The organism is Rheinheimera sp., from assembly GCF_037442525.1.
In the GTDB taxonomy this organism is placed as follows: Bacteria; Pseudomonadota; Gammaproteobacteria; order Enterobacterales; family Alteromonadaceae; genus Pararheinheimera.
Map to the genome: position 1 here is coordinate 175,154 of NZ_JBBIQD010000005.1, position 57,671 is coordinate 232,824.

Annotated in this window: 53 protein-coding genes (1 of these 53 cut by a window edge); 8 read left to right on the forward strand and 45 right to left on the reverse strand. The window is 52.2% G+C overall.

The window, feature by feature from the left end; genetic code table 11:
- Positions 1-534: NAD(P)H-binding protein (locus WKJ03_RS10155; protein ID WP_337842083.1), on the reverse strand; the 534-nt coding region annotated here is incomplete at its 3' end.
- A 109-nt stretch (positions 535-643) separates the two neighbouring features.
- Here WKJ03_RS10155 and WKJ03_RS10160 point away from each other — a divergent pair.
- Positions 644-1,540, forward strand: a complete 897-nt coding sequence (locus tag WKJ03_RS10160; protein WP_337842084.1) for a LysR family transcriptional regulator — start codon at positions 644-646, stop codon at positions 1,538-1,540.
- A 597-nt stretch (positions 1,541-2,137) separates the two neighbouring features.
- Here WKJ03_RS10160 and WKJ03_RS10165 read toward each other — a convergent pair.
- Entirely contained in the window at positions 2,138-2,470 is a 333-nt protein-coding gene (locus WKJ03_RS10165; RefSeq protein WP_337842085.1) for a YebG family protein, read from the reverse strand.
- A 135-nt stretch (positions 2,471-2,605) separates the two neighbouring features.
- Here WKJ03_RS10165 and WKJ03_RS10170 point away from each other — a divergent pair, with 135 nt between their 5' ends.
- Both WKJ03_RS10170 and WKJ03_RS10175 read left to right on the forward strand, forming a co-directional pair.
- Positions 2,606-3,880, forward strand: a complete 1,275-nt coding sequence (locus tag WKJ03_RS10170; protein ID WP_337842086.1) for an anti-phage deoxyguanosine triphosphatase — start codon at positions 2,606-2,608, stop codon at positions 3,878-3,880.
- A gap of 37 nt (positions 3,881-3,917) precedes the next feature.
- Positions 3,918-4,955: a patatin-like phospholipase family protein gene (locus WKJ03_RS10175; RefSeq protein ID WP_337842087.1), complete on the forward strand. Its 1,038-nt coding sequence runs from the start codon at positions 3,918-3,920 to the stop codon at positions 4,953-4,955.
- Between the two features lie 16 nt (positions 4,956-4,971).
- Here the strand turns inward: WKJ03_RS10175 and WKJ03_RS10180 are convergent, their stop codons facing one another.
- A complete protein-coding gene (locus tag WKJ03_RS10180; RefSeq protein ID WP_337842088.1) occupies positions 4,972-5,742 on the reverse strand; it encodes a DeoR/GlpR family DNA-binding transcription regulator in 771 nt (256 codons plus the stop codon).
- A gap of 111 nt (positions 5,743-5,853) precedes the next feature.
- Here WKJ03_RS10180 and WKJ03_RS10185 point away from each other — a divergent pair, with 111 nt between their 5' ends.
- On the forward strand, positions 5,854-7,002 hold the full coding sequence (locus tag WKJ03_RS10185; protein ID WP_337842089.1) for an MFS transporter: 1,149 nt from the start codon (positions 5,854-5,856) through the stop codon (positions 7,000-7,002).
- A gap of 24 nt (positions 7,003-7,026) precedes the next feature.
- On the opposite strand, the gene WKJ03_RS10190 is transcribed toward WKJ03_RS10185, so the two are convergent.
- The 33 genes from WKJ03_RS10190 to yceD form a co-directional block, all read right to left on the reverse strand.
- On the reverse strand, positions 7,027-8,088 hold the full coding sequence (locus tag WKJ03_RS10190) for an alpha/beta hydrolase (RefSeq protein ID WP_337842090.1): 1,062 nt from the start codon (positions 8,086-8,088) through the stop codon (positions 7,027-7,029).
- 38 nt (positions 8,089-8,126) lie between these two features.
- Complete coding sequence (locus WKJ03_RS10195; protein WP_337842091.1) at positions 8,127-8,585, reverse strand: hypothetical protein; 459 nt, start codon at positions 8,583-8,585, stop codon at positions 8,127-8,129.
- A 115-nt stretch (positions 8,586-8,700) separates the two neighbouring features.
- Positions 8,701-8,928, reverse strand: a complete 228-nt coding sequence (locus WKJ03_RS10200; RefSeq protein ID WP_337842092.1) for a hypothetical protein — start codon at positions 8,926-8,928, stop codon at positions 8,701-8,703.
- Positions 8,925-10,280, reverse strand: coding sequence for a restriction endonuclease subunit S (locus WKJ03_RS10205; protein WP_337842093.1), 1,356 nt, complete (start codon positions 10,278-10,280; stop codon positions 8,925-8,927). Before WKJ03_RS10205 ends, WKJ03_RS10200 begins: the two co-directional genes overlap by 4 nt.
- On the reverse strand, positions 10,280-11,914 hold the full coding sequence (locus WKJ03_RS10210; RefSeq protein WP_337842094.1) for an N-6 DNA methylase: 1,635 nt from the start codon (positions 11,912-11,914) through the stop codon (positions 10,280-10,282). The genes WKJ03_RS10205 and WKJ03_RS10210 overlap by 1 nt, the downstream gene beginning before the upstream one ends.
- A 27-nt stretch (positions 11,915-11,941) precedes the next feature.
- Complete coding sequence (locus WKJ03_RS10215) at positions 11,942-13,021, reverse strand: Fic family protein (RefSeq protein WP_337842095.1); 1,080 nt, start codon at positions 13,019-13,021, stop codon at positions 11,942-11,944.
- Between the two features lie 196 nt (positions 13,022-13,217).
- Positions 13,218-16,739 carry a type I restriction-modification system endonuclease gene (gene hsdR, locus WKJ03_RS10220; protein WP_337842096.1) on the reverse strand — a complete coding sequence of 1,174 codons (3,522 nt, stop codon included), beginning with the start codon at positions 16,737-16,739 and terminating at the stop codon, positions 13,218-13,220.
- Positions 16,740-17,000: 261 nt separating this feature from the next.
- The gene (locus tag WKJ03_RS10225; protein WP_337842097.1) at positions 17,001-17,288 is read right to left on the reverse strand and encodes a Rho-binding antiterminator; all 288 of its coding nucleotides are present in this window, start codon (positions 17,286-17,288) and stop codon (positions 17,001-17,003) included.
- Positions 17,289-17,343: 55 nt separating this feature from the next.
- Positions 17,344-19,353, reverse strand: a complete 2,010-nt coding sequence (locus WKJ03_RS10230) for a metallophosphoesterase (protein ID WP_337842098.1) — start codon at positions 19,351-19,353, stop codon at positions 17,344-17,346.
- Between the two features lie 61 nt (positions 19,354-19,414).
- The gene (locus WKJ03_RS10235; RefSeq protein ID WP_337842099.1) at positions 19,415-22,195 is read right to left on the reverse strand and encodes a TonB-dependent receptor; all 2,781 of its coding nucleotides are present in this window, start codon (positions 22,193-22,195) and stop codon (positions 19,415-19,417) included.
- Positions 22,196-22,556: 361 nt separating this feature from the next.
- Positions 22,557-23,057 (reverse strand): GNAT family N-acetyltransferase, encoded by a 501-nt coding sequence (locus tag WKJ03_RS10240; protein WP_337842100.1) that lies wholly within the window; start codon positions 23,055-23,057, stop codon positions 22,557-22,559.
- Positions 23,058-23,116: 59 nt separating this feature from the next.
- Positions 23,117-23,497: a hypothetical protein gene (locus WKJ03_RS10245; protein ID WP_337842101.1), complete on the reverse strand. Its 381-nt coding sequence runs from the start codon at positions 23,495-23,497 to the stop codon at positions 23,117-23,119.
- Between the two features lie 101 nt (positions 23,498-23,598).
- Positions 23,599-24,801: a 2-methylaconitate cis-trans isomerase PrpF gene (gene prpF / locus WKJ03_RS10250; protein WP_337842102.1), complete on the reverse strand. Its 1,203-nt coding sequence runs from the start codon at positions 24,799-24,801 to the stop codon at positions 23,599-23,601.
- Positions 24,802-24,892: 91 nt separating this feature from the next.
- Positions 24,893-27,478: a Fe/S-dependent 2-methylisocitrate dehydratase AcnD gene (gene acnD, locus WKJ03_RS10255; RefSeq protein ID WP_337842103.1), complete on the reverse strand. Its 2,586-nt coding sequence runs from the start codon at positions 27,476-27,478 to the stop codon at positions 24,893-24,895.
- A gap of 56 nt (positions 27,479-27,534) precedes the next feature.
- Entirely contained in the window at positions 27,535-28,665 is a 1,131-nt protein-coding gene (prpC, locus tag WKJ03_RS10260) for a 2-methylcitrate synthase (protein ID WP_337842104.1), read from the reverse strand.
- Between the two features lie 37 nt (positions 28,666-28,702).
- Positions 28,703-29,593 carry a methylisocitrate lyase gene (prpB, locus tag WKJ03_RS10265; RefSeq protein ID WP_337842105.1) on the reverse strand — a complete coding sequence of 297 codons (891 nt, stop codon included), beginning with the start codon at positions 29,591-29,593 and terminating at the stop codon, positions 28,703-28,705.
- The gene (locus tag WKJ03_RS10270; RefSeq protein ID WP_337842106.1) at positions 29,586-30,305 is read right to left on the reverse strand and encodes a GntR family transcriptional regulator; all 720 of its coding nucleotides are present in this window, start codon (positions 30,303-30,305) and stop codon (positions 29,586-29,588) included. Before WKJ03_RS10270 ends, prpB begins: the two co-directional genes overlap by 8 nt.
- A 507-nt stretch (positions 30,306-30,812) precedes the next feature.
- On the reverse strand, positions 30,813-31,595 hold the full coding sequence (locus tag WKJ03_RS10275) for a YchF/TatD family DNA exonuclease (RefSeq protein WP_337842107.1): 783 nt from the start codon (positions 31,593-31,595) through the stop codon (positions 30,813-30,815).
- A gap of 10 nt (positions 31,596-31,605) precedes the next feature.
- A complete protein-coding gene (locus tag WKJ03_RS10280; protein WP_337842108.1) occupies positions 31,606-31,932 on the reverse strand; it encodes a PilZ domain-containing protein in 327 nt (108 codons plus the stop codon).
- Between the two features lie 10 nt (positions 31,933-31,942).
- Positions 31,943-32,842 carry a DNA polymerase III subunit delta' gene (gene holB / locus WKJ03_RS10285; RefSeq protein WP_337842109.1) on the reverse strand — a complete coding sequence of 300 codons (900 nt, stop codon included), beginning with the start codon at positions 32,840-32,842 and terminating at the stop codon, positions 31,943-31,945.
- Positions 32,843-32,845: 3 nt separating this feature from the next.
- Positions 32,846-33,478 (reverse strand): dTMP kinase, encoded by a 633-nt coding sequence (gene tmk, locus WKJ03_RS10290; RefSeq protein ID WP_337842110.1) that lies wholly within the window; start codon positions 33,476-33,478, stop codon positions 32,846-32,848.
- Positions 33,478-34,488, reverse strand: a complete 1,011-nt coding sequence (mltG, locus tag WKJ03_RS10295) for an endolytic transglycosylase MltG (protein ID WP_337842111.1) — start codon at positions 34,486-34,488, stop codon at positions 33,478-33,480. Before mltG ends, tmk begins: the two co-directional genes overlap by 1 nt.
- Positions 34,485-35,249 (reverse strand): aminodeoxychorismate lyase, encoded by a 765-nt coding sequence (gene pabC, locus WKJ03_RS10300; RefSeq protein ID WP_337842112.1) that lies wholly within the window; start codon positions 35,247-35,249, stop codon positions 34,485-34,487. Before pabC ends, mltG begins: the two co-directional genes overlap by 4 nt.
- A 105-nt stretch (positions 35,250-35,354) precedes the next feature.
- Positions 35,355-35,873, reverse strand: coding sequence for a DUF6702 family protein (locus WKJ03_RS10305; RefSeq protein ID WP_337842113.1), 519 nt, complete (start codon positions 35,871-35,873; stop codon positions 35,355-35,357).
- The gene (locus WKJ03_RS10310; RefSeq protein ID WP_337842114.1) at positions 35,873-38,284 is read right to left on the reverse strand and encodes a M1 family metallopeptidase; all 2,412 of its coding nucleotides are present in this window, start codon (positions 38,282-38,284) and stop codon (positions 35,873-35,875) included. Before WKJ03_RS10310 ends, WKJ03_RS10305 begins: the two co-directional genes overlap by 1 nt.
- 141 nt (positions 38,285-38,425) lie before the next feature.
- A complete protein-coding gene (fabF, locus tag WKJ03_RS10315; protein ID WP_337842115.1) occupies positions 38,426-39,661 on the reverse strand; it encodes a beta-ketoacyl-ACP synthase II in 1,236 nt (411 codons plus the stop codon).
- A gap of 185 nt (positions 39,662-39,846) precedes the next feature.
- Positions 39,847-40,083 (reverse strand): acyl carrier protein, encoded by a 237-nt coding sequence (acpP, locus tag WKJ03_RS10320; protein ID WP_337842116.1) that lies wholly within the window; start codon positions 40,081-40,083, stop codon positions 39,847-39,849.
- Between the two features lie 127 nt (positions 40,084-40,210).
- Positions 40,211-40,957 carry a 3-oxoacyl-ACP reductase FabG gene (fabG, locus tag WKJ03_RS10325; protein WP_337842117.1) on the reverse strand — a complete coding sequence of 249 codons (747 nt, stop codon included), beginning with the start codon at positions 40,955-40,957 and terminating at the stop codon, positions 40,211-40,213.
- Between the two features lie 8 nt (positions 40,958-40,965).
- Positions 40,966-41,901 (reverse strand): ACP S-malonyltransferase, encoded by a 936-nt coding sequence (gene fabD / locus WKJ03_RS10330; protein ID WP_337842118.1) that lies wholly within the window; start codon positions 41,899-41,901, stop codon positions 40,966-40,968.
- 15 nt (positions 41,902-41,916) lie between these two features.
- Positions 41,917-42,876 (reverse strand): beta-ketoacyl-ACP synthase III, encoded by a 960-nt coding sequence (locus tag WKJ03_RS10335; protein WP_337842119.1) that lies wholly within the window; start codon positions 42,874-42,876, stop codon positions 41,917-41,919.
- A 6-nt stretch (positions 42,877-42,882) separates the two neighbouring features.
- Positions 42,883-43,923 (reverse strand): phosphate acyltransferase PlsX, encoded by a 1,041-nt coding sequence (gene plsX / locus WKJ03_RS10340; RefSeq protein ID WP_337842120.1) that lies wholly within the window; start codon positions 43,921-43,923, stop codon positions 42,883-42,885.
- Between the two features lie 6 nt (positions 43,924-43,929).
- Entirely contained in the window at positions 43,930-44,094 is a 165-nt protein-coding gene (gene rpmF / locus WKJ03_RS10345; RefSeq protein WP_337842121.1) for a 50S ribosomal protein L32, read from the reverse strand.
- Between the two features lie 16 nt (positions 44,095-44,110).
- A complete protein-coding gene (gene yceD / locus WKJ03_RS10350; protein ID WP_337842122.1) occupies positions 44,111-44,638 on the reverse strand; it encodes a 23S rRNA accumulation protein YceD in 528 nt (175 codons plus the stop codon).
- 128 nt (positions 44,639-44,766) lie between these two features.
- Between yceD and WKJ03_RS10355 the strand changes: the two genes are divergently transcribed.
- On the forward strand, positions 44,767-45,360 hold the full coding sequence (locus WKJ03_RS10355) for a nucleoside triphosphate pyrophosphatase (RefSeq protein ID WP_337842123.1): 594 nt from the start codon (positions 44,767-44,769) through the stop codon (positions 45,358-45,360).
- Here the strand turns inward: WKJ03_RS10355 and WKJ03_RS10360 are convergent.
- Together WKJ03_RS10360 and rluC are read right to left on the reverse strand one after the other, a co-directional pair.
- Complete coding sequence (locus WKJ03_RS10360) at positions 45,357-46,010, reverse strand: HAD-IA family hydrolase (RefSeq protein WP_337842124.1); 654 nt, start codon at positions 46,008-46,010, stop codon at positions 45,357-45,359. The two genes, WKJ03_RS10355 and WKJ03_RS10360, sit on opposite strands and share 4 nt — an antisense overlap.
- A 1-nt stretch (position 46,011) precedes the next feature.
- Positions 46,012-46,971, reverse strand: a complete 960-nt coding sequence (gene rluC / locus WKJ03_RS10365) for a 23S rRNA pseudouridine(955/2504/2580) synthase RluC (RefSeq protein WP_337842125.1) — start codon at positions 46,969-46,971, stop codon at positions 46,012-46,014.
- 494 nt (positions 46,972-47,465) lie between these two features.
- On the opposite strand from rluC, the gene rne reads away from it, so the two are divergent.
- Complete coding sequence (gene rne, locus WKJ03_RS10370; protein ID WP_337842126.1) at positions 47,466-50,540, forward strand: ribonuclease E; 3,075 nt, start codon at positions 47,466-47,468, stop codon at positions 50,538-50,540.
- Between the two features lie 58 nt (positions 50,541-50,598).
- On the opposite strand, the gene WKJ03_RS10375 is transcribed toward rne, so the two are convergent.
- The gene (locus tag WKJ03_RS10375; RefSeq protein WP_337842127.1) at positions 50,599-51,657 is read right to left on the reverse strand and encodes an alpha/beta fold hydrolase; all 1,059 of its coding nucleotides are present in this window, start codon (positions 51,655-51,657) and stop codon (positions 50,599-50,601) included.
- A gap of 78 nt (positions 51,658-51,735) precedes the next feature.
- Between WKJ03_RS10375 and WKJ03_RS10380 the strand changes: the two genes are divergently transcribed.
- A complete protein-coding gene (locus tag WKJ03_RS10380) occupies positions 51,736-53,025 on the forward strand; it encodes a hypothetical protein (protein ID WP_337842128.1) in 1,290 nt (429 codons plus the stop codon).
- A gap of 40 nt (positions 53,026-53,065) precedes the next feature.
- On the opposite strand, the gene WKJ03_RS10385 is transcribed toward WKJ03_RS10380, so the two are convergent.
- Complete coding sequence (locus WKJ03_RS10385) at positions 53,066-54,094, reverse strand: phospholipase A (protein WP_337842129.1); 1,029 nt, start codon at positions 54,092-54,094, stop codon at positions 53,066-53,068.
- A 115-nt stretch (positions 54,095-54,209) separates the two neighbouring features.
- Between WKJ03_RS10385 and WKJ03_RS10390 the strand changes: the two genes are divergently transcribed.
- Positions 54,210-54,548, forward strand: a complete 339-nt coding sequence (locus tag WKJ03_RS10390) for a zinc ribbon domain-containing protein YjdM (protein WP_337842130.1) — start codon at positions 54,210-54,212, stop codon at positions 54,546-54,548.
- A gap of 30 nt (positions 54,549-54,578) precedes the next feature.
- Here WKJ03_RS10390 and WKJ03_RS10395 read toward each other — a convergent pair whose 3' ends face one another.
- From WKJ03_RS10395 to WKJ03_RS10415, 5 genes are all read right to left on the reverse strand, one after another.
- On the reverse strand, positions 54,579-54,923 hold the full coding sequence (locus WKJ03_RS10395; protein WP_337842131.1) for a GFA family protein: 345 nt from the start codon (positions 54,921-54,923) through the stop codon (positions 54,579-54,581).
- A gap of 164 nt (positions 54,924-55,087) precedes the next feature.
- The gene (locus WKJ03_RS10400; RefSeq protein ID WP_337842132.1) at positions 55,088-55,483 is read right to left on the reverse strand and encodes a hypothetical protein; all 396 of its coding nucleotides are present in this window, start codon (positions 55,481-55,483) and stop codon (positions 55,088-55,090) included.
- Between the two features lie 53 nt (positions 55,484-55,536).
- Positions 55,537-56,295 carry an SDR family oxidoreductase gene (locus tag WKJ03_RS10405; protein ID WP_337842133.1) on the reverse strand — a complete coding sequence of 253 codons (759 nt, stop codon included), beginning with the start codon at positions 56,293-56,295 and terminating at the stop codon, positions 55,537-55,539.
- Between the two features lie 41 nt (positions 56,296-56,336).
- Positions 56,337-57,227: a 3-hydroxyisobutyrate dehydrogenase gene (gene mmsB / locus WKJ03_RS10410; protein WP_337842134.1), complete on the reverse strand. Its 891-nt coding sequence runs from the start codon at positions 57,225-57,227 to the stop codon at positions 56,337-56,339.
- 1 nt (position 57,228) lies between these two features.
- Positions 57,229-57,671, reverse strand: partial view of an enoyl-CoA hydratase/isomerase family protein gene (locus WKJ03_RS10415; protein ID WP_337842135.1) — the end only. The gene runs 697 nt beyond the window's last position; only the last 443 of its 1,140 coding nucleotides appear in the window; its start codon lies beyond the right edge, outside the window; it ends in the stop codon at positions 57,229-57,231.

Consider the following 57,671-nt stretch of genomic DNA (forward strand, 5'->3'; position numbering starts at 1 on the left):
GTCCATCACTAACTGATCCTTACCTAACCGGAACTGGCCGGTTTTTTCGCCAGGGAAAATTTCTGCCGCCGGTGACAGGTAGCTCCAGTTCAGTGCGGTCTCGCCTTGCAATTGCTGCAGCGCATAATAGGCGCCTTCAGCACTGCCGCGGTACTGCGCCGGGAAATTCGGGCTGTCGATAAGCCGGCTGCCATCCGGTAACTGCAGTGATGCGGCCCCACCGACCACCAGCAAACGTGGCACATCTGCAGCTTTTGCTGCGGCCAGAATGCTGTCAAAACCACGGCGGTAGTAGCCAGCCACATCGGTGTCTTTGTGACCGCTAAAGGCACTGATCACCAAATCAGCATCAGCCAGCGCCGCCGTCAGCACCTGGGTGTCAAACACGTCCACTGCCTGCACCCTCAGACCTGGCTCGGCCGCCAGTCTGGCCGGGTTACTGACCAACGCCAGCACCTGATGACCACGGGCCAGTGCTTCTGTACGAATAGCTGAACCGATAAAACCTGAGGCGCCAATTAATGCAATTTTCATCGTTACTCTCCACTGATGGTTGAATTGCAGTCATTGTCCGGATTTTTATTGATTTAAAAAACAGCCAAATACATAATTCACTGTTATCAATTTTAAAACAATTACATCAATGGAATCGCTGGATCTCAACGCCCTACCGGTATTTTTTGCGCTTGTCAGCAACCGCAGCTTTACGGCGACTGCAGAGCAGCTGGGGCTGACCAAAACCAAAGTCAGCCTGAAAATTAAAGCGCTGGAACAGCAATTAGGTGTGCAGTTATTTCGTCGCACCACCCGGCAAGTCAGCCTGACCGCCGCCGGAGCACAGTTGTATCAGCAAACGGCGCCTCTGATGAGTAACCTGCAGCAACAGCTGTGGTCTGTGCAGCAAGGCGAACAACAACTAGCCGGCAACCTCTGTATCAGTGCGCCAGAGGATTATTGCCGCGAAGTGCTGATCCCATTACTGGCTGAATTTGCTGCTTTGCATCCGGCGCTGCATATAGAGCTGAAAAGCAGCGACCAGGTGAAAGACTTAATCAAAGAAGGCATCGATCTGACGGTCCGGGTTGGCTGGTTAAAAGACTCCAGCCAAAAAGCCCAGCGTATCGGCCATTTTGAACAATGGCTGGTGGCAAGCCCGGCCTATTTGCAGCGCCAAGGCGAACCCAAGCAGCCTGCTGATTTGGCCGAACATGCTTTTATCAGTTTTAGCCTGCTGCCATCCCCTCTGCTCTGGAGCTTTCAAAAAGGTGCAGATCATCAGCAACAACTAATGAAATCACGTTTTAGTGTCAGTAGTTCCGCCGCTGTCAGTGCCTTGGTATTGCAAGGGGTTGGCGTGGCTGTGTTGACGCATTACAGCGCCGGGCCTTTGCTGGCGCAAGGCAAGCTCGTCAGATTGTTACCCGACTGGCAATTACAGGATGGTGGTATCTATCTGGTGTATCCGCCAGGCGACCACAGGCCAGCCAAAGTACGGCTTTTTGTTGAGTATTTCCGGCAGCAACTGGGTAACCAGCCCTGAGCCTTTGAGTAAAAAAAAAGCCGGGCATTTGAGCCCGGCAAAAAACAGGTTTTCAGCAACAAGTTGCGCTTGCGCGCCAAAGGGGATTATTTCAGATAAACAGCGCTACTCAGGTTCAGAGCCCGGCCCATTTTAGCCAGAAAAGCATTGAGACGACGAACCAGCAGCAGAGCAGTAACGCGACGCTCTGAAGCGTGAGTAGCATTGCTTGTTTCAACTGTGGTGTTCAAAGTGTTCATAGCCAACCTCGTTTAGTCTGAGTAAGTTGTTTCATCCGGAAACATGGTTATTGTGCTGAAATTTCAGTCAGCTGACTAACGAATTAAATTGCAACTTCGCATTAGTTTATTTAATGGTTAAATTTCAACATTAATCAGCTACCGTTCAGTTTCAAGAAGCATATTTTTATATCTCATACAAAAAGCCACTCAACTAATACAACTATAATGAACAACTTATGCGGCAACCCTGCATAAAAATGAATTTACACTGCTGTTTAGCCTATTTTTATGCAGGTTATTATATAACCGCTTTAATTAGTTCAGATAACTCAAACCCCTGAGCAGACATGGAAGCCCCATGCGCCGCGGCCTAAGCTTAAGCGGCCTGAGCGTCACTCTCGTCAGTGCCGACAACAGCCAGCTTCTCTTTGGTTTTTTCGGCCTGAGTCTCTTTACCTGCAGTTTTGTCTTTGGTTGTTTTGGTTTTCTGGTTCAGGCACGCCAGCAGACTGTCTTTATTTTTTGCCAGATAGAGCGCTAAGTCGTCTTGCAGACGTTCGTCGCTTAGCAGCTGGCTTTGCCCCAACAGCCCAAACAGCTCATCAGCCAGGTCCAGCATACGGTCATACGCATCAGCCTCTGTCTTGCTGCTAAAGGTCATTTTCTCCACTCCGTTTCGTTCAACAATGTACTTTGTAATAACAGCCATCACACACCCCCTGATTGATTAACTGTTATTTTATACAGTTAATACTGTTTATTTGTCCAGTGTTTCTATGCAAATATTTCATTCCTGCCACAGCACTTTTGCCTTAGCATAAGAAAAAAGCTTAGGGAGTTGGGTATGGCAGTGTGGCTATCAGAGCAGTGGGCAGAACGCAGATTGGCAGAAAACAGCCAGCGACCGAACGATCACCGCACCCCATGGCAACGGGACAGAGCCAGAATTCTGCATTCGGCCGCCTTTCGCCGCCTGCAGGCCAAAACCCAAATTATGAGTGTCGGCCAGAATGACTTTTATCGCACCCGGCTCACCCACAGCCTGGAAGCGGCGCAAATAGGCACGGCCCTGGTGGCTCAGCTCAGAGTACAACAAACAGATGAGCAGCTCAGCAGGCTTATCAGCGACGACAGCCTGATGGAGGCCCTGTGCCTGGCCCACGATTTAGGCCACCCGCCCTACGGCCATGGCGGCGAAAAAGCGTTAAATGCCTGCATGCTGCACTATGGTGGTTTTGAAGGCAATGGCCAGACTTTACGTATTGTCGGCAAGCTGGAACCCTACACAGCCAGCGGAGGCATGAATTTAAGCCGACGCACTTTATTGGGCTTGCTGAAATACCCTATAGTGCAGCCGTCGCTGCAACACGACAGGGCACTCGCGGTTAAACCAGTCAAAGCCATTTATCAGGCCGACGCCGATTTACTGGATTGGATACTTGCCCCTTTATCGGCCGCCGATAAAGCCCTGTTTCAGCAAACAGAATCTCTGACCAAAGCACCTTATCTCAAGTCATTGCATAAATCGCTGGATGCCTCGGTGATGGAACTGGCGGATGATATCGCCTATGGTGTCCACGATCTGGAAGATGCGGTCGTGACAGGCACAGTCACCCGTCAGCACTGGCAGCACTTAGTGGAGCCGCAGTCCGATCAGCTGGGTGGCAAGATGGCCGCAGAGCTTGGCCTGATCGCCGATAAATTATTTATGAACGAGCATCATATCCGCAAGGACGCGATTGGCGCTTTGGTGAATCAGCTGATCACCAGTGTTGAGCTCTGTATCAGCCTGCCGGAAGCCACAGACCCCTTGATCCGTTACAATGCCCGCCTGCCACAGGCGCAGCAGCAACTATTGAACCTGCTGAAGAGTTTTGTTTATGAGGCGGTGATCTGTGCTCCGGATGTGCAGCGCGCTGAATTTAAAGGCCAGCGTATCGTCAGGGATCTGTTTGAGGCCTTCACTGCCGAAGCTGAACGGTTGCTGCCAGCCAATACCAAACACCGCTGGCAACAGGCCCAGGATGAGCAGGCCAAAGCCAGGGTTATTTGTGATTATGTGTCCGGCATGACAGACGAGTATGCGCTGCGTATGCATCAACAGTTATTTAGCAGTTAAGGCCAGATGCCACAGTTAAACAGTAAAGGATAAATAAGTGCGACCTTCTTCTTTGCGGGTGCAGGCCGGGCCAGACGCTTTTGCCCGCCTGAGCCAACATGGCCTGCGCCCCGACGATATTTCTTTGATGCTCGGCGCCAGTGGTGGCCCCAAATGGTTTGTGTTGTATGGGCTGGATCGTTATCTGGCCGGTGAGTTTTTTCAGGGCCGCACGCAGCCATTGCAGCTGCTCGGCAGTTCGGCCGGCGCCTGGCGTTTTGGTTGCTTAAGCCAGCAGAACCCGGTGGAGGCCATTGACCGCTTTGCCAAAGCTTACAGCACTTTGTGTTACCCCAAAGACGCTGGCATTGACCTCATCACGTCCATATCCGCCACAGTGATGGACGCTATTTACCCGACAGATGCTGAGCTGGATCAGGTCCTGCACAACCCGGTAGTGAAACTGAACCTGCTTGTGGCCCGTCAGCATCAGCCGCACCAGCCAAAGCCCAGCCAGCAACTGAAACAGCTGCTGCTGGCTGCAGGCGCTAATCTGCTCAGCCCCAAACTGCTGCATAAATTTTACCAACGCGTGCTGTTCAGCGCGCCCGGGCAGCCGTCCTTATTCAGTCAGGTGCCGCATGAACGGCAAACCCTGACCCGAGAAACCCTACGCCCGGCGCTAATGGCGTCCGGCTCTATTCCGCTGGTGATGCACCCTGTGCTGAACCCGGCCGGGTTACCGCAAGGCGCTTATCTGGATGGCGGTATTCTGGATTACCATATCAGCCTGCCGCTCGACACCGATGGCCTTATTCTCTACCCGCATTTTTACCCTTATCTGGTGCCCGGCTGGTTTGATAAAAACCTGAAATGGCGCCGCAGCCGCGGCCAGCTGCTGCGCAAAACAGTGCTGGTAAGCCCAAGTGACGCTTGGGTGAAGTCCTTGTCACTGCAGAAAATTCCAGACCGCAAAGACTTCAGCCAGCTCACGGATGCCAAACGGTTAAGTTATTGGGCCGAAGTGCTGGAGAAATCGCAGCAACTGGCGGAGGATTTAAAACAGGGCCATTACCAGCTGGAACTGCTGCGCTGATTAGTCTAAAAACCCGCTAAACCCGGCTTATCTGGATGGTTTTATCCAGCAGCGCCTGCAGTTTGCTGTCAGGCACCTCGCCCTCCAGCACCAACTGGTGAATGGCATCAGCCGGGATCACCTGATGGCGCGCCACAGTGCCCACTTTGTCACTGGTCAGCGCCACCAGCACTTCGCTGCTTTGCTGCACTATGGCCTGCTTAAATTCAGCATCATCGAGCGTATTGGTGCACAATCCTGCCTGCACATCCAATGAACAGGCACCCAGCAAGCACTGGTCAAAGTACATGCTCTGCAACTGACGCAAGGTGCCAATACCAAAGGCCGCCCCTATTGACGTATTTAAGCTGCCACCCAGCAGTACCACTTTGGCCAGCGGCAACTTCATCAGCTCCAGCGCAATAGCAGGCGCATGCGTCACCAGAGTCAGGGGTTTATCTTTACTGATGGCTTTGGCCACCGCCAGATTGGTGCTGCCCACGTCAATAAAGACACAGGCGTTGTCGCGCAGCAAAGCGGCACAGGCCAGACCCAGCTTTTGTTTCTGCTCTTTTTGCTGCTCCACCCGCTCAGCAAAATGACCTGTCGCCAGCGCCAGACTCACAGCGCCGCCATACACCTTTTTACAGACGCCGCGATTGGCCAGCTCTTGCAGGTCGCGGCGAATGGTATGTTCGGACACCTGTAATTCCTGCGCCAGCTGAACACAGACCACCCGGCCCTGCTGCTGGATCCGTTGTTGGATCAGCGCTTGCCGCTGGTCAGGAAATGAAGCATAATCTATCACAATCGAGCCCAATACATCACAAACACGCAAAGAGCATAACAGTGCCTGCCGGATGCAGCAAGTCGCATACGCCAGGCCTTTCGCTGCTTTGCCCCACTCACAGGAAGTTTTATGTCCTCAGAAGCCGTTACCGCCACCTTGTCTGCACAAAAAGACATTCTGGCCACCCGGGTGCTGTTCTTTTGCTCAGGCTTTGCAACCGCAGCCTGGGCCGCCATTATCCCCTTAGTAAAAGCCAACACAGCAGTCAGCGACGGCACGCTGGGCCTGTTGCTGTTGTGTCTGGGCGTCGGCGCGCTGGCGTCCATGCCAGCGGCCGGAGCGCTGAGCAGCCGTTATGGCTGTAAAACCCTGCTGTTAGCCAGCACAGCCCTGTTTGCGCTGCTGCTGCCACTGATCCCTTTAGTCAGCTCGGTCTGGCTGCTGGCAGCGCTGCTGATTTGTTTTGGCATCGGCATAGGTGCGACCGACTGCGTGATGAATGTGCAGGCCATTCTGGTGGAGAAACAAGCGGGCAAAGCGCTGATGTCGGGCTTTCATGGTTTTTACAGCCTGGGCGGTATTGCAGGCGCTGGCTTAATGGCACTGCAATTGTCGCTGGGGCTGAACGCTTTTATCGCCTGCGTCAATTTCACTGCGCTGATCCTGCTGTTACTGGCGGCCAACCATCAGGGCCTGTTGCCTTATGCCAACCCAAAAGAAGGCCGCTCTTATGCCTGGCCCAAAGGCACAGTGTTGCTGATTGGTCTGATTTGTTTTTCGCTGTTTCTGGCTGAAGGCACTGTGCTGGACTGGAGTGGCGTGTATCTGACCGAGTACCGTGGCCTGGCGCCAAGCAGCGCCGCTCTTGGCCTGTTCTGCTTCTCTATTACTATGACCTTTGGCCGTTTAACAGGTGACTGGCTGATAAACCAGTTAGGCGCCCGGCTGGTGATGACGGTTGGCGGGTTGGTGGCCAGTGCAGGCTTGGTGCTTGCGATCAGCACCAGCTCAGTTCCACTAGCGCTGCTGGGTTATGCCCTGGTTGGGCTTGGCTGCGCCAATATAGTGCCGGTGATGTTCTCTGCGACGGGTAAACAAACCGTGATGCCGCAAGCCATTGCTGTACCTGCAGTCACCACTCTGGGTTATATCGGTGTGCTGGCCGGGCCTGCCAGTGTGGGCGCGCTTGCTCAGTACTTTAGCCTGCCATTTGCTTTATACTGCATTGCAGCCTTGATAGCACTGGCGACGCTATTGTCAACCAAAGTGCGGGTCTGACCGACCCGCACCACCGCCGTCGCGTTAGTGAGGTTTGACGGCTAATTCACGTTGCAAAAAGGCAATCATGTCGTTCAATACCACAGGCGCATCCCGGTCAAAACAGTGGCCGAGGAATTCATTACAGCCATTGTCGAGGTACGCATGGTTGTAACCCGGGTAAATCTTCAGCTCAGCCTGCTGACCGGCAGCGCGCAGTTTACCGACATAACTGCTGGCAAGCTCAGGCGTGGTCAGCTGGTCTTTGCTGCCCACATGGACAAACTGAGCAGGGAGTTTGCGGACCTTCACATCTGGGATCAGGCTGACCGGTGACAAAGCCGCGTAGTACTCCGGGTTGTTCGCCCTGCTGATACCAGGGCCAAAAATGCCACGTGGCTCTGCATTGCCCCATTTCCAAAAGCCATTCTCAGCGGTTTCAAAGTTGGCAAAACCTGGCGAGCTTAAATCCAGCGCTCCGTAGCTAATCACCGCGGCCTGTACAGTTAAATCCAGCTGTTCGGCTGTTTTGCCTGCAGGAATAAAGCTGGGTTTATAACCCTTGGGGCCTTTGCTAAAGCCTTGCTGCGATAACTTGTCGGAAGAAAGCACTACCATAGCGGCTAAATGACCGCCTGCACTGTCGCCGGTGACTGCAATACGGGACGGGTCGCCACCGTACTCAGCAATATGTTGCTTCACCCAGGCGACCGTGCCTAAGGCATCTTCCACAATTTGATTCATGGTGGTGCTGTTGCCATCGGCGCTTAGCAAACGGTAATCGGCGTTCACCACCAGTAATCTGCTGTGACCAGCCAGGTACTGGGCAGTCGAATCCATAATACTTTTAGTGTTCACCAGCCAGCCGCCACCATGGTAAATAATCAGCACTGGTGCTTTGTTTTGAGTGCTGGCGGCTTTATAAATATCCAGTTTCAGTTCGGTTTGGCCGGCCTTGGTCCAGACTTTGTCTTTAGCCAGGGTGACAACCTCTTGCGCCAGCGCGGTGCTGCTCAGGCTCAGCAGTGTCAGTGCGACGGGCAGCACCATGAAGTAGCGTAAAAACTGACCGGCAGTCGCCTGGTTTTTCTGAAATAAATGCTGCATTGGATCCCCTTGTCGATATGAAGTGATGGCAGACTGCTCTACGGCAGGTACTGACTAATCTGCCACTGCTTGCTGGCCGGGTCCAGTCGTAACTGGTATCGGGCCAGCTTTTTCAGCTTTTCGCCATAACGGGTTTCACCAATTTCCGTGCTGAACTTATGCATCTCTGCCAGCTGCTGCTGGCCTTGCGCGGCATTTTTCAGCGATTCATCCAGTTTGAACCGGGTTGTTAAATCCTGCTCCAGCCCCTGCTGGTCCAGCAACTGCTCGACCAGATAACTGACTTCCACTTCTTTGGTTTGTTCATCCAGGTCCGTTACCTTCAGCACCTGCACCTGGCTAACCGCAATCCACTCTTTGGGCACGGGCCCAAAAAAACGCTGCTCAAGCAGCTGATGCATCTGCTGATCATCCGGCGTTTTGCCACAGCCTTGCAGCAGTGCCACCGCAAGCAGTAACGCCCATAGGTTTAATGTTGAAAGAAAGCTAAATTTCATCCGTAGATCCCTGAAAAGGCATTGAACACAGTACCACTATATAACCATTCCGCTTGTCACCAAGCACGTTACTTCTGTTTAACGAGTGCAGCGCTGCTACTGCATATGATCGTTGTTATGCTTTTGCCTTGGCTTTTTTCGATAAACTGCCCCGCTCGGCTTTGATTTTGGCCAGTAACGCCTTGGCGCTGTTGTCGCCGCTGATAAGGTCAGGGTTGGTATTGCGCCAATCAGCCGTAAGTTCACCGCGACAAAATCGTTTGAAACGATTTTGGACAGCCGTAGGCTGGCCCGAAGGGCCAACGTCAAGGATGTTGTTGGCAAAGGCTTTGGTTGCGCTCATGCTTTTGCCTTGGTTTTCTTCGATAACTTGGCCCGCTCAGCTTTGATTTTTGCTAGCAACGCCTCGGCGCTGCTGTCGCCGCTAATCAGGTCGGGGTTGGTATTGCGCCAATCCGCCGTCAGCTCACCGCGGAAGGCTTTGGCGAGGATCGATTGGGTCAGGTTATTGACTCTGCTTAGTGCGGCCTGCGCGGCTTGTTCAATGCGGTCGGCAAAGGCGAAAAGTTCTTCTACCCGGCGGACGATTTCGGTTTGTATATCAATTGAGGGTATAGAGACTTTAATTGACATGATATGTTTTGAACCAACATTCCCTTGATTTACCCCGCCAGTCTCACCCTCAAAAAATTGGGTTCGAAACAACTCTGAACGTACAAACAAATTTAAGTATGTCGGTAATACACATGTTTGTTTCGGCATCAATCTACCAACACGTTGATTTATCAAAAGATTGCATTCGTTATCGACTAGACAGCCAAAACCATAATCCTTTTTAAATCGTGTGCCGGTCATGCTTAATAAGGTGTCGCCTTTGTTTGGCGTAAACTTTGAAAACTCATTAGCAACTGAATCCGACACATATGCAGGTGAATTTTCGAGAGCCAAATAACCATCTCTAATGTTGCCCAGCTTGATAACTTGGTAATTTCCAACCTGTTGAAACCATTCACTTTTGAAAGCAAAGCCGTTCTGAAAATCAGCAACGTTATCCAAAGTAGTTTCATTTCCAATCCACTCCTCGGTTAATTTGCCGGTGACGGCGGCGGCGAGGACGGATTGGCGGAAGCTTTTTAGGATTTCGGGGATGCGCTCGAGGCGGGCTTTGGTGTTGTCAACCTGTGCCAGCAGGGTGTCGAGTTTATCGGCGATTACTTTTTGTTCGGCTAGTGGGGGGAGCAGAATCTCCATTTCCTCAATAGCTTTTCCTGAGATATTTGGTTGTGCCCCTCCATACGCAATTTTGAGAATATCAGCGCTTAAAAATTGAACGAGATAGTTCTTGTATTCATTGCAGCCAAGGATCTCAAAATTAAGTTTTAGGTTCCCAACACGTTGATTTTGATAAGCTGGTTCACGTCCATGGTAAATACCGACTTTGCCGGTTGTAGCTCCGGACATTGCTATTAACAAATCGCCTTTTTTAACTTCAAATCCTGGAGCTCCCTTAGCAACATGCACTGCACTCTGATCGTTAGCAATCTTTCCATCCAAATCTGAGATTCGTATTACAGGAAAAGAACCTTCGCTTGCAGGTATGTAATCGCTGCTTTTAAAGGCATACCCATTTTTCAAATAGATATAATCGCCAACAACTGCGTGTGACCAGCCAGCCGGTAATTCTGACTTCTCCATCACACCGCCCCTTCCAAAGCCTTTAACAACGCATCCAACTCACTCAGCGCCGCTTCCAACTCTTCTTTCGCCTCGCGCGCCAAAACATCTGGCTCTGGCAAATTCGCCGCGTCGACGCTGTCTTTATCTTTTAGCCAGCTGATATCCAGTGAATCGCCTTTATGCTCGCGGATCCACTCGCGGCTGAATTTACGCCAGCGGCTATGGGCTAACTGCTCGTCGACGCCTAGGTTTTCGTCGGTGGCAGCTACGTCTACCCGCTCGGCGTCAAAGCTGTATTCGCCCTCAATGCGCGGGCTTTGGCCGTGCGGGTCATCGCCGTAAACTTTTTCAAAAGCGCCTAAATGGGGGTCTTGCCCAAAGCAGTCAGCCGTAAAGCCTAACGAGGCATTACCAAAGGGTGTGCGTTTACCAAAACTTGGCATATTGGTGCGAAGGTCGTACACCCAGACGTGTTCGGTGCAGTTTTCGCTTTGGAATTTGTCTTTGACGCTGCCTTTGGTGAAAAACAGCACATTAGTTTTGACGCCTTGGGCGTAAAAAATACCGGTTGGCAGGCGCAAAATGGTGTGCAGGTTGCACTTGTGCATTAAATCGCGGCGCACGTCGGTGCCAACACCGGCTTCAAATAACACGTTGTCGGGCAGCACCACAGCAGCGCGGCCACCCGGCTTTAAGTTGCGGTAGATGTGCTGCAAAAATGCCAGCTGTTTGTTGCTGGTCTTGAAGGTTAAGTCGTCGCGGGTGTTGCTGGCTTCACCGCCTTTGCTGGTGCCAAATGGCGGGTTGGCCAGAATAATATCGGCAGCTTTGAGGTTTTTACCGGCATCACCCAAGGCGTTACCTAAATGCACCACGCCGTCATCGTCGCCCTCCATGCCATGCAGCAGGCAGTTCATTAAGGCTAAGCGGCGGGTGCCGGGGACAAGTTCAACACCAACAAAGGCCTGGTTTTTCTGAAAGGCCTGCTGAGTGGCCGTTAAATCGTATAAATCGTCGGTGTGCTGTTTCACATAGCTATCGGCGGCAATTAAAAAACCCGCGGTGCCAGCGGCCGGGTCTTGCACTACTTCACCGGCTTGCGGTTTTAAACAGCGCACCATGCTGTTGATCAATGCTCGCGGCGTGAAGTATTGGCCAGCGCCGGATTTAGTTTCGCCAGCGTTTTTCTCCAATAAACCTTCGTATAAATCGCCAAGGCCGTCTTTTTGCGCACTAAACCAGTCGATTTGATCGAGGTTTTTTATCATCTGCTCTAAATGGCGTGGCTCGCGCAGGCGGGTTTGGGCGTCGGCGTAGATGGCACTAATCAGCTGATCTTCATGCACCTGGACTTCAATAGTTTTACCAGGCTCTTTTGGATCTGCTTCAAGCCGCTTGCCAGTCGACAAAGCCAGCAAGATAGATTTGTAGTTATTTAGAAGGTTAATACCGGATTTGCTGTTTAAATCGCTCCAGCGGCAGCCTTCAGGTAATGGGTGTTTTTTTAAGGTGCCGGCTTCGGTGTTTTCATGCACCATTTTGATAAACAGCAACAGGACGAGTTCAGTGACGTAATCGCTGTAGTTAATGCCGTCGTCACGCAGCACGTCACAGAGGTTCCAGAGTTTTTGCACGATGTCGTTGTTGGTCATAGGGGACTCTATTGGTAACAATCAAGGTTAGCCATGTGCTTTTAACAAATCGCACAGTGGTTGGTTAATGTAGTAATTGCCGCGGCCAATTTTCTGCTTCTGCAAAAAGCCATGTTCAACCAGCAATTCCAGGTATTTGGTGGCAGTAATGCGGCTAACGCCTAAATCCTCGACCAGAAATTCAATTTTGGTATAAGGGTGGTAAAACAGATTATTTAGCAATTCCTGGCGGTAAATTTTCGGCAACTGCTCGCGCAAGCGGTGTTTTACGCTTTGCATCAAGGCTTTCATCTGGGTGATAAGCGTAATGGTGTCCTGTGCCGTCACAATAATGCCGTCCAACATGTACAGCAGCCAGGGTTCCCAATTGCCAGTTTCGCGTACCTGCTGCAACTGCGTGTAGTAATCGGCTTTATGCAGAATAATAAAGCGGCTTAAATACAACACCGGCAAATTCAGTAAGCCCTTGGCTACTAAATACAACATATTGATAATTCGGCCTGTACGGCCGTTGCCATCGTAAAAGGGATGGATACTTTCAAACTGGTGGTGAATGATCGCCATTTTCACCAGCGGATCGGCGTCACACAGGCTGTCGTCATTGATGTATTGCACTAGATTGGCCATCAATTGGCTAATTTCAGCGCCATGCTGCGGTGGCGTATACACCACTTCACCGGTGCGGGCGTTTTTCAGCGCAGTGCCAGGCAAGCGGCGTACCCCTGCTTGGTTATGCTCAAGTTGTTGCTGCACCGCTAAAATGTCTTCAAGCCGGATCAGGCTCGTGCGCCGGACCGTAGCAAAAGCTTGTTTGAGCGCAAACACATAGTCTTGTACTTCTTTGGCGGCCGGGTTGGTCAGTGCTTCGGCAAACAGGTTGGCTTTGTACAACTCGTCATGCGTGGTGACAATATTTTCTACTTCCGAGCTGTCTTTGGCTTCTTGCAGTGCCAAGGTGTTAATCAGAATGGCTTCATTGGGAATACTGGCGGCAACACCTTTTAATTCGGCCAGATACCGATGGGCTTCCGCTGTTTTTTTTAACACAGCGCGGGTTTCCCAGCGGGCAATGTCAGCCAGCGGCAGCATGGGTAAGCTGTTATGCATACAAAGTGGCCTTTTTTATCTATGTCGCAGGCAATATATATAAAAAACTGAGTAATATATATATTACGAACTCTATTTGCATACAAAAGTAGAAAAACTATACATATACCCGTCGTTCTTGAAACTGTGGCTTTGTTGGCTACGCCATTTCGCCCGCAACTTCAAGATGCAAAATTCAGCGGGAGATAAAAACGCTTTAAGCACTTTGATTAAGCCACATCGCTTCAGATAACTCAGCCAGCACCTGGTCAAGCTGGTTATCCAACACCACATTGAGCCGCTTCGCACCACCGTCGTTGGCAAAACAGTTGTTGACGAACTCGCGGTCAACCACCACTTCATGCACTAACTGTTTAGCGAGCCGTTCTAACCATTTGCGTTGGTTCGAATTGAAGTTGTGTTGTTTGTACAGCCGCTGCATGGCATTGGCCACCCGCTGTTCAAAAGGTAGCAACGGCTCACCGAGCGCCGCCCGTCGAATATGGCCAACAATACTGGCTGCAATGTCTTCTTTGGTTTGACCACGCACGGCAGATCGCAAGGTTGCCTCAGAAAACCCGGCACTATCGAGCATCAACTTTACTTCTTTGAGCTGCTCGCGGGTTAAATCCCGTGGTTTGTTTACCACCACCGCAAGTGCCACGGATTGATTGAGTTGTGCTTTGATAAACTGCTCAAAGCTTTCTAAGTAATCCTCCGGCTTTTGATATTTGCCATAGTTTTGTTCATGCACCACCAGTTCGTCATAGTGATCAGACAATACCGGCTGATACAGCGAGCCAATCAATTGGTTGACGGCGTTCAGCTGGTTTAACAACCCGCTATGTTGCTGAATAAATTTGGCAGCTTGGGTCGGGCCCATTTGTTTTAAATGGGTGTGCAGGTTTTTCGGTTCAACGCCCCACAGGTTTTGTAGCTCACTGAGTTTTTCTTTCAGCGCTGGCTTTTTGTCGGCTTTGTTTTCGGCTTTACGTAGTACACGCATTAGTTTTTGACTGAGCTGACTTAACACAACGTCGGCATGTGTTTGGCCCTGTTGTTCACCTGGGGTTGCCAGCGCTTGCTGTAATTTTTCAGGGCTCACCAATTCGTCGACTAATTGCTCTATGGTGATATTGGGGTCTTTGACCAGCGGTTTCATGGTATTGACGTCTTGCAGCGTGGCGTAAATATCCACCGGGTCGTAAATACGAAACACGGTTTTGCCGATTTCATCACAGCGTCGTGTCGCACGGCCAATCATCTGCTCGTACAAAATGCGCGATTTAACCCGGCGCATAAATACCAGATTACAGATTTTCGGCACGTCGATGCCTGTGGTCAGTAAATCAACAGTGATGGCGATATTGGGGTAACGCTCGTTTTTGTACTGACGGATTAACTGTTCCACTTTATCGCTTTGACCGGTGATTTTGGCCACTGCTGCTTGGTTGTAATCACCGTTGTAGAGCTCTTTAAACGCCTCGTCTAACAGGCGTTTGACCATATCGGCATGCAAGTCGGTGGCGCAAAAAATCATGGTTTTTTCATCGCCAAAGGGGTCGAGCTCTTTGGCCAGTTGGTTACAAATCACCCGGTTAAAGTTTTCGTTGATCACCCGACGGTTAAAAGCATCCACCTCAAAATTAAGTTCGTCCTCAAGATCGGCTACTTCAATTTCGCCGGTTTGGGTGTTGATGGCCTGTACCTTTGCACCTTTTTCAAATTTGATGCCGTTCTGAGTGAGCAAAGTTTCAAAGCGGATCGGCGGCTCGTGATCAATCAGCCAGTCATCGGCCACAGCTTCGCGATACGAATAGGTGTACACCGGTTTACCAAAAATCTCGCTGGTATGCTTGGCTGGCGTGGCGGTGAGCGCTACTTTGAAGGCATCAAAATAATCGAGCACGCGCCGGTAGCTGGATAGGTATTGCGCCGCATCCCGGGTTGCCAGTTCACCGTCTGTCATTTCCTGATCCAGCGTGTAACCACGGTGCGCTTCGTCGATGATGATGCAGTCGAATTGGTCAAGCGCCGGCGGGTTATCGCTGATAAAGATGCGTTTGACCATAGCTTGCACTGTGGCCACCTGCACGCGGGTTTCAGCTTCGGCGGCCATATCGCCCAGTTCAGCGATATTGTAAATCTTTGACAGCGTGTGGTTTTGCTCCAGCGGTGCCTCATGGAAGCTGTCTAACGCTTGTTGGCCGAGCGCTGTTCGGTCGACCAAAAACAAAATTCGTTTAAAGCGCTCAGTTTTTAAAAACCTGTACATCAAACCAATAATGGTGCGGGTTTTGCCGGTGCCGGTCGCCATGGCCAGCAAGGCAGTCGGCCGGTTTTGGGCAAGCACTTTCTCTACCGCTTCAATGGCTTTTTTCTGGTATTCACGAACCTTCAGGTAGCCAAAAGGTTCCTGCTGCAGTTGTTTCTCTGCCTCTTCCTTGCTGCGTTTCAGCAAGTCGGTTAAACCCTCTGGGGTATGAAAGCCTTGTAAGGCCCGTTTGAGGTTACTTGGCGAGCGGATATCACGAAACCAGGTGCCGGATTGCTCGGCTAATTGCGGCACATAAGGCCGGCCGTTACAGGAATAGACAAACGGCACTTGATAATGGCCACTCTGCCCATCTGACCAGGCAGAAGCTAGGCCTGCCAATTGCCAGGCGCCGGTTTGCGCTGAAGCCAGTTGGTAACCGCGGCTGTAACGTTCAGCCTGATCGATTTTACCGGCGACGTTGACGTTCTCTTTTTTCGCTTCAACCACGGCAATTGGCGTAAGGCCAGCAAAGAGCACGTAATCAGCCCGACCTTTTTCGCCGTTAAGTGAAGTTGGCCATTCTGCAATGGCTTTATTTTTGCCTTTTTCCGGTCGGTCGCCGTTTTTAAAAGTCAGTGCTTCGCTGTCCGCTACCCAGCCAGCTTCTTTCAGTTGCTGGTCAATCAAAATACGGGTAAGCGCTTCATCCAGCACAATATGCTGGGTTGCTGCCTGAGTGTTTTTGTTCAGAGTCTGCCGTTGTTGCGCCTGCGTTTGCTCATCTTTCTGTGAAAGCTGAGATTGCAGCGCTTTGATTTTGGTTTCGTACTCAAGCTGCTGCTGCGCCAATGCCTGCTCGTGCTGCGCCGATTGCGCTGCTAACGCCCTTGCCTCTGCATCCATCGCAAATGACAGCGTTTCATATTCAGTCTTTTCTTTGGCGATGAGCTCGTTTAGCTGCTTGCTGGAACTTAAATCGATACTGGCTTGCTGTAACTCCGCTTTGACTTTGGCAATTTCAGCTTGCAGGTCACGCAGCTGTTGGCTCGGGTCGACAGGCGCTACAAAAGGGCTCGGTTTAAAAGCAATTCCGGCTTTACCAAAGGACTGATGAAACCAAATCGCCAGTTTGCGGGCAACCATTAAGCCGTTGATGGCTTCTTTATGCGGTGTTTTGAACTGGTGGGTTGCCTTATTTCCCTCTATGCGTAGCGTATGAAAAAGCTCACGCACCACAGGCTCCAGCTTTAATTCACGGTTGAGTTTGTAAAGCAGATCAGCCTGCGTGGTGTGCTGGTCAAAATCAACGCCCGCCAAAACAGCAATATGCTGGGCCAAGGCTTCACCCAACTGGCGCAGTTTCATCAAAGTGGTATTGGGGTCGCTGGGAAAGGCACGCTCAGCAGCAGCTGCAAGTTCGGTAAACAGCGAGTCGTGTTCGCTCAGAAAGTCAAAATTTGTGCTGTGATTTACCAACGTCACTGTCTGCAACCCCTTTTGTCGTATCGAAATGGGAAAATCCCTAACAAAACTCATTCTGCCAAGAAATTAGAATAAAAACACGAGGTTAATTAAAAAACATTAAGCTTCAGGGGCGACGGGACAGCAAAACCAGCTGCAACTAAAAATGACAAATTTCCGTGTGAACGAAGTTGTGTCTTGCGGTATAAGATCGAGCTGGCCCCCAATAGCGGTAGGATTGCGCTGTCTGGTAGCCGCCTTGGTAGGCGGGTCGGCCTGAGGCTACAAGGCGCAGCTGCCGCCCTGCTGCAACCAGATATCCTGCAGCGGGGCCTGCGGGTCAAGCACATGGATGCGTTCAATTCGCAGCAGCGCAACGTCCTGCGGCAGCCCCTGCAGTTCCAGCTGAAGAAACTCTTGCCCGCCGCTGCTGCGGGTGTCAGCGGCCACACCTGTGACCACAGTGCCATCCAGCAGATGCAGCTCTACCTGGTAACGCCGCATACAGATAATTTCGATATGGTCGTGCAGATCGCAGGCAAGCATAGCTGGGTTGATGTTTTGGCTCACGGTGGCCTCCTTTGGTCAGTTGTTGTGGGCAGGGAACACCCCCTGCCCTTGCAGTCTAGTCCTTCAGCAAGGCGCCGCTTTGCAAATCTACGCTAAAGCGGCGATTGGGCAGCCCCTGCTGAAAGCCATTTAAAATGGCAAACAACAAAGCAAAATGCTGCTGACTGTAGTGCTGCAGGCTGAGCTGCTGCCAGTCCCGGCTCACCACAGCAGGGGCGGCCCCCAATTGTTCACCCAACCAGCGGTACTGGGCCAGACGACGCTCACCAATATCTGTTATCGCCAACTCGCCTGCATTTTGCAGCCGGTAAAAATCCACCGCCACCTCAAAACCGGAGATCTGGCTGAGGTCAGCCCAGTCTTGCCCTGCTGCACTGGCCTGTTGCTGCAACTGCCTGGCCCGAGCCTGATAAGCCGGTTGTTGCAATAAGGCAGCTAACTGCGCCGGTGCTTTCAGGTAGCTCGCCAGACTCAGCTCACCAGGTTCTGACGCCAACAGCAGCATGTGGCCGGCATTCAGTTGCAACAACAAGCTTCTGAGTTGTTCCGGCCAGTCCTGTGGCAAAAAGCGTAACCGGGTTAACTCCTGCAAATGGCCTTTGGTAAAGTCACGGTAGTTTTTTGCCTGCAACAGTCCGAGATCCCACAGCGGTTCGCCATGCTGCTTCAGTTGCTGCCATTCGCGCTGATACAAGCCAAACAAGGCGGAAAAGCCGGGTACCTGCTGCAGCAGGATGGTGTCGACTTTTACTTTTTGAGTGTTTTGCAGCGTCAGCAGCTTATAAGCCGGCACATAAGCCGCTAATGACGGCGCCTGAATATTCACCAGCTGGCCACCATCTTTGGCGGGCACAGCGGCGGTATTATTTAAATGCATATGGCCAGCCACATGCAGTCGTAACCCGGTGTCTGCTAACAGAGCACTGGTTGGCGCCAGCGGCACCCGGCTTAACTGGCCTTGGTCCTCACCAAACAACTGTTCGATAGCAGCACTTTGGCCCTGATAAAACTCGGCCATCGGGAAATGGCTGAAGCTCAACAGCGTTTTCCCCTGCGCTTTGGCGCGACTGACCACAGAACGGATCCAGGGCAGTAGCTGCGGCTTGTAGGTCAACAATTCGTTGTAGCCCGCATTGCCGGAGCCCGCATACTCCAGCTGGCCATTCTCCAGTTTGGGCTTGTAGACATTGGCGTCAATCGCCAGTAACCAAAGCCCAGGCACAGGCTCCACCAGGTAGCTGGCATCCGGCACAAGCTCACAGACGGGTGCCGCACTGCGTTGGTTAGCGCTACTTTGATTGGCACTACCTTGGTTGGCACAGACCTGGTACTGACGCTGCTGTAACCCACTTTGTGCTTTGGCGCTGCTGTACTGATAAGGCTGGTCAAGCTGGCTATACGGACTCTCCCAATACAGATCCGATTCGCTCGGATAAAAGCCATAATCGCCCAGCAGCTCCAGCACACCGCTGTAGCCCAGATGGCCCAGCTCAGCCGAGCAAATCAGCCGTGCGGCTTTGCTGGCAGACTGACACTCTGCGGAATCCGGGCTGTAAATCGGCTGAGGCCGGGCGTCGCTGCCCAAAAAATCATCTTTACCACCGGCACTGGCAAAAGGCCGCACCGGATCATGATTGCCCAGCGTCAGGAAAAAGCGCATGCCATGCTGCTGTTGGTACTGCTGCAACAGCTGCTTCAGGCCGCGTAAATGCACCGGCTGACCGTCGTCACTAAAGTCTCCCGGCAACACCACCAGCTTGACCTGACGCCGGGCGGCATCATCAAGTGCCGCTTTCAGCGCAAAGTAGTTTTCGTTAAATAACCGGGTGGAATGCAGCTGCGCAGCCATAGTGCGGATAGTCGCGAACTGGCCGCTCTGCTCGTCCTGGATGCCACGAAAGCTGTGGTCGGCGAATTTGGCGTACACATCATGAAAATGTGCGTCCGGCATAAAGGCAACCTGAAGTGGCTGCTGCGTCGATACGGCAAAGGCTGCACTGCTGAAGCTGGTCAGGCTGGCGGTCAACAGCAGAGCGCTAAAACGAAGAGAACCAGAGAACGTCATTGGGTCCTGTCCCTTAAAGAAAAAGGCCACAGCAGTGCTGTGGCCTGGAGCGCCGAATAGCTTAGAAATCGGCTCTTAAACCCAGGCTGTAACGACGGCCCGAGAACTCATACATCACCGGGAAGGCCGGTGTCAGGGTGTAACCTGAGGTCTCTTCATCGGTGATATTAATGCCCTTCAGACTGACACGGACATTGTCCGTCAACTGGTAACTGACAGATAAATCGGTCTGGCCATAGGCATCGCGGTACACCGGATACATATTCAGGTGAATGTATTCCACGTATTTATCCTTGTAGTTGTAGGACAAACGCGCGTCAAAGCTGTCGTTTTCATAATACAAGGTGAAGTTATAGGTCTTATCCGCCAGGCCTTCCGGCGGTGTTGGAATACCCAGGGTGGACGAACCGGTCAGCGTATTGTCCAGCATGGTGTAGTTGCTGTTAATACCAAAACCTTCCAGTGCCGGGCTCAGTGCGTCCAGTGGCAACTGAGCAATCAGCTCCAGACCTGTCACTTTGTAAGAGCCCTCGGCATTGACCGGCTGATAGACATCGAAGTCGTAGTATCCATCCAGCGAGCCGTCGGCATTGCGCTTTTCGACATTTTCCACCACACCGGTCAGGGCTTCGCGCACCACCCCTTCAATGTTTTTCCAGAAGTAAGACGCAGCCAGAATACCGCCGTTTTCCATATACCATTCCACGCCAGTTTCCCACTGTTTGGCCTGGGTTGGCTGTAAATCCGGGTTACCGTCTTTAAAGCGGAACTCGTTCCAGCTGACACTGCGTTTGTACGCGATGTCGGTTAAGGCCGGACGCATCAGGGTTTCTGAGGCGGCAGTACGCCAGATCACGCCATCGGTAAGCTCAACCGTCAGGTTGAAACTTGGCAGTACATCCTTGTAGTTACCGTCTTTTGACACCGGATCTTTGGTGTAACCCGTGCTGCCATCAGCATTCTGGATGGGGTGGTAACCAAAAGAGGTGACATCGGTATCCACGGCGCGCACACCGGCATTCAGTTTGGCTGGCAACGAGGCCAGTTCAAAATCGAAATTCGCCATGGCATACAGTGCAGTCACTGACTCATCCACACGGTAGAACTGATCGACCTGGAATGGTGTGTAGAAACCGGCGTAACGGAATGTACGGCGGGCATAATCATTCGACACCTGCATCCAGTTCAGATCTTTTGGCCGGTAAGCACCACCAGGCACTATGTCTGAGATGTAGCCCAATTCACTGTCCTGCAAGGTACGCTTGTTGACCCAGGAGCTGTCACCGGCGGCCGGGCCCTGAATTTTAATGGCGCCAAACTGACGTTCTTTTGACTTGTCGGTGTAACGGGCACCAAACTCCACTGAACTTAATGCAGCCACTGCGGACCAGTCGATATCGCGTTTAAAATCCAGCTGGGCCGCATATTTATCGTCGGACACCTGCTCCAGCTCAGTTTCATAGGCCTCAAACAGATATTTGCTGGCCGCATTGTACATATCAATGGTGGCCGGGTTGGCGCTGGGAATGGTCTCACCGCCTGTCGTTGTCCAGCGGGTGCGGGAAGGTGCATAAGCCACATGCTTCAGGTTGGCGTAGTCGGCCGTTTTATCGGCTCCTGAATAGCCCAGCAGCGCTTTGACATCCCAGTCATTCAGCTGCCAGTCCAGGGTGGCGCTGTATTGGTTGTATTCGGTTTCGTTAATCCGCTCTTTGCTCAGAAACTCATGCTGGGTAGCGGTGTAAGACACGTCAGTCAACACCACCATGCCGTACTCAGCCAATGTAGTGTCGTCATAAGAATGAATGGTTTCCAGGGTGCTGCGGCTGGAAGCGGAATAAGCCGCTGCATCGTATTCATCTTCCGTGCTGTCGTAACGGCCCAGCATCGCATCCAGCGTCAGGCTGAATGCAGAACTTGGTTTGTACTGCACAGAGGCTGTGGCGCCCCATTTATCCTGCTCGTTCAGATAAGCACGGTCGCCTACTTTGTCCTGGAAAATAATGCGGCTGGTTTCGTCTTTATTCATTCTGTCCTGCACCACAATACCGGCGTCACGGGCCAGCACAGCAGCGGCCTGAGTGGAACGGGTGCCAGAGGCTTCCAGAAAACGGCCCATAGGACGGAAATTAATACCTGAGTTGGAGTCGGTTCTGTTGGTCCGCTCGGCTTTGGAAAAAGACACTAACGCACCCCAGTCACCAAAAGTGTCACTGGCCATCAATGAGAATTTCGGATCGACTTCTTCTGAAATGGAGTTATGAGCCCCTTCTGCCGACAGCACCAGTTGGCCTTCGCTGAAGTCAAAAGGTTTGGCGGTACCAATCAGCACTGAACCGGCAATGCCGCCCTCCTCATCCGCTGCAGTGGGCGACTTTTGCACTGTCACGCTTTGAATAATTTCAGAGGCGAAAATATCAAACTCCACGTCGCGGCCACCGCTGCCAGAGGCTGTCGCCAGGTTGTTGATGGACACATGGGTAAACTCAGACGGTAAAGAGCGCACATTCACCTTGCTGCCCAGGCCCTTGCTGCGTTCAATGGTCACACCAGGCATACGCTGCAGCGCTTCGGCCAGGTTTTGCTCCGGGAAATCGGCAATGTCGGTGGCCACAATAGAATCTGAGAAGCCAATGTTTTGCTGTTTCATGTCCACAGCACGTTCCAGGCTTTTGCTGTAACTGCCTTTGACGGCAATGACTTCGACCTTTTGCTCACCGCTCTGTGCGGTTTGTGCCAGCACAGGGCTGCTTATTAAGCCGATCAGCACATGCCCTACCGCCAGACTGATCAGCGTCCGCTTGGGTAATGCACAGCTTGTATGGTGTAAATGCGCTTTCATCAGGGTTCCCTTCACATCAGTTTTTGTTGGTTTTCGTCGCAACACCGCTTTCGGCCTTGCGTTTGATGGGGGGCGAGATTACAGCGTCATTGTGATGGTTTTATTGCATACTTTTTTTGAATCAATGAGTTATTCACAGTGTAAGGATCGTCAGCAGCAATGCTTTCGCCAAAATTCTGAGGTATTTGCCGCTTAGCTTTTCTGAACGAAAGTAAATTAAAGCAAATACTTTCAAACGCTTAATGAAAGCACTTTCAGCAGAACTGCGCCGAAGTTTTCTGCACCACGCACCTGGCTCTGCCAAACCGGGCAGGCAGGGCGAGGCGGTTAACAGCCGGAATTTTACGATGGACAGCAGGAACTAAAAGAGCTGTTTGTGCATATAAAGGGCCTGTTCCGGCTGGTAGCTGTGCAGCATGGCCTGCTGCTGCAAAGACAACGTCTCAAGGATGGAAAAACCCAGTTTATGCCAGTATCTTTCTGCGCCCTGCACCGCCACCAGCGTCAATGAACCAAATTGCTGTTGCCTGGCATAGTGTTCCGCATGATGGAGTAGCAGGTTCGCCAGACCTGCCCCCCGGCTGGCCGACGACACCGCCATATCATGCAGGTACAGGGTATCTGGCTTGGCACACAGACTGAAATCAGCCCCCAAAGCACTGATGTTCCCATAGGTTGATGGGTAGCTCAGTAAATAAGCATGCAGCTGCCTGTCTTTGAATAACCCCCAGCAGGAAGCAGAAAATCCTTCGAGACGCCCTTGCATCACGGCTGCACTTTCATTCAGTGCCAGTGGATAACATTCAGCTTGTAAGGTTAATAGGGCAGGTAAATCGGCAGGACATAAAACGCGCAGTTCCATCAGGGGCACCAGTCGAAAAACAAAGCAGCATTGTGTGTCAATGCTGCCAGCAGTGCAACTTAGTTCAGGCTTTGCAGCAGGGTTTTATCCAGACCGTCGCCGGACAATAATTTCACCACGGCTTGACAGTGATCAATGGTAAATTCACCTTCAGCAATTTGCTGGTTTAACGCTTCACGCCGGCTTTGCACCACTGCAGCCACTGTTGCTTTGTCGTCTCCCAGCTTTTTTTGCAGCTTATCCAGCCAGGGGTAGAGCTGAGCTTCGGTCAGATAGGCTTCCTGCCGGACTTCTGGGTGATAATCCTGGCAGGCATTCACATTCAGCAAATAGAAATTCAGGTAACCGGCCACTGTCAGTAATTGATAATTTTTGGTTTCGGCACTGACCGGGGCCGCAACCACCACTGAAGCAAACAGCACAGCAAGCAACTTTTTCACATTCCACTCCAACTGATAAATCCGATACGCACCCTAATCTACAAGCACTGCAGCTGATTTGCAATCTGCCGTTTTTTTCAATCAGCTGCGCTGCCCCCCCCTCACTGCCCCTGGTTTGCACCAGGTTCTGCAGGAACCCGCACCCATCCTTCCATTAATACGCGGGCACTGCGGCTCATAATGGCTTTGGTCACAGTCCAGCTGCCGTCCTGTAAGCGGGCCTCAGCGCCCACCCTTAAGGTGCCGGACGGATGACCAAAACGCACGGCGCTGCGCTCGCCACCGCCAGCCGCCAGATTCACCAGAGTACCGGGAATGGCCGCCGCCGTGCCTATGGCCACCGCACAGGTGCCCATCATGGCGTGATGTAACTTGCCCATCGACAGCGCCCGCACCAGCAAATCCACCTCTGCCGCATCAACCGCTTTCCCGCTGGATGCGGTATAGCTTGTTGGCCGCGCGACAAAAGCTATTTTTGGCGTATGCTGACGGCTTTGTGCTTCGCTCAACTCCTTAATCAGCCCCATCTGCAAGGCACCATAAGCCCGGATTTGTTCAAAACGCGCTAAAGCCGCAGCATCGTTATTTATGTCATCCTGCAGCTCAGCACCTGTGTAGCCAATATCAGCCGCATTGACGAAAATGGTTGGAATGCCCGCATTGATAAAGGTTGCAGGAAAGCTGCCAACATCGGGTACAGTTAAAGTGTCAACTAAGTTTCCAGTTGGAAATAGAGAACCGCCACCTTCGTTGTCATCCTCCGCCGGGTCAACAAACTCCAGCTGCACTTCAGCCGCCGGGAAGGTCACGCCGTCCAGCTCAAAATCGCCCATTTCCTGCACCTGGCCATCCTGCATCGGAATATGGGCCACAATGGTTTTCTGAATATTGACCTGCCAGATATGCACTGTGGCCAGGCCATTGGCGGGTAAAGCGGCGGCATCAATCAGGCCTGACTGAATGGCAAAAGAGCCGACCGCCGCCGACAAATTGCCACAATTGCCAGACCAGTCAACAAAGGCTTTATCAATAGACACCTGACCAAACAAATAATCGACCTGATGGCCTGCCTGGCTGCTTTTGCTGACAATCACGGTTTTACTGGTGCTGGACGTGGCGCCGCCCATGCCGTCAATTTGTTTGCCGTACGGGTCCGGACTGCCAATCACCCGCAGCAACAGTTGGTCGCGCGCAGGCCCCGGCTGCTGCGCCGCTTCAGGTAAATCCTGCAACCGGAAAAACACGCCCTTTGAGGTTCCGCCACGCATATAAGTGGCAGGGATTTTAAGTTGTGGTTTAAACATTTAGCCTCCTGCGGCTAAAAACATGGGCGCAGCAAGCTACGCCCCTACAATCAACAATGAATAACAGTGGTGTTCCACAGTTCCATGACCATCAGGCTTCGCCAAGGAAGTCTTTGGCAAAACGCTGCAGCACCCCACCGGCTTCGTAAATCGACACTTCTTCAGCTGTGTCTAAACGGCAGGTGACCGGCACCTCCAGCCGCTCACCAGTAGCGCGATGGATCACCAGCGTCAGCGTGCAACGTGGCAGTCGTTCGCCAATCACGTCATAGGTTTCAGTGCCGTCAATGCCTAAAGTCAGACGGTTCACGCCAGGCTTAAACTCCAGCGGCAATACCCCCATACCAATCAGGTTCGTGCGGTGAATACGTTCGAAACCTTCAGCGACAATGACTTCCACGCCAGCCAGACGCACACCTTTGGCGGCCCAGTCGCGGCTGGAGCCCTGGCCATAATCGGCACCGGCAATAATGATCAGTGGCTGTTTGCGTTCCATATAGGTTTCTATGGCTTCCCACATCCGTGTCACTCTGCCTTCTGGCTCAAGGCGTGCCAGCGATCCCTGCATCACTTTGCCATCCACCACCACCATTTCGTTCAGCAGTTTGGGGTTGGCAAACGTAGCTCGCTGCGCCGTTAAATGGTCGCCCCTGTGGGTGGCGTAGGAGTTAAAGTCTTCTTCAGGTAAGCCCATTTTCGCCAGGTATTCGCCAGCCGCGCTGTCGGGCAAAATGGCGTTGGATGGCGATAAGTGGTCGGTGGTGATGTTATCGCCAAGAACAGCCAATGGCCTCAAACCGCTTAAGCTGCGCTCACCCGCTAAGGCCCCTTCCCAATAAGGTGGACGGCGAATGTAAGTGCTCTGTGGCCGCCAGTTGTACAAAGGGTCCACTTTAGTGCCGTAATCGACGTTCAGGCTGAACATCGGCTCGTACACTTTGCGAAACTGCTCAGGTTTGACGCTTTGCGCCACCACAGCATCAATCTCAGCATCACTAGGCCAGATATCTTTTAAGGTCACAGGCTTACCGTCGTTATAGCCCAATATGTCTTTTTCGATATCAAAACGCACAGTACCGGCGATGGCATAAGCCACCACTAAAGCCGGAGAGGCTAAAAACGCCTGTTTGGCATAAGGGTGAATACGGCCATCAAAGTTGCGGTTACCGGAAAGCACCGCGGTCGCATACAAGTCCCTGTCGATAATTTCCTGTTGGATGGCAGGGTCGAGCGCACCGCTCATGCCGTTACAGGTGGTGCAGGCAAAAGCCACAATGCCAAAACCCAACTGCTCCAGTTCCGGCAACAGAGCCGCCTCTTCCAGATACAGCTGCACCGCTTTGGAGCCCGGTGCCAGTGAGGTTTTCACCCAGGGTTTGCGGCTTAAGCCCAGCTTATTGGCATTACGTGCCAACAAACCGGCGGCGATCACATTGCGTGGGTTACTGGTGTTGGTGCAGCTGGTAATGGCGGCGATAATCACAGCGCCATCCGGCATCTGGCCATCAGCCGGTGCGGTAAAACCTGTGGCAATACCGGCTTTGGTTAAATCCGCTGTCGCCACGCGTTTATGGGGGTTGGACGGGCCTGCCATATTTCGGACCACAGTCGACAGATCAAAGGTCAGCACCCGCTCGTACTGAGCTGTGGCTAAATCGTCGGCCCATAAGCCCAGGGTCTTGGCATAGGTTTCCACCAGCCTGACCTGTTTGGCATCGCGGCCGGTCAGCGTCAGGTAATCCAGGGTTTGCTGATCTATAGAGAACATGGCAGCGGTGGCGCCGTATTCAGGGGTCATATTGGAAATGGTAGCCCGGTCGCCCAGGGACAAATGCGCCACCCCTTCCCCATAAAACTCCAGATAAGCCGACACCACTTTTTCTTTACGTAAAAACTCAGTCAGCGCCAGCACTAAGTCGGTTGCCATAATGCCGGGTTGTAACTTGCCGGTCAGCTCGACGCCAATAATATCCGGCAGCCGCATCCAGCTGGCGCGGCCCAGCATGACGTTTTCCGCTTCCAGCCCTCCTACCCCAATGGCAATGACGCCCAGCGCATCCACATGAGGGGTATGGCTGTCTGTGCCCACTAAGGTGTCCGGGTACGCCACACCATCTATGGCATGGATGACAGGCGACATCCGCTCCAGGTTAATTTGGTGCATGATGCCATTGCCCGGTGGGATCACATCCACATTTTTAAAGGCAGTTTTGGTCCAGTTAATAAAATGGAAGCGGTCATCGTTGCGTCTGTCTTCAATGGCTCGGTTTTTCTCAAAAGCGTCTTTTTCAAAACCTGCATGCTCGACGGCCAGCGAGTGGTCCACGATCAGCTGGGTCGGCACCACAGGGTTGACCAGCGCCGGATCGCCGCCTTTGCTGGCAATGGCGTCACGTAAACCGGCTAAATCCACCAGCGCGGTCTGGCCCAGAATATCGTGACAGACCACCCGGGCCGGAAACCAGGGAAAATCCAGCTCTTGTTTGCGGTTTATCAGCTGCCATAAATAGTCATTGAGTTGTGCCGGGTCGGCGCGGCGTACCAGGTTTTCCGCATGGACGCGCGAGGTGTAAGGCAAAGTGGCCCAGGCACCTGGTTTTAACTGGTTGACCGCCTGGGCGGCATCAAAATAGTCCAGGCCGGTATCGGCCAGGCTTTTACGAAAATTGCTATTCATCTTGTCCATCCAAAAACAGCGGCCGGGGCCGCTGCTGTTTTAGTTCTGTTACCTGCTTAGCCACGTGCTGCCAGTGGAGTCACAACGCGTGGTTCTACGCCCACATAGTCTGCACTTGGGCGAATAATACGGTTGTCCGCACGCTGTTCCATCACATGAGCTGCCCAGCCGGTTAAGCGTGAGCAAACGAAAATTGGTGTGAACAGCTTGGTAGGAATGCCCATGTAGTTGTAAGCCGAGGCGTGGAAGAAATCGGCGTTACAGAACAGTTTTTTCTCACGCCACATCACAGCTTCACAACGCACTGAAATGTCATACAGCATGCTGTCGCCATTGGCCTGTGCCAGCTTTTCTGACCAGGCTTTGATCACCGCGTTACGTGGGTCCGACTCGGAGTATATGGCATGGCCAAACCCCATAATTTTTTCTTTACGCTCCAACATGCCTAATAAAGTGGCTTCGGCATGATCCGGGTTATCCATCTTTTCAATCAGCTCCATCGCCGCTTCGTTGGCACCACCGTGCAGTGGGCCACGCAAGGAACCAATGGCCCCTGTAATGCAGGAATGCATATCCGACAGCGTGGACGCACAGACCCGCGCCGTAAAAGTTGACGCATTAAATTCGTGCTCTGCATACAGTATTAACGACGCCTGCATCACTTCGACATGCAGCGCTTCAGGTTTTTTGTCATGCAAAGTCCAGAGGAACTGCTCAGCCACAGAATCGGCCTCAGTCTCCACGTTGATGCGTTTGCCATGGTGACTGTAGTTGTACCAGTAGTTGATCAGGCCAGGGAAAATCGCCAGTAAGCGGTCTGCGGCGTCCTGTTGCTCTGCAAAACTGTGCTCAGTCTCCAGGTTACCCAGCATAGAACAGCCGGTGCGCATCACATCCATAGGGTGAGCGCTGGCCGGAATACGTTCCAGCACTTCTTTCAGTGCAACGGGCAAGCTGCGCATCGCTTTTAACCGCGCTTTATAGGCCGTTAATTCAGCCTGAGTTGGTAATTCGCCTTTTAAAATCAGGTGCGCTACTTCTTCAAAACTGCAGTGGGCCGCTAAATCTTTTACGTCATAACCGCGATACGTCAGGCCTGAGCCGGTTTTGCCTACTGTGGATAACGCGGTTTTCCCGGCGATCTGGCCTCGCAGGCCTGCGCCCGTCAATTCTTTTGCTGCTGCCATCGGTTTTCTCCATCCAGTTGATTTGAAATTGGTTTTATTATTTGTTTTTGCCCTGAGCAAAGAGTGAATCCAGTTTCTGCTCATAGCTGTGATAATTCAGGAAGTCGTACAGTTCGACGCGGGTTTGCATGCTGTCGACCACAGCTTTTTGATCCCCGTTCGCCAGAATGGATTCATACACATTCAGGGCGGCTTTATTCATGGCGCGAAAGGCCGACAGCGGGTACAACACCATTTTCACACCCACAGCGGCCAGTTCATCTTTGTTGTACAAAGGCGTCTGACCAAACTCGGTGATATTGGCCAGCACAGGCACCGACAGCGCCTTGGTAAAGGCCTGATATTGCTCCAGCGTATGCACGGCTTCAGCAAAAATGGCATCGGCACCGGCTTCAACACAGGCCAAAGCCCGCTCAATGGCGGCTTCCAGCCCCTGCTGCTGCAACGCATCGGTGCGCGCCATCACAAAAAACTGCTCGTCGGTGCGGGCGTCAACCGCAGCTTTGACCCGGTCCACCATTTCATCCTGCGACACAATTTCTTTGTTCGGTCTGTGACCACAACGTTTTTGCATCACCTGATCTTCAATATGAAAACCAGCAGCACCGGCCCGGGTCATCTCTTTGACCGTGCGGGCAATATTAAAAGCGCCCCCCCAGCCGGTGTCGGCATCCACCAATAAAGGCAATTCAGTCGCACCTGTAATACGGCGGATATCTTCACAGACGTCGTTTAACGAGGTCATCCCCAGATCCGGCAACCCAAAAGACGCATTGGCGACACCGGCGCCAGACAGGTACAGGGCCTTGTGCCCTACCCGCTCCGCCATCATCGCCGTGTAGGCGTTGATAGTGCCCACCAGTTGCAGTGGTGCCTGTTCAGCAATGGCGCGACGCAGCTTGGCGCCAGGACTCGTTAAATTAGCCATCTGTGGTTCCCCGTTCAGTTAAGTGTTGTTCTATATTGCGTCTGGATGCGGCTATATGGCGGCGCATCAGTAAATCGGCCAGCTCGCCGTCACGGCAGGCAATGGCATTGAGAATAGCTTTATGTTCGTCAAAAGCCCGTGACACCCGAGGCCCATTCATGCCCATCTGCACTCTGTACATCCGTACCAGATAATAGAGCTCGTCACACAGAATATTGATCAGATACGGATTTTTACTGCCGAGAATGACACGGTAATGAAAGTCGACATCTCCGGCTTCCTGATAATAACTTTCGCCCTCACGCACCCGTTGTGTCGACAAATGCTGATCCAGCAGCTCACGCACCTGCTGAATTTCAGCCTCTGTCATATGTTCCGCGGCCAGACGGCAGGCCAGGCCTTCCAGCTCTTCCCGCAGCTGATACAGAGACCTCAAGCCCTCGACCGACAACTTCACCACCCTGGCACCGGCGTTGGGTGTACGTTCAATTAAATGGCAGCGTTCCAGCCGGGCTAAGGCTTCGCGCAGTGGAGCACGGCTTAAGTCAAAGCGTTTGGCCAGTTCGGGTTCGCTGATCTTTGAGCCTGCCGGGATTTCGCCTTCGACTATGGCACGTTGGATCTCCAGCAGCACCCGGTCGGCAGCAGTGACTGCATCTTTCAGATAAGGGTTCAGCATCAGATTGTCGACATAAAAATCAATGAACAGCATTTTTCGGCAAAAAAACTGCTCAGTCAAGCGTAAAGTCAAATATTATGTCGACATAAACCCGTATTAAAAAAACAGGGTGTCATAGGCCTTCACAGTGATTTGCTAAAAACAGTCATTGCCAGACCAGGTTTTACAGTTTTTATTAGATTATTTTTATCTAAATTAATAAAACTTTTAAAACAGAGACATCTATCAAACAGCTGTCACTGATCCCGAAAAACCAGGCGAAACTCAGGCAGGCTCTGAGCTCAGATGTGGATAAGCTGGGGGTAAAGGCGGGATAAAACCTGTATAAGCATGGCTATTGCAATAAAAACAAATAAATGTCTGCCGCAGCACTGACAGGAAAATTTAATATTCGTTGGCTACACTGAAAATCAAGTGAGTGGTTCGAAGTGACACCTCATCGTTGTCCCCTATAGCGCACGGCTCATTGAGATGAGCCATTCCCCTAAGCCCAGAATGAATCCCTTGATTCTGGGCTCCTTTTCCTTAAATTTCAGCGAGTTACTTTTTAGCATTCACCTGAGCAAAAAGCCGGTAGAAGTTCTCAGTGGTTTGTGCGGCCAGGGTCTCCACACTGACGGCCCGTTGCTCTGCAATGCAGGCTGCCACGGCGCTGACATAAGCAGGCTGGTTGGTTTTACCCCGGTACGGCACTGGGGCTAAGTACGGCGAGTCGGTTTCGATCAGCAGCCGATCGGCCGGTACTTTTTTAGCGACATCTCGCAATGAATCCGCATTGCGGAAGGTGACAATGCCAGATAACGAGATATAAAAGCCTAAATCCAAAGCCGCTTTGGCAGTCTCCCAGTCTTCGGTGAAACAATGCAGCACCCCACCGCATTGCTCAGCATGATGATCACGCAGCAGGTTCAGGGTATCGGCTCTGGCATCGCGGGTATGCACAATCAGCGGCTTGGCGACTTGTCGCGCCACGTCGATATGACTGACAAAAGCCTGCTGCTGGGTCTGTTTGGCATCCGGACTGTAGAAATAATCCAGTCCAGTTTCTCCCACTGCCACCACTGCCGGATCCTGACATAACCTGAGTAATAACGCCGGGTCTACACAGTCCGTCTGATGCAGTGGGTGCTCGCCACAGGACACAGAAACATGGGGGTATTTTTCCACCAGCTGCTTCATGGCCGGAAACTCAGCCAGAGACACCGACACGCACAGCATATGCTCGACCTGAGCCGCAGCAGCCTGTGCCACCACTTGATCTAAATTAAGCGCCAGTTTATCCCATTCCAGACGGTCTAAATGGCAATGTGAATCGACAAACAAACAACTTCTCCTAAAGGCTGTAGGTGGATTCATGTGAATCCAGCATACCGCTTAACAACTTTTCAATTTTATCCTGCAGCTGGTACTTATCATCAATAAAAACTATCCCTATACCTGCAGGCTGGGCGCTGTGCGCATTTTGTGGCGTGATCCAGACCACTTTGCCGCTGACAGGCAAGGCTTCCAGCGCATCCGGCAAGGTGACCCTTAATGCTAACGAATGCCCCATTTTATAGGGCCTGGCTGTGCGGACAAACAAAGCGCCATTCTTCATTGCAGGCATATAACTGCGATACAGTTCTTTTAAATCGGCAAAATCAAGCTGCAGTTCTTCCACATCCCCTCCACTACACCAAAGCAGTCCGGATAAAAAGCAATAACGCCGCCAGATTCAGCTGACTGTTCTGACCCGACACCAAAGCTCTGTCTTTCTGCCATTGCTGCAATTTGGCCACCAGCTGTAACTGTTTGCTCTGCACCCCTCCCGCTTTAGTCCAGAGCTGCTGTTTGAGAAACCAGTTCAGCGTCATCGGCAACTGTTCGTCGTCCGGCAAGGATTGCAACACATGGTATAAATCCAGCTTTTGCGCAACATACTGCTCAAGCAGCACCAACTGGGCCGAAATAGCCGCCGCCTTGTCAGACTCCAGTAATTCCAGAGCCAATAAGGGCGCACCTCCAGTGTAGTCCAGCAGAAAGTCAGGCACAGGCCGGCTGCTGTGTTGTTCCAGCCACTGCTGAATCTCTGCACCAAACACCGGGGCCAATGACCAGTGCTGACAGCGGCTGCGAATGGTGGGCAGCAACTGCGCCGGATGCGCACAAAGCAGCAACAGAAAACTGTCCTTTGGCGGCTCTTCCAGCGTTTTTAATAAGGCGTTGGCAGCGGCCTCTGACATCTGTTCCACATCGGGCAGAATGACCACCTTTTTCCCGCCTTGCTGAGCGGCGCCCTGCATAAAGACGGTCAGTTGCCGTATGGCGTCCACCCCAGTGTGCTGGTCTGCAGCCGGAGTCCATAAATCAGGATGATGTCCTGCTTTAAACAACAAACAGCTTTTGCACTGGCCACAGGCCTGCTCAGCCGCCGGCTGCCGGCAAAGTAAATAGCGGGCCAGTTGTCTGGCCAAAACCTGTTTGCCTGTGCCTTTGGCGCCGCTCAGCAGCAACGCATGTGGCAACTGCTGACGGGCAGCCAGTTGTATCAGCTGCGAACACAGGGGGATCAGCCAGGGGAAGTCTTTCACCTGTTACTCCTGCAGGGCGTCATACCAGCCATCCAATGCCTGCAAAATACAGAGCTGCACCTCTGCCATCGGCAGGCTGGCGTCAATCTGGACAATACCGGCTTCTTCCCTGGCAATTTGCTGGTACCTGGCGCGGGTGCGCTGAAAAAACGCCAGTTGCTCCTGCTCTATTCTGTCCAGCTCGCCACGGGCTTTGGCGCGGGCCAGACCTATAGCAGGGTCTATATCCAGATACAAAGTCAGATCCGGGCGCAACGAGCCCAATACCGCAGTGCGGATCTGATCAATCAATGATTCAGACAGTTGCCGGCCTCCGCCCTGGTAAGCACGGGACGACAGATCATGGCGGTCTCCCAGCACCCATTGCCCTTGTGCCAGAGCGGGTTCAATCCGGCTTTTGACCAGTTGCATCCGGGCGGCGTACATCAGCAACAATTCAGTTTCTGGCGCCACCTGCTCATCCTGCACCTGTTTGACCAAGGTGCGGATTTGTTCTGCCAATGGCGTCCCACCCGGTTCACGGGTGCTGATAAAGTCAATCTTGTGTTGGTTCAGCCAACGCTGCACTGTCTGAATGGCGCTGGTTTTTCCGGCGCCTTCCAGACCTTCCACCACAATAAAACGGCCCTTTTGCATTAGTTTTTCCCAAAAATATATTTCTGCACTGCGGCATTATGTTCGGCCAGCGTACGCGAGAACTGGTGTGTACCGTCGCCTTTGGCGACAAAATACAGCCAGTCGGAAGCCTCAGGTTTAGCCGCGGCCAGCATGGAGCTGTAACTTGGCAGCGCTATGGGGCCGGGTGGCAAACCAAAGTGCTGGTAAGTATTGTAAGGATGCGGGTTCTTTAAATCAGCCCGGGTAATATCGCCATTAAAGCTGTCCCCCAAACCATAGATCACCGTCGGATCGGTCTGCAGTTTCATTTTTAATTTCAGCCGGTTGACGAATACCGAACTGACCAGCGGTTTTTCAGGTTCATGGCCACTTTCTTTTTCCACGATGGAGGCCATGATCAGCAGTTGGTAAGGATTCTGGTACGGCACATCGGCAGCCCGTTGCTGCCAGGCCTGCTCAAGTTTTTGCAGTAATAACTGGTGGGCCCTTTTGAGTAAATCACTGGCCTTACTCTGAGCCGTGTAGTGGTAAGTCTCAGCAAACACCATGGCCTCAGGTAAGGTCGGTGCAGTGCCCCACTGTTCTGGCCAGCTTAACAATGCCGTTAACTCGGCTTCGTCCGCCAGGTCATACTGCAGATAAGGGCTTTGCGCCAGCCGTTGCAGGCTTTGCTTCAGCGTTTCCCCTTCCTTCAGCACCACGCTGAATTGGGCCACCTTGCCACTGGCAAACAGCTGCAGTACAGAGAGCACCGACTGACGCGGCTGCACCTTGTACACACCCTGATGCAATTTGCTCAGTTCAGGGTGAAACTTCAGATACAGGCTGAGCCAACGGCAACTGCTGCCCGATAACTGCCGGGTGTTCAGCCAGTTGCGGCACAGCTTTAGTGCCGTATCCCCTGCTTTGACTTCCGCATAGGCCTCACTGAACTGTACCTGAGTTTTTAACGCAGCCTGCCAGCTGTTCCACAGGCCAAAAGCACTGACCAGACCCACTAACAGGGCCACCATGACTGCACGAATCAATCCAACACTCCGTTCTGCACCGCCCGCACGGGCTCTAGATCATAAACTTTGTCGGCCAGTTGCCGCACCGGTACCACCTGCATCAGCGCATTGCAAAGAAAGATGGCGTCGGCCTGGACCAGGTGCGACAACGAATAATAGCCTTGTTGCGGCTGTAGTTGTGACAACAGCAGCTCACGCATCACCCCGGCCACACCAGCCTGGTCCAATTGAGGTGTGTGCCAGACACCACCGGTATAAAAAAACAGGTTCGCTGCGGTGGCTTCTGTCACTCTGTCCATGGTATCAAGCACCAGCAGATCATCCCAGTCTGTCGCAGCCAGTTCAGCTTTGAGCAACACCTGTTCCAGACGGTTGTTGTGCTTAAGCCCTGCCAACCGCGGCTGACAGCCTAATTTCAGTTGGGCGATGCCAACCCGGATCCCCTGCTGTTGCCAGGGCTGATAGTCGGGCATGGCAGCGACAGACAGATGCAAATGGCTTTCGACTATACCGCCGGCACCATATCCACGGCCACCGGCGCCACGGCTCAGCAGCAATTTCAGTACCTGTTCCGGCGCCGTAATGGCCTGCTTTGCTGCGGCGGTCAATTGCTGTTCATCAATTGCAGGCATATTCAGTCGCTCAACGCCCTGCTGCAACCGGTTTAAATGCAAGGGCCAGAGTTGCAACTGACCACGGCTGACACGCACTGTACTAAACAGTCCATCGCCGTAGTTAAAGCTGCGATCTGACGTGGTTAATTCTGGGTTGATTTGCATAACGCAATGAAGAACTTATTGAAATGCGGCAAGTATGCCTGAATTTGGCCCTTTTGAATATCAAAGGGGGCTAAGCCCCCTTTTGCTGGTATCCGTCAGCCCCCTTCAAAACAACAGCTGTTGCCAGCTTTGGCCTTTACGGAATTCGAGGCTGCGCACCTTACCGTCCTTTTCAACATTCACCAGATTCACCTGCTTAGCCCAGAACTGGTGCAGGCTGTTTTGCCTGATTTTTAAGCCGATGGCGCTGGTGTCAGGGCTGGCCTCCTGATACACCCACAAGTTATTGCCGTCTACCTCAGCCCCCAGCAATGTCAGGCTGACCGGTTTGGTGCCCTCAGCAAACAACCATTGCAGTTCAAACTCTGTCGTCACGTAGTCAGCAAACTGCATGCGGTTATGCTCATTCTGCAACAGGTCCACAGCGCCATGCTGATGAGCCGCTCCCGCTTCCTTCCGAAGATGGCGCAGCGCATGCTCAGCATCATGCACAAAAAACTTGTGCATGATTTCAAGCTGGCCAGAGCGCGGGTTAAACAACACAGTCGTCACCGCAGCATTTAACTGATGGGCCTGGCTTGCCAACGGCAGCAGGCTGAACACAAAAGCAAAGATCCAACGCATTAGTCTTGTTTCCCTTTCAGCTTGGTTTTACTGTCCTGCATCAGGTCCATCTCTACCCGGTCTTTGCTTTTCTCTCGTTTAAAGGCTTCCACCCGTGATGGGATAATGCGGCGTGGGTAGTGATTGTTTTCGACATTCACATCGGCAGTCAGCCACTTCGGATCCACCACAGCCTCGACCAGCTCTTTGTCTGTCACTATCAGCTTGCTGACCTGCTGGGCTGATTTGCGCCAAATTTCAGCCGGGATCTGCAGCTCTTGCACTGAATCGTCAGCAAATTTCAGCTGCAGCAGAACAGGCATCACTAAACCGCCCTGATTACTGAAGTTCAGCACATAGTAGTTTTTGCTTTCGTCCAGAGCCCTGTCCAGCGCGGTGCGCTCCCAATCATCCAGCTCTTTGTACCATTGCTGGTAGTTATTCCGGTCTTTATTGGTGACGGTGAACTGATCATTTTTGTCGTAAAAATCAGTGATATCTGGGTTACGTTCCACCCAGGTTTCACGCCCCTCAACTTTGTTCAGCTCCACAAAACGCGATGCGGGTTTATTCTGTTCTTCCTGCCGGCGTTTCTTCAGGTCAATGTCCGGGTTTTTGCTGTCTAAATTCAGCTGGTAAATCTGATCCAGGGAGATATCCACATGGTCAGTAGTGTAGAACCAGCCTCGCCAGAACCAGTCCAAATCCACGCCACTGGCTTCTTCCATAGTACGGAAAAAGTCCGCTGGCGTTGGGCGTTTAAACTTCCAGCGGTTGGCGTACTCTTTAAAGGCGAAATCAAAGAGTTCGCGGCCTAAAATGACGTCCCGCAGTATATTCAGTGCCACAGCCGGTTTGGTGTAGGCGTTCGGCCCTAAACGGCTGACACTGTCGGACTGTGTCATCACAGGTTCCTGCAGCTCAGATTTCATAAAATCGACGATGTCACGGGCTTCCACTCCCCAGGGAATTTGTGGGTCCCACTCACGGCCGGCAATACCGTCCAGAAAACTGTTTAAGCCTTCATCCATCCAGGTCCATTGCCGCTCGTCGGAATTAACAATCATCGGAAAATAGTTGTGACCAATTTCGTGGATCACCACCCCAATCAGAAAGCGTTTTTCCGCCAACGAATAGGTGCGGCTGCCATCTTTTTGCAGTTCGGTGCGGGGGCCGTTAAAGGTGATCATCGGATACTCCATACCGCCAACCGGGCCATTGACCGACTGAGCTGTAGGGTAAGGATAATCAAAGGAAAACCGCGAATAAACTTCGAGCGTGTGCACCACAGACTCAGTGGAATATTTCTTCCACAGCTCGCCCCCTTCTTTTGGATAAAACGACATCGCCATCACAAAGGGCTGGTCATCGCCGCCTTGCGCATACCCCTTGGCGTCCCAAATAAATTTACGCGAAGAGCCCCAGGCAAAATCACGCACATTTTTCGCGCTGAAACGCCAGGTTTTCAGCTCGTCAGTTGCCGCTTTTTCATTGTCCAGTGCTTCTGCTTCGGTCACTACAAACACGGGTCTTTTTGCGGTACGGGCTTGTTCCAGCCGTTGTTGCTGAGCCTTGGTCAGAACTTCAGCCGGGTTTTCCAGAGACCCTGTAGCGGATACGATGTGGTCGGCAGGTACCGTCAGTTCCACCTGATAGTCACCAAACTCCAGCGTGAATTCACCCTGGCCTAAAAACTCTTTATTGGTCCAGGCTTCGTAATCTGTGTAGGCATGCAGACGCGGGAACCACTGGGCCAATAAGAAAATATCATTGCCGCCTTTACGGGCGTCTTTTGGGAAATGCTCATAACCGGAACGGGCATTGACCGCATCTTCTTCCACTATGTTAAACGCAAAATCCATCACGAGCTCAACCTGCTCTCCTGGTTTCAGCGTTTTGGCTAAATCCACCCGCATATTGGTGCCGACTATGGTGGCTTTCAGTACCTGACCATCCGGGGTTTTAATGTCGCCCAGCTGATAACCCAATTCATGGTCGGCCATAAACTGCTGGCGACGCAGCTCACTCAGGCTCAGCTTACCGGCTTCGTCCGGGTTTGGGTTCACGCCATCAAAAGTGCGGCTCAGCTCCGCCATGGAATCTGACTTGAAGATATTCTGGTCCAGTTGAAACCAGAGGTATTTCAGGCTGTCCGGTGAGTTATTCTGGTAACGGATGTGCTGGCTGGCGGTTAAACGACGCTTGGTTTCGTCCAGCCTGGCTTTAATTTTGTAGTCCACCTGTTGCTGCCAGTAACCCGTGGCTGGTTCACCCGCTGCATTGCGGTAAAAGTTTGGCGTTGGCAGCGCCTCATCCAACTGACGGAATTTATCAACAAAATGGCCTTTGGTTTGCTGCACTGTGTCGGCCTGTACGGCCAAACCACAACTCAGCAAGGCGCTGAGTAAAATTGTTTTTTTATAGTTATTCATCACTGCATCCGCTCTGGCAAAACCAACAGATTAAGGTGCTTTGGCCTGAGACTCAATCGGCACTGGCCTAAAACTTTTGTGGCTTTGGCGCACAAAAAAACAAAGGCAGCCGAAGCTGCCTTAAGGATGCACAGGTCTGTCTCAGATCTTTTTAAACAGAATGGACCCGTTGGTGCCACCAAAACCAAAGGAGTTACAGAGTGCGTACTCCATTTTGGCATCACGGGCTGTGTGCGGCACATAGTCCAGATCACAACCTTCATCCGGATTATCCAGGTTGATGGTTGGTGTCACTTGCTGCTGTTGCAATGACAGTACAGTGATAATGGACTCGACTGCACCGGCTGCGCCTAACAGGTGACCCATCATCGACTTACTGGAGCTGACCATCACTTTGGTGTTGTCCCCAAAAACAGACTTAATCGCCATAGTCTCTGCAATATCACCGGCCGGGGTTGAGGTGCCGTGCGCGTTGATATACTGAACCTGCTCCGCGTTGACACCTGCGTCTTTCAAGGCATTTTTCATCGCCAGTGCGGCACCACGGCCGTTTTCAGGCGGGGAGGTCATATGGTAAGCATCGCCACTCATACCAAAACCAACCAATTCGGCATAAATTTTGGCCCCACGGGCTTTCGCATGTTCGTACTCTTCCAGCACAACGACACCGGCCCCATCGCCTAACACAAAGCCGTCGCGGTCTTTGTCCCAAGGACGGCTCGCCTGTTGTGGCGCCTCATTGCGGGTCGACAAGGCGCGGGCAGCACCAAAGCCCCCCATGCCCAGGCAAGTGGAGGCTTTTTCAGCACCACCGGCAATCATCGCATCGGCATCGCCATAAGCGATCATACGCGCCGCCTGGCCAATGTTATGCACTCCGGTAGTACAGGCAGTGACAATACTGATATTCGGGCCTTGCAGACCAAGCATGATGGATAAATGACCGGAAATCATATTGATAATGGTCGAAGGCACGAAGAAAGGTGACAAACGGCGTGGGCCTGAACCGATCAGCTTGCTGTGGTTCTCTTCAATCAGGCCCAACCCACCAATACCTGAACCAACAGCGACCCCTATGCGTTCGGCGTTCTGTTCGTTAATTTCCAGCCCGGCGTCTTTGACTGCCTGTAAACCTGCAGCCACACCGTACTGAATAAACAAGTCCATCTTCTTTGCTTCTTTGGCCGGGAAGAACTGTTCCACATCAAAGTTCCGCACCAGGCCAGCGAATTTAGTGCTGTAGGCTTCAGTATCAAAATGATCAATCAGACTGATACCACTTTGTCCTGACAACAACTGTTGCCAGCTGGATTGAACATCATTGCCCATTGGGGTCAACATGCCCATGCCTGTCACTACTACACGACGTTTTGCCACAGAATCCTCCGTAGTCGGTAAAGAATGTTTTGGGGTTCACCCTACTGCTCTATCGAGCATAGTAGCCGCAGATCGCTATACGAACCTGTGGCAGCTTCTGATCACCAGTGCAATCAGCGGAATTTACCCTCTTGGCGCACAAATAAAAACGGGTAGCATAGCTACCCGTTTCTATATCAAAAATCTTACTCAGCGTGAGCTTTGATGTAGTCGATAGCTGACTGCACTGTGGTGATTTTTTCAGCTTCTTCGTCTGGAATTTCAGTGTCGAATTCTTCTTCCAGAGCCATCACCAGTTCTACTGTATCCAGAGAATCTGCACCCAGGTCGTCAACGAAAGAAGATTCGTTTTTCACTTCTTCTTCTTTAACGCCTAATTGTTCAATGATGATTTTTTTAACGCGTTCTTCGATGTTGCTCATCTTTTCTTCCTTTTTCTCATATAAATCGCAACAAATAGTGCAATTTTGTGTGGCGGCTAGTGTATGCGTAAGGCCGGTCTGATGCAAGTAAAGGCCAATGCTTTTACTGCTGGTCAAACCTGATGCCTTACACCATATACATACCACCGTTAACGTGAATAGTTTCACCGGTAATATAAGCCGCCTGGCTGGACGCTAAAAACGCCACAGTGGCTGCAATTTCTTCTGGCTGGCCCAGACGATTCGCTGGAACCTGACCGAAAATAGCTTCTTTTTGCTCGTCGTTCAGCTCTTTGGTCATATCGGTGTCGATAAAACCTGGGGCAATTGCGTTCACCGTAATACCACGGGACGCCACTTCGCGAGCCAGCGATTTGGTAAAGCCCAACACACCGGCTTTAGCCGCCGCATAGTTGGTCTGACCGGCGTTGCCCATAGAACCCACCACGGATCCAATGCTGATGATACGGCCGAAACGCTTCTTCATCATACTGCGCAGCACAGCTTTACTTAAACGGTACACCGATGTCAAATTGGTTTGCATGATGTCAAACCATTCATCATCTTTCATCCGCATCAGCAAATTGTCGCGGGTAATGCCGGCATTATTGACCAGAATATCAATTTCACCAAACTGAGTTTTAATCTGTTCAAGACACTGCTCAATGGAATCCGTGTCAGCCACGTTCAGCACCAGGCCCTGACCACGCGCCCCTAAATACGCAGAAATAGCGGCAGCGCCGGATTCAGAGGTCGCGGTACCAATGACTTTGGCGCCTAAATCGGCCAGCTGTTCAGCAATAGCCCGGCCAATACCCCGGCTGGCCCCAGTGACCAGTGCAACCTGACCTTCTAACGAAATAAATGGCTTCATGCTTATCCTTATTCTGCAGCCAGCGCTGCTTTTAGTGCATCCAAATCTGGCACAGAGGCTGTCTTCAGATCTTTATTAATACGTTTAATCAGGCCACTCAGCACTTTGCCAGCGCCCAGCTCAATCACGGTGTCCACGCCCTGCGCGGCCAGCCACTCAATGCTTTCCGTCCAGCGCACCGGGCTATGCAACTGACGCACTAAGGCGTCTTTCATCGCGACTGGATCTGACGCTACCGAAACATCGACATTATTCAGTACAGGTATGACAGCTGTATGAAATTCGAGTGCGGCTAAATCGGCCGCCAGTTTTTCTGCGGCTGGTAACATCAAGGCGCAATGCGAAGGCACGGAAACAGGCAGAGGTAAAGCACGTTTGGCGCCAGCGGCTTTACAGAGTTCATTGGCCCGCTCAACCGCAGCTTTGTTGCCTGCGATTACCACCTGACCCGGACTATTGAAATTGACCGGCGATACCACTTCGCCTTGTGCCGCTTCTTCGCAAGCTTTGGCAATAGCGGCATCATCCAGACCAATAATGGCTGACATGGCACCAGTACCGGCAGGAACCGCCTGTTGCATATACTGGCCACGTTTTTCCACCAGCCTGACTGCATCAGCCAGGTTCAGGACACCAGCACAAACCAGAGCCGAATATTCACCCAAGGAGTGGCCCGCCAGATAATCCGGTTTGGCACCGCCCTGCTCCAGCCACACCCGGTACACAGCCACAGAGGCTGTTAATAATGCCGGTTGAGTGCGGTGTGTTTCATTCAAATCTGTCTCTGGCCCAGAGGAGACCAGTTGCCACAGGTCATAACCCAAGGCGTCGCTTGCTTCAGCAAAGGTCTGACGCACTGTGGCAAATTCAGCGTATAAATCGCTCAGCATGCCGACGCTTTGCGATCCCTGCCCGGGAAAAACAAGTGCAAGTTTAGTTGTCATAAGAAAGTCTGCCTGTCAGTAACGGACTAATGCGGATGCCCAGGCGAAACCACCACCAAAAGCTTCCAATAATAAGGTTTGCCCCCGTTGAATGCGGCCATCACGTATGGCTTCATCCAGCGCCGTAGGCACAGTAGCAGCCGAAGTATTGCCGTATTTGTCCAGGTTAATTACCACCTGGTCCATCGACATCTCCAGTTTGCGGGCCACAGCGGAAATAATACGTAAGTTGGCCTGATGTGGCACCAGCCAGTCAATCTGTGATTTGTCGAGATTGTTGGCGGCCAGTGTTTGCTCCACCACTTCCGACAAACGGGTCACGGCCACTTTAAAGACTTCATTGCCTTTCATTACACCCCAACTGGTATGCACAGACGACTCGTCACCGCGCATCGGGTTGTCGACATACAACAACTCGGAGTATTTGCCATCGGCATGAATATGGGTAGACAAAATACCTGGTTGCTCAGACGCTTCCAGAATAACGGCACCAGCTGCATCGCCGAACAGGATCACCATGCTGCGATCCTCAGGGCTGACCAGCCGTGACAGACAGTCCGAACCTATCACCAATACCCGTTTGGCCAGGCCACCTTTTATATACTGGTCGGCAATGCTCAGCGCGTAACAAAAGCCGGCACAGGCCGCCGCAATGTCAAAAGCCGGAATACCAGGAATATCCAGCTCGCGCTGCACTTCGCAGGCGGCACTGGGTAAAGCGCGGGATGCACTGGTCGTCGCCAGTACAATCATATCAATAGAGTTTTTATCAATGCCGGCCGCTGCAATGGCTTGTAAAGCCGCCTGAGTGCCCATTGTAGAGACGGTTTCATCATCGCCAATAATGCGACGTTCTTTGATGCCTGTCCGTTCAATAATCCATTCGTCTGTGGTTTCTACCATGCTTTCAAGATCAGCATTGGTTCTGATCTGTGACGGGAAGTAACTGCCCGTGCCAATAATGCGTGAATACATTGGGTCCTACGCTTTGTCTATGAGTACGTGTTCCAGCCTGTCCTTTATTTTTACCGGCACCTGGCGTTCAACCTCGCGCACGGCTTGTCGGATGGCGCTCAGAAATGCTTCTTTCGTTGCATTTCCATGACTTTTCACAACAATTCCGCGCAATCCTATCAGACTTGCCCCGTTATACTGGTCGGGGTTCACGCCTAAGGCCATACTTTTTAGAAAAGGTTTAATCAGCCAGCCGAAAAGTTGCGCAGACATGGAGTTTTTCAGCGCAGTTTCCAGTCGTCTTAAGATAAGTTTCGCTACACCTTCGCAGGTTTTCAGTGCCACATTGCCGACAAAACCGTCACAAACAATCACGTCCGCCTTGCCTGAAAAAATATCGTTGCCTTCGATGTAACCAATGTAATTGATGTCACTGCATTCAGACAGCAGCAACGAGGTGCGTTTAATCTGGTCCGAGCCTTTGATTTCTTCTTCACCCATATTGAGCAAAGCCACCTTAGGCCGGTGAATTCCTTCGACCTCTTCCACCATCACCGCCCCCATCACCGCAAACTGAAATAAGGTATCGGAGTCGCAATTCACCGTGGCGCCCAAGTCCAGCATATAAACAGGTTTATCGGTGGTGGACGGTAATGAGCCAATCAAGGCTGGACGTTCGACGCCGTTCAGCATTTTCAGCACAAAATGCGCCATCGCCATCAGAGCGCCGGTATTGCCTGCACTGACACAAGCACCTACTTTGCCCTGCTCAACCAAATCCAGCGCCATACGCATGGACGACTGGCGTTTGCTGCGAAGTGCAACCGAAGGTTTGTCCGTCATTAAGACTTGCTGAGACGCATGCTGAATGCAGAGCTGCGGGTGTTCAGAAATACCATGTTCAGCCAGTTGCTGCTGTAAAACATCAGCGTCGCCGACCAGAGTTAAATCAAGATGAGGAAATTCTGAGATTGCAGCGAGCGCTGCAGGAATAGTTGAAAGGGGGCCATGATCGCCCCCCATCATATCTAAAGCAATTTTAAGCCTTGTTGGTTGCACTGAGTGCACCGGGGCTTATTTTACTTTACGACCTTTGTAGTAACCGTCTTCAGTGATGTGGTGACGGCGGTGAGTTTCACCTGAAGTCGCGTCTACAGACAGGGTAGGCCCAGTCAGAGCATCGTGAGAACGACGCATGTCACGTCTTGCACGAGATTTTTTGTTTTGCTGTACAGCCATTGCCTTTCTCCTAAAACTATTTCTTCTTCAATTCTTGCAATATTGCAAATGGATTCGGTTTTTCTGGTTCCGGTTCTATCTCGCCCCAACTCATTTGCACTTTAGCCGGGTCGCATTGCCCTTCCTCGTGCGTTGGGAACAAAGGTAAAGCCAGAATTAATTCGTCCTCAACCAATTGCCTTAAGTTCACCTCGCCGTGTTCGTTTTTCTCAACCACGTCGTAGCGCTCAGGAATGTCATCGTGAGCCGAATCAATATCACTCCGAACCGGAGTGTATGCAAAACTGGCGTCCAGTTCCATCGGCATCGCATCGCCACAGCGTTCGCAACGCACCTGGATCTGGCAACGGGCTTCACCCTGAATATAGGTCAGACCCTGTTCATCAGTTCCGCAATGAACTGTTACTTCAACATCACCATTCGGATCCAGCAGCGATTCGGATAACCGGTCAAGGTTAGCCAGTGGAACTATGCCGTCGAAACTCGAACGTTTCTGCGCGGCCCGCACCGGATCTATAACAATGGGAATTTTTACCTTTTGCATAAGGCGCGCATCATATAGATCAGGTCTGGCACTGTCAAAGGGTTCTACGCTGTTTTTGTTAATTTTTCTCGCGTCAAACCAGTGGCTGGCGCTATAGTGCGGCGCATTATGCTAAAAGGAGCCGCTTTATGTCAAAACCTGCCCTGATTCTGGCCTCAACCTCCGTCTACCGTCAGGCCCTGCTGGAAAAATTAACCCCTAACTTCAGTACCGCCAAACCCGACGTCGATGAAAGCCCTTTAGCAGGTGAAACACCACAGCAACTGGTGGAGCGCCTGGCTGTACTAAAAGCACAGGCGATTGCCTCAAAGCACAACGAGGCCATAGTGATTGGTTCAGACCAGGTGGCTGTGTTTGAAAACGATATTCTGGGTAAACCCCATACTGTGGACAAGGCAATTGCACAACTCAGCCGTTTCAGTGGCAAAACGGTCACCTTTCTGACAGGTTTGGCAGTGGTCACCAGTGCAACAGGTCAGGTACAGGTGTTGACCGATGCATTTAAGGTCAGCTTTCGTCCGCTGACTCCGGATGAAATCCGCTGTTATGTTGAGCGTGAAATGCCGCTGAACTGTGCTGGCAGTTTTAAAAGTGAAGGCCTGGGTATCACCTTATTCAGCAAATTAGAAGGAGATGACCCAAACAGCCTGATTGGTTTACCCCTGATTAAACTGCATCAGCTGTTGAAAAACACAGGCCTTGATTTGCTGCTGGCGCCTTAACGGCCCAGCAGAGGTAAAAGTTCTGGCAGGGAATCAATAATGGCCCTGGGCTGGTAGTCAGATAACTCAGCCACACCATGGACCCCATGAGTCACCCCCACTCGCGGCATCGCCATGGTCTGCGCCATTTTCATATCATGAATGGTATCGCCCACCATCAGGGCGCGTTCAACCTTGATACCGAGTTCAGCGATAATTTGCTTCAGCATATCGGGGCTGGGTTTCGATTCCGCTTCATCGGCGCAGCGACTGGTATGAAAATAGGGCCTTAAGCCGGTTTCATCAAACATCCGCTCCAGCCCTTTACGGGCTTTTCCGGTGGCCACCGCCAGTAACACCCCATCACGGTGCAGTTGCTGAATCACCTGCTCTGCGCCAGCAAATAAGGGTGTCGGCGTATGGTCATGCAATACATACTGATCGCGGTAATGTTCAAACACCGTCTGACGCTGTGATGCGCTGATGCCAGGGAATAAAATATCAAACACCGGATCCAGGCTCAGCCCTATGATTTGTTTCACCTGATGTTCACTCGGCACCGTCAGTCCAGACAATTGCGCTGCGCTGCGCATTGCTGACACAATACGACCCACTGAATCCATCAGGGTGCCGTCCCAGTCAAAGATCACCAGATCTACAGCTTGACTCATGTTATTTTCTCGTCAGTTTTTCCAGTACCGCACTGAGTGGCTGATCCAAAGGAGCATCACAGCTGATCACTTTGCCGGTACCCGGATGGGTAAAACTTAAGGTTTTGGCATGCAGGTACAACCGGTTTAAACCAAGTGCCTGCATCTGGCTGGTAAATTCGTTGTCACCGTATTTATCGTCACAGGCAATAGCATGACCTTTACAGGCCGTATGCACCCGAATCTGGTGAGTACGGCCTGTGACCGGAAAGGCTTCGACTAAGGTGCCTTCGGCGTAACGCTGCAAAATTTTAAACCGGGTTTCACTGGGTTTGCCCTGCACTTCATCCACCCTCACCACCCGCTCGCCGCTTTGCAGCGTGTTTTTACGCAGTGGCTCTGTCACCTTTTTGATTTTGCTATCCCACTGGCCGGCCACCAAAGCCCAGTATTTTTTCTCCACCGTTTTATTGCGCAGCTGTTCATGCAGATGGGTCAGCACCGAACGTTTTTTCGCAATCAGCAGACAACCTGAGGTATCACGGTCCAGTCGATGCACCAGTTCCAGATGACGGGCTGTCGGACGCAAGGCCCGCAAGGCTTCAATCACCCCAAAAGACAAACCACTGCCGCCATGCACCGCCATACCGCTTGGCTTATTTAATACAATCAATTCATTGTCTTCGTACAAAATATGCTGTTCGAGGTTTTTCACAATCGACAGTGAAGTCGAGACCGGTTCTTTTTCCGGCTCCGGACTCAGGGTAAAAGGTGGCACCCGCACCTGATCACCAGGTTGCAGTTTGTATTCCGGTTTAATTCGTTTTTTATTAACCCGTACCTCGCCTTTACGCAAAACCCGGTAAATCACACTTTTTGGAATGCCTTTCAGCCGGGCCAGAAGAAAGTTATCAATGCGTTGACCTGAAAAATCTTCTTCTACATCAATAAATTGGACTGGAGTTTTGATTTCTTCTGTCATGCGCTTTGTTTACTCTGTTCAGGCTTAAATTCTGTTGCTATTTACACTTATTCAGTGGGATAATCGGCCCGCTAATTTTGCCTGTTTTGGCGATTAGGGCGCTCCATGTGACGTAAGAGATATTGTGAGGCACCATTCGGGATGGCAGATCATACCGGATTCCTTGTGAAAACCAAGGATTTCCTAAGCCCCGAATGCGATGAATGCTGTTTGTCTGAGGTAATGCTGCGTAATTTGTTACCAACAGAGACAAAACACAAAGTCCGGTTAGTGGAGCAAAAAACAATTGCGACAACGCAACACGTTAGCGCGATCTGTGTCAGATCACAGCCAAATACATTTCAGTGCGACCCATCAGGCGGCACGACTTAAAATGAGTTAGCTCAATCCGCCCAGTCGGGAGACTGCGCCACAGTTCAGTTTGAGTTATGTTTGACATCTGAAACGCGGACGCAGGATGTCGTTGCGTTGTGGCCTTTACTGAGTCACAAACAATGAAAAGAATGTTGATCAATGCTACGCAGGAAGAAGAAATCCGCGTAGCGCTTGTGGATGGACAAAAACTATACGACCTGGATATTGAAAGCCCAGGTCACGAACAGAAAAAAGCCAATATTTACAAAGGCAAAATCACCCGGGTTGAACCCAGCTTAGAAGCTGCGTTCGTAGACTACGGTGCTGAACGTCACGGCTTTTTACCTTTAAAAGAAATTTCCCGCGAATACTTCCCTGCCGGTTACACCTTCGACGGTCGTCCGAATATCAAAGAAGTGGTCAAAGAAGGCCAGGAAGTCATTATCCAGATTGATAAAGAAGAACGAGGCCAAAAAGGCGCGGCTCTGACCACCTTTATCTCACTGGCCGGTTCTTACCTGGTGCTGATGCCAAATAACCCTCGTGCCGGTGGTATTTCCCGCCGTATCGAAGGCGACGAGCGTCAGGAGCTGAAAGACTCCTTGGACCAGCTGCAACTGCCGGACGGCATGGGTCTGATTGTGCGTACCGCTGGTGTGGGCAAATCACACGAAGAGCTGGAGTACGATTTAAAAGCCTTGCTGAAACACTGGGCTGCCATTACGCATGAAGCCGAAAACCGCCCGGCTCCATTCCTGATCCACCAGGAAAGTAATGTCGTATTTCGCGCTATCCGTGATTACCTGCGTCGTGACGTGGGTGAAATTCTGATCGATAACGCACGTATTTTCGAAGAAGCCAAAGTTTATATTCAGCAATTCCGACCGGATTTTGCCCACCGAGTCAAAATGTACCAGGGTGACGTGCCGCTCTTTATGCACTTCCAGATTGAAAGCCAGATCGAATCGGCGTTCCGCCGCGAAGTTCGCCTGCCCTCTGGCGGCTCTATTGTGATCGACAGCACCGAAGCTTTGACGGCTATTGATATCAACTCGTCCAAAGCAACCAAAGGCGGTGACATCGAAGAGACAGCCTTTAACACCAATCTGGAAGCGGCCGACGAAATTGCCCGTCAGTTACGCCTGCGTGACTTGGGGGGGCTGATTGTCATCGATTTTATCGACATGACGCCGGTGCGCCACCAGCGTGAAGTGGAAAACCGCTTAAAGGACGCTGTAAAACAAGACCGTGCCCGGGTTCAGATTGGCCGTATTTCCCGTTTTGGTTTGCTGGAAATGTCACGTCAGCGTCTGCGTCCGTCTTTAGGCGAATCAGCAACTCACGTTTGCCCTCGTTGCCATGGCCGCGGCACTATCCGCAGCACTGAATCCTCAGCTTTGTCTATTTTGCGTCTGATCGAAGAAGAAGCAATCAAGGACAACACCAGCCAAATTCATGCCCAGGTGCCTATTTCTGTTGCGACCTACCTGATGAACGAAAAACGTGATTCTGTGCGTCGTATTGAAAGTCGTCATGGTATTCAGATTTTCGTGATCCCGAACGAACATATGGAAACGCCACATTACGAAGTGACCCGTATCCGTATTGACGAAGAAATTGAAGACGCCAGCTACAACATGGTCAAAGCCCCGGCCGTGACCAGTAACCTGTACCATCCTGTGGCTGAGACCGCAGCTCGGGAAAAGCCAGCCGTATCTGCGATCAGCATGGCCGATGCGCCAGCGCCGTTAGCGAAACCAGTGGTGGCTGAACCTGCTGCACAAGAACCGGGATTATTGGATGGTCTGATCGGCTGGTTCAAAGCGCTGTTCGCCGGTAAAACCGCTGAACCTGAGAAAAAAGACGATAAACCTGTGCGCCGCGAACGCCGCGACAACAGACGTCGGGGCAACAAAAACCGTCGTCGTGATGATGAACGTTCTGGCAAGGACGAAAACGCTCCGGCGAAAGCTGAACGCACAGAGCCAAAAGGCAACCGTGCTGAGCGTGGCGAGCGCCAGGATCGCACTGAGCGCCAGGAGCGACCACGTCAGGACAAAGCTGACCGCCAGGAGCGTGGTGACCGTCAGGACCGTGCTGAGCGTCAGGATCGTACCGAGCGCCAGGACAAAAAGCCAACCGAAAAAGTAGCAGCGCCTAAAGCTCATGAGCAGGATGATGATGCCCCCACTAAAGTGGCAGAACGTCGTCAGCGTCGTTCGCAGCGCAAATCGGTGCGGGTCGAAAAAGAAGGCCAGGTTGCACAGCCAGAATTGGCTGAAGTTTCCAGCCAGGCATTGGTTGCCGAAGCCTCTGTTGCGGTCAGCGACGCCGTGATCACAGTGGCCGCCGAAGCTGCACCTGCGCAGGAAGCTGTTGTTGTGGTGACTGACACCACAGAAGCTCAGGCTGGATCTGTGGATGTAAATGCAGTGGAAACTGCGGATGGCGGTGACGAGGACAAAGACGCCTCAGAAAGCCGCAGCCGCAGCCGTCGTTCACCACGGCATTTGCGTGCTGCCGGTCAGAAACGGAAAAAAGAGCAACAAGGCGAAGCCTCCGACGAAGCCACTGCGGCCCGTTATCCGGAAGATGAAAGCACTGCAGTGACAGAACAGCAACTGGATTTGCCTATTGCTGAAGAAACTACGGCGCTTGTGGCGCAGGTTGACGCTGACACTGTCACTCCGGTGGCCGAAGTGGCAGCGCCTGTCGCAGACGCTGAAGCTGCAGTTGTTGCAGAGGCTCCGGCCGAGGATGTGGTCACTCAGAACGACACTGCAGTTATTGCTGAAGCCGTCGAAGCAGCACCAGTTCAGGCTGAAGCCGCAGTTGTTGAAGTTGCAGCGCCTGCAGAAGTGACTGCGGCAGCAACCACAGGGGTTGACACTGCAGTCACTGAAGCTCCGGCTGCCGCACAGCCAGAAACTGTTGTCCGCGCAGAGGAACCGGCAGCTGCTGCAGAAGCGGAACAGGCTAAGGCACCAGCGAAATCGGCCCCAGCCAGGGCGCCACGTGCGAACCGTTATGCGTCAATGGTGGTCGCAGATATGAAAAAACCTGAACAGCTGTCTGAAGCCGCACAACAGGATGCACCTACAGCAATGGACCTGAATGACCGCCCCGTGGTGGTTAGCTCTGAGCGTCCGGGTGGGTCTGCCTCAGCACGTCAAATCAGTGTTGCGCCTATGACCAAACCTGGCTCAGCTGAATAAGTTCAGTGCAAAAAAAACCACCGCAGTTGCGGTGGTTTTTTTATGGCTGAGATTTGCTTTATTGCGCCAGGGCTTTGGCAAAATGCTGGTCAATATAGGTCAGGCTTTGCTGACGCTGCTTATCCTGTTCAAACAGCACTTCATGCAAAGCGCCCTGAATCACCACAGGTCCGCCTGTGACACAACCGGATTTGGGATTTTGCTGCAGCGCCTGACAAAATTCATTTTGCGCCCGGTTCGACACCACGGTATCCAATTCGGCCTGCAATACCAACAACGGAATTTGCAAGGAACTGCTGTTTGCCCGCATCGGCTCAAAGACTGCACAACTTTGGGCTAACCAGCCCCAGGTGGGCCCACCCAGCTGAATTTGCGGATACTGCAGGTTCAGTTCATTAAACCAGTCAAATCGTGACCTGGAGCCGGTTAAATCATTACCAGCAAACTCCCGCACTTTAAAAGGTGCGGCGGCAAAGCCGGCATAACCTTCACTGGAAAACACAGACATCAGGCTCCCCAAGGCACAGGCATCGTTTTCACTGAACAGCAGCTTTCCCTGGATCCCGTGCATAGGGGCGGACAGAGCCGCTGCAGCAAAGACCTGCGGGTGCTGCTCTAAATACAGGCTGGACACAGCGCCTCCCATGGAATGGGCCAGCAGCACTAATTTATGTTGTCGGGGTTCTGGCAATACCCTTTGCAACAACTGATGCATATCATCCACATAGGTCTGAAACTCATCAATATGGCCTTTGAAGGGGTCCTCTGTATAGCGGGCACTCAAGCCTTGCCCACGGTGATCAAACAGCAGCACGTTGTAGCCTTGTGCCAGAAAATGCTGCGCGAGCTCCTGATACTTCAGCAACGTCTCAGTACGGCCATTGACTATCACCAGGGTCGCCTGGGCATTGGTCTGCTCCAGCCACAAATAGGGTATTTGATGGCCGTCGGTCAGTGGCAGGTATTGGGTGCTTTGTGCTGGCCAGGGCAACTCCAGCGGTTTGACGGCCGCAGACTCCAGTTCAGCGGCGCCAAGGGGTCCCCCCAGCAGTAAAGTTCCCAGACAGAGGCATAGCAGCTGGCTGGCCAGTGTCAGTTTCCGTGTTTTTTTTTGCAAAGTCTCTGGTCCTTCTGTCGCTGTCATCGTCAAAGTATGGTAAATAGCGCTGCAGTTTAACTGACCAAGGTTCTGCTTATGTCTGAAACACCAGCTCAGCGCCACTTTCCCTGGATCCTGGCCCTGGTATGGACCAGCCCACTGCTGTTTTTTCTCTGGTGGTTTTATATCACCAGTCCGGCTGAACAAACAATGGATGCACCAGCATTTAACGCGGTGAAACTCAGCAGCATGCCTCTGGATAATGTCAGCAATCACATGACGCTGTTGACCGGTCAGAATGAGCCCCTGAAACAGCTGTTGCATGATGCCAAGGCGCTGGATGTTCAGCTGGAAGCTGAGCAACTCTGGGTGCTGACCACAGAGCAATTACAACGTTATCAATGGCCTGAGCTCAGGTTGTCGCAAAGCTGGCCAGTGCCTGCCGGAGCCAGCCTGTTGACCCTGTGGCAACAAAAACCTGTGCTTGCCCGCGCCAACCAGCTATACCAACAAGACGAACAGCAACAATGGCAGCCTATCTGGCAAAGTCAGGGCCGTATTGACCGTCTGCAAGCCATCGGCTCTTCATTGATGTACCAGGACAAACTGCCGCAGGCCGATATCTGGCTTTGGCCAGCAACAGCAAACCAACCCCAGTTAAAATCAGGCAGTGGCCGCGCAGAGCTGCTGCCTGTCCAAAACAAGCCAGGAACCTTGGCTTATGTCAGTCGTGGCGCCGCTGAAGATGAAATCTGGCTGCAACCAGCAGGGCAAAACCCCTACCGTCTGTTGTCTCTGCCTGGAGCAATCACACCAGTGCAGTTAGCCTGGTCGGACGATCATCAGTGGATTTGGCTGCTCGACCAGCAGGGGCTATTTCGCTTGTCACCCCAGACCCGGCAACTGCAGCTGGTGTGGCCAGCAAGGATAGCTGTACAACAGTTTGAACTGTTGACCGGACAAACGGCATTACTGCTGTCAGGGCAGCAGCTGCTGCGGCTCAATTTAACAGAGGGGACCCTGACGCCTGTGAGCGCACCTGCCACAGTGAGGATGCAGTCTTACCAGCAGCACATCTATCTGCAGCTGGCTACAAAGGAAGGTTTATGGCAATGGTCTGAACATGGCTTAGAGCCCATGCCGCAGCTTACACTGCCCGCGGATGCCAAAGACTGGCAACTGGCCGACGCTCAGCTGTGGTTTGTGCATAACGGGCACATGTATCAGCAATCGCTGACGGACGGTACCATACAGAGCAAGCGGCCATTACCAGCAGGCTTTGATCTGTCATGGTCTGTCGGACCCGATGGACTCTGGTACAGCAAAGTGGCGGCAGACCTGACTGGCATTTACCAATTGCAGCCAATAGCAACACCTCGGGGTTAATTCCAAAAAAGGCGGAGCCGGGCCTGCTCCGCCTTGCCTTCTAGAAATTAAACAGCATGACCCCCAGACCTAAGCTGTTTTGTCTGTGGTTATAATCAAGCAGGGTTTCGCCATAACCGGAAAACAGCTGCAAATGCCAGCGCAACCCATCCAGCTTGGTTTTATCCACCGGATAGGTCAAATCCAGCATCCAGGAGCCCCGGCTCAGATACCCCAAATCATTGCGCCAGGTCAGTTGGGCTGTGGCAAGACCAGGCAGCCAGGTGGCGCTGATTTCATGACTGCCTGTGTAGTCAATCAGATCCGGATTGTCGTCGTCTTTGACGTTTTCAGACAAGCGCTGGTGATAGCGCCAACGCAAACCAAAGTCTCCATGATCCATAGCCACTGCGGCATAAAGCCGGTTCCAGCTGCGTGACAAGGGATCACTCTGGCCGTTAGACTGGTGGGCTATGCCAAACTGCAGCATTTGTAGTTCCCAATCACCGGGCAAGTCGCCCCATTCATCTTTCACCGGCACCACGTAGAGCAGCTCCGGTTGATAATCAGTGTTGCGAAAAGGTGCTGAATCCTGTTGATTCCACAGCTGCCACATCGACACCTGGGTGTAAGCAAACCAAAGATCCGCATTGTCAAACAACAGGTTACTCATCAGTTTAGCCCGCAGCGACAACTGCAGTTTGCTCTCCACCGGCTTGTAATTGTCATTGCGCGGAGCTCCCCCTCTGGACGGACTGCGCGGCTCACGATTGATGCTGGAGCTATAGTGCAGCGGCAAAAAGAAGTTCGGCAAATAAGTCCGGAATACAAAACGATCACGCTTTTCTTTCGGCGTCAGCTCCCAGTATTTTTCCATAATAGTTGCCAATTTCACTGATTTAGCTGGTGTCGCTGCCACCTCATCCGGCAAAGCGGTCCCGTCAGATACCGGACTCGTGACGCCAAAAATACGGTCATAGCAGGCTAAACGCTGCGTGTTGTCCGCTGTAGTCCGGCAGACGGCAACCTCCTGTGCCTGCGCTGTCGCTGCATAACAAACAGCCATCATCCCCAGAGTGATTCTTTTCATCCATAACTCCATTGTTCCACAGTCGGTCAGACTCCATCGAACTGTCGGCTGAATGCTGTTTTCCGTCGCGTCTGGCAAGTGGTACACTTACCACTTTTTAGTGACGGAGCCCATAATGACATCCTTCCCCGCCTGCCCCAGCTGCCAGTCTGACTACACCTATGCCGACCAGGATTTACTTATTTGCCCAGCCTGCGGTCATGAGTGGCGTGCCGATCCTTCGCCAGCCACAGACGACAGCCGCGACATCAGAGACAGTGCAGGAACACTGTTACAGGACGGCGATACTGTCACTGTGATCAAGGACTTAAAAGTGAAAGGCTCGTCATTGGTGGTAAAAATTGGTACCAAAGTGAAAAATATCCGTTTAGTCGATGGCGATCATGATATCGACTGCAAAATTGATGGCTTTGGTGCCATGAAGCTCAAATCAGAATTTGTCCGTAAAGTCTGACCAGAGCAGCCACCGGCCTGAAGCACTGCTTCAGGCGTCTTTGCCATTGTAATGATGCACCTGCAGCGCCGTGACATCGACATCGGTCAGACAACGCACATTCACAGCAGCGGTTTGGTTGCCTTGTGGGTCCACCCCCAAACCAAAAGGTGCGCAGCCACAGACAGGGCAAAACTGATGTTTGATTTTATGACTGTTAAAGGTGTAGCTGGTCAACGCACCCGTTTTGCTGAACCTCAGTGCACTGGCTGGCACAAACCAGAGTAAATAACCGCGACGGCTGCAAATTGAACAATTGCAGCTCAGCACTGAGTCCAATTGCCCTTCCACCTGATACTCCACAGCACCACAATGACAACTGCCATGATATTGCATGCTTAGTCTCCTGTTTTTGTTTGTCAGTCAACACTTCAGTCTGAACCATCAATCGTCAAGTCACTGCCCTTGCGCTGACAATGCGCCGCGGCGCCTTTCTGTCCGTCCAAAGCCCTGACGTTGCAGTAATTTAATTGAACCAATCTTCATTACAAATTCGCTTTTTATTGCTGCAGTGGCAGCACGGATGGATCGGGTGCCTGTTGCAACCACAATCCCTGCTCCTCCACCAATACATGGCCTTTGCGATTGGTCACCTGCAACAGGCCCTGTCTGTGTAAAACATAGTGCAAACGGCCGCTGTAAAACCTGTAGCCCCAAAATAACGGCCTTTGTTTATTGCCTACCCACCAGGGGCGGCCTTCAAGGGAGATGGTTGCCCCTGTGATTTTGGAGTGCCCCTGATACCGGATACTGGCGCAATCCTGCAGCACAGGGCAATCCGAATCCAGCCGGATCCAGTAGGACTGGGTTTCCAGCCATTGCTGAGCTGAAACTGCTGTACTGAATACCAAGACCAGTAACACTAAACGCATGACACCAAAAGATAAGGTTGGCATTCGCCAACCTTATCACAGTTTATTTACAACCGCAGTGGTGATTTATCAGCAGCTTACATACTGATGCCGCCATCCACTTCCACCACCCGACCGGTAAAAAAGTCGTTCTCAAAAATGTAACGGGCTGTATGGGCTATTTCCGCAGCTTCCCCTAAACGCCCCACAGGTTTCATTGCCACTAAACGATCACGGGCTTCCGGCTTCATCGCATCTGTCATCGCGGTGCGGATCACCCCTGGTGCTATGGCGCCGACCCGGATACCGTAACGGCCCAGTTCACGGGCCCAGGTGACTGTCATCGCCACCACACCGGCTTTAGAAGCTGCATAGTTGGTTTGTCCCATATTGCCGGCTCGGGCCACACTGGACATATTGATAATCACGCCTTTACGGCCGGTTTTGACCATCAGGGCTGCCGCTTCGCGGCCACAGAGGAACACACCTGTCAGGTTGACGTCGATCACCGACTGGAATTGCTGTAGTGACATTTTGGCAGTAATTTCACCGTCTTTAAATTTCAGCAACAGACCATCACGCAAAATGCCGGCGTTATTGATCAGACCATCAATGCCACCAAAATCTTCGGCTATCGCCGCAAAGCTGCTTTCGACACTTTGTTCATCGGCGACATTGGTGACATAAGTACGCACACTGGTCTGGCCCGACAATTCGTCTTTTGCCGCAGCCAATTGCCCGGCATTCATATCCAGCAGCGCCAGTTGTGCGCCTTCGGCAGCCAGCATGCGGGCCATTTCCAGCCCCAGGCCCTGAGCACCACCAGTGACCACTATGACTTTATCTTTTAATTGCATAACGCTCTCTTCTCTTGTTAGCCATTTACCGCTGTTGCTCGTTAATTCTTTTTGGCAAAGGCCTGAAAAATACTGGAAAAATCTTCTTTACCATGGCCCTGACGCTGATGCTGCACATAGAGACTACGCGCCAAAGTGCCCATGGGTGTGGCAGAGCCACTGCCAAGCGCAGTTTCGGTGGCCAGGCTCAGATCTTTGGCCATTAAATCCACCATAAAACCGCCCTGATAGCCATTGCTGGAGGGCACATTGTCCATCACGCCCGGGCAGGGATTATACAGCTCCAGCGTCCAGTTGCGGCCAGAGCTTTTCAGCATAATGTCGGACAATACTTTGGGGTCCAGACCATTGTCGATGCCCAGTTGCAGCGCTTCGCTGGTGCCCGCCATCAAAACAGACAACAGCATATTGTTGCAAATCTTTGCCACCTGGCCAGCGCCAATGTCTCCCGCATGGAACAGGTTTTTGCCCATCGCCGACAACACCGCTCTGGCACGTTCAAAATGTTCGGCTTTACCACCAACGATAAAGGTCAGGGTGCCCGCTTTGGCGCCACCCACACCGCCCGATACGGGCGCATCAATAAAGGCGATACCCTGGGTGGCCAGTTCAGCCCCCACTTTGCGGGCTGTAGCGGCATCAATAGTCGAGCAGTCAATCACCAGTGCTTCTTTGCTGACATGACTGGCGATGCCCTGCTCTCCCAGGTAAGTGGCCGCCACATGCTTGCCAGCTGGCAACATAGAAATCACATAAGCGGCGCCAGTGACCGCTTCCGCTGCCGAGGCCATCACAGTGCCACCTGCCTCTGCCAACTGCGACAGAGCTGCAGGTGATAAATCAAAGGCCTGCACCTTAAATCCTGCTTTGACCAGGTTGGCCGCCATAGGGCCGCCCATATTACCCAAACCAATAAAAGCGACAGTGGTCATTTTAGTTCTCCAGATTGCCAAGCTCTCGCAGCGGGTGTGTATCGGCACTCCAGGGCGAGCTGAATAATTCGTTGATTAAATCTGCGGGTACTTCAGAAACGTTTTTGTATTTCCAATCTGGCTTTTGATCTTTGTCAATCAACAGCGCCCGCACCCCTTCGGTAAATTCACCCAGCTTGCCGCATTGCACACTTAACCCCAGTTCCAGCCGGAAACTGTCGGCCAGAATTTTGCTTTGCCCCAGCTGTAATAAACGAAACACAATGTGCGCAGTAATAGGACTACCGTACTGCAAGGAGGCTTTGGCTTTTGTCAGCCAGCTGTCATCCCCGGGCATCGCCTGAATTTGCTCGACGGCTTGCTGCAGAGAGCTCACCCGACCCAGCGCCGCTATCTCGTCCTGATGCTGTCGGATCAGGCTAGCCGGCATCAAATGACGGTTGC

Excerpts from the sequence above, each read along its gene's own strand:
- WKJ03_RS10160 (WP_337842084.1), top strand. The coding sequence starts at position 644 with ATGGAATCGCTGGATCTCAACGCCCTACCGGTATTTTTTGCGCTTGTC.
- WKJ03_RS10165 (WP_337842085.1), bottom strand. The coding sequence starts at position 2,470 with ATGGCTGTTATTACAAAGTACATTGTTGAACGAAACGGAGTGGAGAAA.
- WKJ03_RS10170 (WP_337842086.1), top strand. The coding sequence starts at position 2,606 with ATGGCAGTGTGGCTATCAGAGCAGTGGGCAGAACGCAGATTGGCAGAA.
- WKJ03_RS10185 (WP_337842089.1), top strand. The coding sequence starts at position 5,854 with ATGTCCTCAGAAGCCGTTACCGCCACCTTGTCTGCACAAAAAGACATT.
- WKJ03_RS10190 (WP_337842090.1), bottom strand. The coding sequence starts at position 8,088 with ATGCAGCATTTATTTCAGAAAAACCAGGCGACTGCCGGTCAGTTTTTA.
- WKJ03_RS10195 (WP_337842091.1), bottom strand. The coding sequence starts at position 8,585 with ATGAAATTTAGCTTTCTTTCAACATTAAACCTATGGGCGTTACTGCTT.
- WKJ03_RS10200 (WP_337842092.1), bottom strand. The coding sequence starts at position 8,928 with ATGAGCGCAACCAAAGCCTTTGCCAACAACATCCTTGACGTTGGCCCT.
- WKJ03_RS10205 (WP_337842093.1), bottom strand. The coding sequence starts at position 10,280 with ATGGAGAAGTCAGAATTACCGGCTGGCTGGTCACACGCAGTTGTTGGC.
- WKJ03_RS10210 (WP_337842094.1), bottom strand. The coding sequence starts at position 11,914 with ATGACCAACAACGACATCGTGCAAAAACTCTGGAACCTCTGTGACGTG.
- WKJ03_RS10215 (WP_337842095.1), bottom strand. The coding sequence starts at position 13,021 with ATGCATAACAGCTTACCCATGCTGCCGCTGGCTGACATTGCCCGCTGG.
- WKJ03_RS10230 (WP_337842098.1), bottom strand. The coding sequence starts at position 19,353 with ATGACGTTCTCTGGTTCTCTTCGTTTTAGCGCTCTGCTGTTGACCGCC.
- WKJ03_RS10235 (WP_337842099.1), bottom strand. The coding sequence starts at position 22,195 with ATGAAAGCGCATTTACACCATACAAGCTGTGCATTACCCAAGCGGACG.
- WKJ03_RS10240 (WP_337842100.1), bottom strand. The coding sequence starts at position 23,057 with ATGGAACTGCGCGTTTTATGTCCTGCCGATTTACCTGCCCTATTAACC.
- prpF (WP_337842102.1), bottom strand. The coding sequence starts at position 24,801 with ATGTTTAAACCACAACTTAAAATCCCTGCCACTTATATGCGTGGCGGA.
- acnD (WP_337842103.1), bottom strand. The coding sequence starts at position 27,478 with ATGAATAGCAATTTTCGTAAAAGCCTGGCCGATACCGGCCTGGACTAT.
- prpC (WP_337842104.1), bottom strand. The coding sequence starts at position 28,665 with ATGGCAGCAGCAAAAGAATTGACGGGCGCAGGCCTGCGAGGCCAGATC.
- prpB (WP_337842105.1), bottom strand. The coding sequence starts at position 29,593 with ATGGCTAATTTAACGAGTCCTGGCGCCAAGCTGCGTCGCGCCATTGCT.
- WKJ03_RS10270 (WP_337842106.1), bottom strand. The coding sequence starts at position 30,305 with ATGCTGTTCATTGATTTTTATGTCGACAATCTGATGCTGAACCCTTAT.
- tmk (WP_337842110.1), bottom strand. The coding sequence starts at position 33,478 with ATGCAAAAGGGCCGTTTTATTGTGGTGGAAGGTCTGGAAGGCGCCGGA.
- pabC (WP_337842112.1), bottom strand. The coding sequence starts at position 35,249 with ATGCAAATCAACCCAGAATTAACCACGTCAGATCGCAGCTTTAACTAC.
- WKJ03_RS10305 (WP_337842113.1), bottom strand. The coding sequence starts at position 35,873 with ATGCGTTGGATCTTTGCTTTTGTGTTCAGCCTGCTGCCGTTGGCAAGC.
- WKJ03_RS10310 (WP_337842114.1), bottom strand. The coding sequence starts at position 38,284 with ATGAATAACTATAAAAAAACAATTTTACTCAGCGCCTTGCTGAGTTGT.
- acpP (WP_337842116.1), bottom strand. The coding sequence starts at position 40,083 with ATGAGCAACATCGAAGAACGCGTTAAAAAAATCATCATTGAACAATTA.
- fabG (WP_337842117.1), bottom strand. The coding sequence starts at position 40,957 with ATGAAGCCATTTATTTCGTTAGAAGGTCAGGTTGCACTGGTCACTGGG.
- fabD (WP_337842118.1), bottom strand. The coding sequence starts at position 41,901 with ATGACAACTAAACTTGCACTTGTTTTTCCCGGGCAGGGATCGCAAAGC.
- WKJ03_RS10335 (WP_337842119.1), bottom strand. The coding sequence starts at position 42,876 with ATGTATTCACGCATTATTGGCACGGGCAGTTACTTCCCGTCACAGATC.
- rpmF (WP_337842121.1), bottom strand. The coding sequence starts at position 44,094 with ATGGCTGTACAGCAAAACAAAAAATCTCGTGCAAGACGTGACATGCGT.
- yceD (WP_337842122.1), bottom strand. The coding sequence starts at position 44,638 with ATGCAAAAGGTAAAAATTCCCATTGTTATAGATCCGGTGCGGGCCGCG.
- WKJ03_RS10355 (WP_337842123.1), top strand. The coding sequence starts at position 44,767 with ATGTCAAAACCTGCCCTGATTCTGGCCTCAACCTCCGTCTACCGTCAG.
- WKJ03_RS10360 (WP_337842124.1), bottom strand. The coding sequence starts at position 46,010 with ATGAGTCAAGCTGTAGATCTGGTGATCTTTGACTGGGACGGCACCCTG.
- rluC (WP_337842125.1), bottom strand. The coding sequence starts at position 46,971 with ATGACAGAAGAAATCAAAACTCCAGTCCAATTTATTGATGTAGAAGAA.
- rne (WP_337842126.1), top strand. The coding sequence starts at position 47,466 with ATGAAAAGAATGTTGATCAATGCTACGCAGGAAGAAGAAATCCGCGTA.
- WKJ03_RS10380 (WP_337842128.1), top strand. The coding sequence starts at position 51,736 with ATGTCTGAAACACCAGCTCAGCGCCACTTTCCCTGGATCCTGGCCCTG.
- WKJ03_RS10385 (WP_337842129.1), bottom strand. The coding sequence starts at position 54,094 with ATGAAAAGAATCACTCTGGGGATGATGGCTGTTTGTTATGCAGCGACA.
- WKJ03_RS10390 (WP_337842130.1), top strand. The coding sequence starts at position 54,210 with ATGACATCCTTCCCCGCCTGCCCCAGCTGCCAGTCTGACTACACCTAT.
- WKJ03_RS10395 (WP_337842131.1), bottom strand. The coding sequence starts at position 54,923 with ATGCAATATCATGGCAGTTGTCATTGTGGTGCTGTGGAGTATCAGGTG.
- WKJ03_RS10400 (WP_337842132.1), bottom strand. The coding sequence starts at position 55,483 with ATGCCAACCTTATCTTTTGGTGTCATGCGTTTAGTGTTACTGGTCTTG.
- WKJ03_RS10405 (WP_337842133.1), bottom strand. The coding sequence starts at position 56,295 with ATGCAATTAAAAGATAAAGTCATAGTGGTCACTGGTGGTGCTCAGGGC.
- mmsB (WP_337842134.1), bottom strand. The coding sequence starts at position 57,227 with ATGACCACTGTCGCTTTTATTGGTTTGGGTAATATGGGCGGCCCTATG.